The organism is Streptococcus sanguinis, from assembly GCF_050223295.1.
Lineage (GTDB): Bacteria > Bacillota > Bacilli > Lactobacillales > Streptococcaceae > Streptococcus > Streptococcus sanguinis_X.
On the sequence record NZ_CP071424.1, the window covers coordinates 1,614,805 to 1,672,475 of the forward strand.

The 57,671-nt window shown below is 43.4% G+C and carries 58 protein-coding genes (2 of these 58 only partly in view); 16 read left to right on the top strand and 42 right to left on the bottom strand.

Translation table 11 applies throughout. The features are described 5' to 3' along the window. From lgt to J1C77_RS07915, 8 genes are all read right to left on the bottom strand, one after another. Positions 1–64: the 5' portion of a prolipoprotein diacylglyceryl transferase gene (gene lgt / locus J1C77_RS07880; protein ID WP_002920747.1), read on the bottom strand. The gene continues 722 nt to the left of window position 1, outside the view; only the first 64 of its 786 coding nucleotides appear in the window; its start codon is at positions 62–64; the stop codon falls past the left edge of the window. Beyond that, on the bottom strand, positions 57–992 hold the full coding sequence (hprK, locus tag J1C77_RS07885; RefSeq protein ID WP_002894971.1) for an HPr(Ser) kinase/phosphatase: 936 nt from the start codon (positions 990–992) through the stop codon (positions 57–59). The genes lgt and hprK overlap by 8 nt, the downstream gene beginning before the upstream one ends. Before the next feature lie 138 nt (positions 993–1,130). Next, positions 1,131–1,622: an NUDIX hydrolase gene (locus J1C77_RS07890; protein WP_002920746.1), complete on the bottom strand. Its 492-nt coding sequence runs from the start codon at positions 1,620–1,622 to the stop codon at positions 1,131–1,133. A gap of 47 nt (positions 1,623–1,669) precedes the next feature. Further along, on the bottom strand, positions 1,670–2,119 hold the full coding sequence (locus J1C77_RS07895) for a hypothetical protein (protein WP_002920745.1): 450 nt from the start codon (positions 2,117–2,119) through the stop codon (positions 1,670–1,672). A gap of 12 nt (positions 2,120–2,131) precedes the next feature. Then, complete coding sequence (locus J1C77_RS07900; protein WP_002920744.1) at positions 2,132–2,620, bottom strand: hypothetical protein; 489 nt, start codon at positions 2,618–2,620, stop codon at positions 2,132–2,134. 71 nt (positions 2,621–2,691) lie between these two features. After that, positions 2,692–2,967: a PspC domain-containing protein gene (locus tag J1C77_RS07905; protein WP_023916493.1), complete on the bottom strand. Its 276-nt coding sequence runs from the start codon at positions 2,965–2,967 to the stop codon at positions 2,692–2,694. A 138-nt stretch (positions 2,968–3,105) separates the two neighbouring features. Then, positions 3,106–3,543: a SprT family protein gene (locus J1C77_RS07910; protein ID WP_002920743.1), complete on the bottom strand. Its 438-nt coding sequence runs from the start codon at positions 3,541–3,543 to the stop codon at positions 3,106–3,108. Continuing rightward, positions 3,530–5,662 (bottom strand): Tex family protein, encoded by a 2,133-nt coding sequence (locus J1C77_RS07915; RefSeq protein WP_002920742.1) that lies wholly within the window; start codon positions 5,660–5,662, stop codon positions 3,530–3,532. The genes J1C77_RS07910 and J1C77_RS07915 overlap by 14 nt, the downstream gene beginning before the upstream one ends. 178 nt (positions 5,663–5,840) lie before the next feature. Here J1C77_RS07915 and J1C77_RS07920 point away from each other — a divergent pair, with 178 nt between their 5' ends. The 4 genes from J1C77_RS07920 (at position 5,841) to zwf (ending at position 9,330) form a co-directional block, all read left to right on the top strand. After that, on the top strand, positions 5,841–5,978 hold the full coding sequence (locus J1C77_RS07920) for an SPJ_0845 family protein (RefSeq protein ID WP_002897213.1): 138 nt from the start codon (positions 5,841–5,843) through the stop codon (positions 5,976–5,978). Next, positions 5,975–6,880: a permease gene (locus tag J1C77_RS07925; protein WP_002920741.1), complete on the top strand. Its 906-nt coding sequence runs from the start codon at positions 5,975–5,977 to the stop codon at positions 6,878–6,880. Before J1C77_RS07920 ends, J1C77_RS07925 begins: the two co-directional genes overlap by 4 nt. Continuing rightward, positions 6,877–7,695 (top strand): TIGR03943 family putative permease subunit, encoded by an 819-nt coding sequence (locus tag J1C77_RS07930; RefSeq protein ID WP_002920740.1) that lies wholly within the window; start codon positions 6,877–6,879, stop codon positions 7,693–7,695. Before J1C77_RS07925 ends, J1C77_RS07930 begins: the two co-directional genes overlap by 4 nt. A 174-nt stretch (positions 7,696–7,869) precedes the next feature. Continuing rightward, positions 7,870–9,330, top strand: coding sequence for a glucose-6-phosphate dehydrogenase (gene zwf, locus J1C77_RS07935; protein ID WP_002918699.1), 1,461 nt, complete (start codon positions 7,870–7,872; stop codon positions 9,328–9,330). A gap of 49 nt (positions 9,331–9,379) precedes the next feature. Here the strand turns inward: zwf and ftsY are convergent, their stop codons facing one another. From ftsY to yycF, 12 genes are all read right to left on the bottom strand, one after another. Continuing rightward, the gene (gene ftsY, locus J1C77_RS07940) at positions 9,380–10,900 is read right to left on the bottom strand and encodes a signal recognition particle-docking protein FtsY (protein WP_002920739.1); all 1,521 of its coding nucleotides are present in this window, start codon (positions 10,898–10,900) and stop codon (positions 9,380–9,382) included. Positions 10,901–10,903: 3 nt separating this feature from the next. Further along, the gene (locus J1C77_RS07945; RefSeq protein ID WP_002920738.1) at positions 10,904–11,722 is read right to left on the bottom strand and encodes a Cof-type HAD-IIB family hydrolase; all 819 of its coding nucleotides are present in this window, start codon (positions 11,720–11,722) and stop codon (positions 10,904–10,906) included. Further along, on the bottom strand, positions 11,722–12,516 hold the full coding sequence (locus tag J1C77_RS07950; protein ID WP_002920737.1) for a Cof-type HAD-IIB family hydrolase: 795 nt from the start codon (positions 12,514–12,516) through the stop codon (positions 11,722–11,724). The genes J1C77_RS07945 and J1C77_RS07950 overlap by 1 nt, the downstream gene beginning before the upstream one ends. Before the next feature lies 1 nt (position 12,517). Further along, a complete protein-coding gene (smc, locus tag J1C77_RS07955; RefSeq protein ID WP_002920736.1) occupies positions 12,518–16,054 on the bottom strand; it encodes a chromosome segregation protein SMC in 3,537 nt (1,178 codons plus the stop codon). After that, positions 16,045–16,743, bottom strand: a complete 699-nt coding sequence (rnc, locus tag J1C77_RS07960) for a ribonuclease III (protein WP_002913383.1) — start codon at positions 16,741–16,743, stop codon at positions 16,045–16,047. The genes smc and rnc overlap by 10 nt, the downstream gene beginning before the upstream one ends. Before the next feature lie 121 nt (positions 16,744–16,864). After that, on the bottom strand, positions 16,865–17,224 hold the full coding sequence (locus J1C77_RS07965; protein ID WP_049547911.1) for a DUF454 family protein: 360 nt from the start codon (positions 17,222–17,224) through the stop codon (positions 16,865–16,867). A 103-nt stretch (positions 17,225–17,327) separates the two neighbouring features. Beyond that, positions 17,328–18,302, bottom strand: a complete 975-nt coding sequence (locus tag J1C77_RS07970) for a hypothetical protein (RefSeq protein WP_002920734.1) — start codon at positions 18,300–18,302, stop codon at positions 17,328–17,330. Between the two features lie 2 nt (positions 18,303–18,304). Next, entirely contained in the window at positions 18,305–18,484 is a 180-nt protein-coding gene (locus J1C77_RS07975; RefSeq protein ID WP_002920733.1) for a hypothetical protein, read from the bottom strand. After that, positions 18,465–19,403: a hypothetical protein gene (locus J1C77_RS07980; protein WP_002920732.1), complete on the bottom strand. Its 939-nt coding sequence runs from the start codon at positions 19,401–19,403 to the stop codon at positions 18,465–18,467. Before J1C77_RS07980 ends, J1C77_RS07975 begins: the two co-directional genes overlap by 20 nt. Positions 19,404–19,689: 286 nt before the next feature. Next, positions 19,690–20,490 (bottom strand): MBL fold metallo-hydrolase, encoded by an 801-nt coding sequence (locus tag J1C77_RS07985; RefSeq protein WP_002920731.1) that lies wholly within the window; start codon positions 20,488–20,490, stop codon positions 19,690–19,692. A gap of 9 nt (positions 20,491–20,499) precedes the next feature. Next, entirely contained in the window at positions 20,500–21,849 is a 1,350-nt protein-coding gene (vicK, locus tag J1C77_RS07990) for a cell wall metabolism sensor histidine kinase VicK (RefSeq protein ID WP_002899938.1), read from the bottom strand. Then, entirely contained in the window at positions 21,842–22,543 is a 702-nt protein-coding gene (gene yycF / locus J1C77_RS07995) for a response regulator YycF (protein ID WP_002894937.1), read from the bottom strand. The genes vicK and yycF overlap by 8 nt, the downstream gene beginning before the upstream one ends. Positions 22,544–22,882: 339 nt before the next feature. Between yycF and J1C77_RS08000 the strand changes: the two genes are divergently transcribed. From J1C77_RS08000 to J1C77_RS08020, 5 genes are all read left to right on the top strand, one after another. Beyond that, a complete protein-coding gene (locus J1C77_RS08000) occupies positions 22,883–23,644 on the top strand; it encodes an amino acid ABC transporter ATP-binding protein (RefSeq protein WP_002920730.1) in 762 nt (253 codons plus the stop codon). Positions 23,645–23,658: 14 nt separating this feature from the next. Then, positions 23,659–24,471, top strand: a complete 813-nt coding sequence (locus J1C77_RS08005; protein ID WP_002920728.1) for a transporter substrate-binding domain-containing protein — start codon at positions 23,659–23,661, stop codon at positions 24,469–24,471. Between the two features lie 12 nt (positions 24,472–24,483). Next, entirely contained in the window at positions 24,484–25,164 is a 681-nt protein-coding gene (locus J1C77_RS08010; protein ID WP_002906090.1) for an amino acid ABC transporter permease, read from the top strand. A gap of 10 nt (positions 25,165–25,174) precedes the next feature. Then, the gene (locus tag J1C77_RS08015; protein WP_002909293.1) at positions 25,175–25,834 is read left to right on the top strand and encodes an amino acid ABC transporter permease; all 660 of its coding nucleotides are present in this window, start codon (positions 25,175–25,177) and stop codon (positions 25,832–25,834) included. Between the two features lie 108 nt (positions 25,835–25,942). Then, positions 25,943–26,341 carry a hypothetical protein gene (locus J1C77_RS08020; protein WP_002918684.1) on the top strand — a complete coding sequence of 133 codons (399 nt, stop codon included), beginning with the start codon at positions 25,943–25,945 and terminating at the stop codon, positions 26,339–26,341. 38 nt (positions 26,342–26,379) lie between these two features. Here J1C77_RS08020 and J1C77_RS08025 read toward each other — a convergent pair whose 3' ends face one another. After that, the gene (locus J1C77_RS08025; protein ID WP_002899930.1) at positions 26,380–26,757 is read right to left on the bottom strand and encodes a carboxymuconolactone decarboxylase family protein; all 378 of its coding nucleotides are present in this window, start codon (positions 26,755–26,757) and stop codon (positions 26,380–26,382) included. A gap of 77 nt (positions 26,758–26,834) precedes the next feature. Here J1C77_RS08025 and J1C77_RS08030 point away from each other — a divergent pair, with 77 nt between their 5' ends. Then, positions 26,835–27,197: a MerR family transcriptional regulator gene (locus J1C77_RS08030; RefSeq protein ID WP_002918683.1), complete on the top strand. Its 363-nt coding sequence runs from the start codon at positions 26,835–26,837 to the stop codon at positions 27,195–27,197. Positions 27,198–27,251: 54 nt separating this feature from the next. Here the strand turns inward: J1C77_RS08030 and thrS are convergent, their stop codons facing one another. From thrS to ccpA, 6 genes are all read right to left on the bottom strand, one after another. Then, positions 27,252–29,195: a threonine--tRNA ligase gene (gene thrS / locus J1C77_RS08035; protein ID WP_042762782.1), complete on the bottom strand. Its 1,944-nt coding sequence runs from the start codon at positions 29,193–29,195 to the stop codon at positions 27,252–27,254. Positions 29,196–29,225: 30 nt separating this feature from the next. Then, complete coding sequence (locus J1C77_RS08040; RefSeq protein ID WP_002920726.1) at positions 29,226–29,624, bottom strand: hypothetical protein; 399 nt, start codon at positions 29,622–29,624, stop codon at positions 29,226–29,228. 339 nt (positions 29,625–29,963) lie between these two features. After that, positions 29,964–30,446 carry a hypothetical protein gene (locus J1C77_RS08045; RefSeq protein WP_002920725.1) on the bottom strand — a complete coding sequence of 161 codons (483 nt, stop codon included), beginning with the start codon at positions 30,444–30,446 and terminating at the stop codon, positions 29,964–29,966. Between the two features lie 71 nt (positions 30,447–30,517). After that, entirely contained in the window at positions 30,518–31,840 is a 1,323-nt protein-coding gene (locus J1C77_RS08050; protein WP_002913364.1) for a glycosyltransferase family 4 protein, read from the bottom strand. A 1-nt stretch (position 31,841) separates the two neighbouring features. Then, positions 31,842–32,840, bottom strand: a complete 999-nt coding sequence (locus J1C77_RS08055) for a glycosyltransferase family 4 protein (protein ID WP_002920724.1) — start codon at positions 32,838–32,840, stop codon at positions 31,842–31,844. A 245-nt stretch (positions 32,841–33,085) separates the two neighbouring features. Continuing rightward, on the bottom strand, positions 33,086–34,090 hold the full coding sequence (gene ccpA / locus J1C77_RS08060) for a catabolite control protein A (RefSeq protein ID WP_002894913.1): 1,005 nt from the start codon (positions 34,088–34,090) through the stop codon (positions 33,086–33,088). Positions 34,091–34,252: 162 nt separating this feature from the next. Between ccpA and J1C77_RS08065 the strand changes: the two genes are divergently transcribed. The 5 genes from J1C77_RS08065 to J1C77_RS08085 all read left to right on the top strand — a co-directional run bounded on the left by J1C77_RS08065 (position 34,253) and on the right by J1C77_RS08085 (position 39,322). Then, on the top strand, positions 34,253–35,335 hold the full coding sequence (locus J1C77_RS08065) for a M24 family metallopeptidase (protein ID WP_002904962.1): 1,083 nt from the start codon (positions 34,253–34,255) through the stop codon (positions 35,333–35,335). Positions 35,336–35,761: 426 nt separating this feature from the next. Next, positions 35,762–36,808: a FecCD family ABC transporter permease gene (locus tag J1C77_RS08070; RefSeq protein WP_002920723.1), complete on the top strand. Its 1,047-nt coding sequence runs from the start codon at positions 35,762–35,764 to the stop codon at positions 36,806–36,808. Between the two features lies 1 nt (position 36,809). Further along, the gene (locus J1C77_RS08075; protein WP_002897186.1) at positions 36,810–37,565 is read left to right on the top strand and encodes an ABC transporter ATP-binding protein; all 756 of its coding nucleotides are present in this window, start codon (positions 36,810–36,812) and stop codon (positions 37,563–37,565) included. 55 nt (positions 37,566–37,620) lie between these two features. Beyond that, positions 37,621–38,649, top strand: a complete 1,029-nt coding sequence (locus J1C77_RS08080; protein ID WP_002897185.1) for an ABC transporter substrate-binding protein — start codon at positions 37,621–37,623, stop codon at positions 38,647–38,649. Further along, a complete protein-coding gene (locus J1C77_RS08085) occupies positions 38,630–39,322 on the top strand; it encodes an alpha/beta hydrolase-fold protein (RefSeq protein ID WP_002920722.1) in 693 nt (230 codons plus the stop codon). Before J1C77_RS08080 ends, J1C77_RS08085 begins: the two co-directional genes overlap by 20 nt. Positions 39,323–39,431: 109 nt before the next feature. Here J1C77_RS08085 and J1C77_RS08090 read toward each other — a convergent pair whose 3' ends face one another. The 6 genes from J1C77_RS08090 to J1C77_RS08115 all read right to left on the bottom strand — a co-directional run bounded on the left by J1C77_RS08090 (position 39,432) and on the right by J1C77_RS08115 (position 45,935). Continuing rightward, a complete protein-coding gene (locus J1C77_RS08090; protein WP_002904969.1) occupies positions 39,432–39,935 on the bottom strand; it encodes a methylated-DNA--[protein]-cysteine S-methyltransferase in 504 nt (167 codons plus the stop codon). A gap of 35 nt (positions 39,936–39,970) precedes the next feature. Next, the gene (locus J1C77_RS08095) at positions 39,971–40,828 is read right to left on the bottom strand and encodes a VOC family protein (RefSeq protein WP_002920721.1); all 858 of its coding nucleotides are present in this window, start codon (positions 40,826–40,828) and stop codon (positions 39,971–39,973) included. A gap of 229 nt (positions 40,829–41,057) precedes the next feature. After that, positions 41,058–41,507, bottom strand: coding sequence for an Rrf2 family transcriptional regulator (locus J1C77_RS08100; protein WP_002912933.1), 450 nt, complete (start codon positions 41,505–41,507; stop codon positions 41,058–41,060). Between the two features lie 57 nt (positions 41,508–41,564). After that, on the bottom strand, positions 41,565–42,413 hold the full coding sequence (locus tag J1C77_RS08105; RefSeq protein ID WP_002920719.1) for a metallophosphoesterase family protein: 849 nt from the start codon (positions 42,411–42,413) through the stop codon (positions 41,565–41,567). 95 nt (positions 42,414–42,508) lie between these two features. Then, positions 42,509–45,232, bottom strand: a complete 2,724-nt coding sequence (locus tag J1C77_RS08110) for an FtsX-like permease family protein (protein WP_002920717.1) — start codon at positions 45,230–45,232, stop codon at positions 42,509–42,511. A gap of 1 nt (position 45,233) precedes the next feature. Continuing rightward, on the bottom strand, positions 45,234–45,935 hold the full coding sequence (locus J1C77_RS08115) for an ABC transporter ATP-binding protein (protein ID WP_002920716.1): 702 nt from the start codon (positions 45,933–45,935) through the stop codon (positions 45,234–45,236). A 142-nt stretch (positions 45,936–46,077) separates the two neighbouring features. Between J1C77_RS08115 and J1C77_RS08120 the strand changes: the two genes are divergently transcribed. Then, positions 46,078–46,638, top strand: coding sequence for a TetR/AcrR family transcriptional regulator (locus tag J1C77_RS08120; RefSeq protein ID WP_002920715.1), 561 nt, complete (start codon positions 46,078–46,080; stop codon positions 46,636–46,638). A gap of 89 nt (positions 46,639–46,727) precedes the next feature. On the opposite strand, the gene J1C77_RS08125 is transcribed toward J1C77_RS08120, so the two are convergent. The 9 genes from J1C77_RS08125 to J1C77_RS08165 form a co-directional block, all read right to left on the bottom strand. Next, the gene (locus J1C77_RS08125; RefSeq protein WP_002920714.1) at positions 46,728–48,779 is read right to left on the bottom strand and encodes a C69 family dipeptidase; all 2,052 of its coding nucleotides are present in this window, start codon (positions 48,777–48,779) and stop codon (positions 46,728–46,730) included. 321 nt (positions 48,780–49,100) lie between these two features. Then, on the bottom strand, positions 49,101–51,116 hold the full coding sequence (locus tag J1C77_RS08130) for a M13-type metalloendopeptidase (RefSeq protein WP_002920712.1): 2,016 nt from the start codon (positions 51,114–51,116) through the stop codon (positions 49,101–49,103). A 477-nt stretch (positions 51,117–51,593) separates the two neighbouring features. Next, a complete protein-coding gene (tehB, locus tag J1C77_RS08135) occupies positions 51,594–52,457 on the bottom strand; it encodes an SAM-dependent methyltransferase TehB (RefSeq protein WP_002920711.1) in 864 nt (287 codons plus the stop codon). 240 nt (positions 52,458–52,697) lie between these two features. Continuing rightward, entirely contained in the window at positions 52,698–53,657 is a 960-nt protein-coding gene (locus tag J1C77_RS08140; protein ID WP_002920710.1) for a hypothetical protein, read from the bottom strand. A gap of 113 nt (positions 53,658–53,770) precedes the next feature. After that, positions 53,771–54,238 carry an SsrA-binding protein SmpB gene (smpB, locus tag J1C77_RS08145; protein ID WP_002920709.1) on the bottom strand — a complete coding sequence of 156 codons (468 nt, stop codon included), beginning with the start codon at positions 54,236–54,238 and terminating at the stop codon, positions 53,771–53,773. Then, positions 54,201–56,549, bottom strand: coding sequence for a ribonuclease R (rnr, locus tag J1C77_RS08150; RefSeq protein WP_002920708.1), 2,349 nt, complete (start codon positions 56,547–56,549; stop codon positions 54,201–54,203). The genes smpB and rnr overlap by 38 nt, the downstream gene beginning before the upstream one ends. 85 nt (positions 56,550–56,634) lie before the next feature. Beyond that, on the bottom strand, positions 56,635–56,868 hold the full coding sequence (gene secG, locus J1C77_RS08155) for a preprotein translocase subunit SecG (protein ID WP_002920707.1): 234 nt from the start codon (positions 56,866–56,868) through the stop codon (positions 56,635–56,637). A 42-nt stretch (positions 56,869–56,910) separates the two neighbouring features. After that, the gene (gene rpmG, locus J1C77_RS08160) at positions 56,911–57,060 is read right to left on the bottom strand and encodes a 50S ribosomal protein L33 (protein ID WP_080980294.1); all 150 of its coding nucleotides are present in this window, start codon (positions 57,058–57,060) and stop codon (positions 56,911–56,913) included. Further along, positions 57,060–57,671: the 3' portion of a multidrug efflux MFS transporter gene (locus tag J1C77_RS08165; RefSeq protein ID WP_328263335.1), read on the bottom strand. It continues 591 nt past the right edge of the window; 612 of the gene's 1,203 nt are visible here — the last part of the coding sequence; its start codon lies beyond the right edge, outside the window; it ends in the stop codon at positions 57,060–57,062. Before J1C77_RS08165 ends, rpmG begins: the two co-directional genes overlap by 1 nt.

Genomic DNA, 57,671 nt, shown 5'->3' on the forward strand with positions numbered 1-57,671 from the left:
CAATACAGATGGCATACCAGCGAATACTGATAGGACCAAGTTGGATAGCTACTGGATCAATCATGTTTCACCTCATTCCGGCTAATTAAATCGGTGAGGCGCTCTTCAAAGATCTTAGTAGCATCATAGCCCATTTGCTTAGCTCGATAGTTCATCGCTGCAGCCTCAATCACGACTGAGATATTGCGGCCAGTCTTTACAGGAATCCGAATACGTGGAATTCTGACACCGGCAACCTCCAGCTCCTCTGTATCATTACCTAGACGGTCAAAAGTTTTTTGAGTGTCGTAATTCTCCAAATAGACAGCTATCTGAACTTGAGAAGAATCTTTGACTGCACTGGCTCCGTATAAACTCATGACATCGATGATACCAACACCACGAATTTCCAATAGATGTCGCAGGATTTCAGCCGGCTCTCCCCAAAGGGTCACTTCATCCTTAGCATAGATATCTACTCGGTCGTCCGCAACCAAACGATGGCCACGCTTAACCAATTCAAGTCCTGTCTCACTTTTACCAATTCCACTGTCCCCTTGGATGAGAACTCCCATGCCATAGATATCCATCAGAACCCCATGAACACTGGTTCTCTCAGCTAGCCGAGAATCAAGATAACTGGAAATTTCTCCAGACAAGCGGCTAGTAGAGGCTTTGCTTCTAAGAATAGCAACCTGCTTCTCATCAGCCGCATCAATCATTTCTTTAGGAATCTCTAAATTTCGAGCAATGATAACCACCGGCGTCTCAGGCTGGAACATTTTCAGCAGTACTTGATGGCGATTATGAGAACTCATCTTCATCAGATAAGACCACTCTTTCATCCCAATAAGCTGTATTCGCTCGGGTGTATAAAAATCAAAATATCCAGTCATTTCAAGTCCAGGCCGAGAAATATCTGAAGTTTTAATTTCTTTCTCCAGTAAAACTTTATCTCCGTACTCCTGAGACAGACGAGACATTTTTAAGAGGTCTTTGACCTTTACTGACATTGTCTTCTCCCTTCAAATTTGTCTGCTTCTATTATAGCAAATTTTTACCTCAAAAGAATCTTTAAGATTGATTTTAGAACGAAAAAATATTTTGATTTAAATCAACTTTTTAGTAAAAATAGAAAAACAGCCATGGTCTTAGTCAAGCAGGCTGTTAAGAATCTTCTTTTGGTTATTAAAACAAGGATGGTTTTCTACAAAGGCAGGGACCTCTTTCAGGGGTAACCAGACGTGGGCATCTGTTTCGCCTTCCTGATAGCAGACTTGACTCTTATCGCCAGACACAACCACTTCATAGTAGTCGAAATGGCACTGATCATTGACAGAGCACACCTGCTCCAAAAGTCTGATGCTGTCAGGAACCAGGCCTGTTTCTTCTTTTAATTCACGTAGTGCAGCAGTCTGACTATCCTCTCCAGCCAACACACTCCCTCCTGCTCCGAACTCATAGTAGCCAAGATAGAGACTTTTATTGGCTGACCGCCGCATAAAGAGAATATCACCATCCTGATGGCGAACCAAGACATTAACACATAGATGAAACTGTCCTTCAGGAATTTTTTCGCCTCGAACCAGGAGATAAGGGAGTTGATTTCGATTTAAGTCATAGGCATTCCAAACTTCTGTCATATTTCCTCCTTGGATAAGTGCTTAGGTTTTCGTTGAATTTGTAAGGTTCAGTCTATTTCACTCTGATCATTTTCAGTTTGAGACATAGCTCGCTTTTTATAGTTAGAAAGGTTTATTGAATGAGCTATAGAGAATACGATTGTATTTGAAACTAGCATACCAAAAATATAAAATAGGCTGTTAGGAAGGGAGTTTATAATTATTTGGAAACCTCCAACAAAACCATAAATTATGAGAGTTAGAACTGGCAGAAATAAGATAGATACAAGTCTTACTAAAAGCTTTGAGCTTTGCTCCGGGGATAATACTTTCAAGAAAAAGAATAAATTCCACAAGCCAAATGGAAAAGCTAGAATACCTATAAAGAAAACAAACAAGCCAGCATATCCTCCTGCTACCATGCCAGCAGCAAAAATAAGAACTATATGTAGAATTAAACTAATAATCAAATACAGGAAAAATTTCCACAAATACACCGGTAAAGAAAATTGTTTCATAATACTGCCTTTCTAATCTTCAAAATGATCTGATAAATCAAGGGACTCAGCCTTTTCCATTTGTTTAGTTATATGTACCTGCTCACGTGCCTTTTTGATAGAATAGGCTAAGAAATAAATGGAAGTATTAACTAGAAGGCAAATGAATAATATTGGAATCATACTTTTTAAGCTATTGAACCAATTGCTTAGACCATTTTCATGAGAAATATTCAAAAAGAAAACAGAAACTGCAATAAAAAGTGGATGCATGAAAATAGATAGTAGCAAAACACTTTTTTTCAGAGATTGACTAATTGGTGGTGTAAATAGAAAGAAGAAAAAATTCAAAAAGCCATAGCCAAAAATCATCATTCCTAGAAAAGATACTGTCAGACTAGTGCCATAGTTAAACTTAAAGAGAAAAGCCAGAAGACCAAGTCCTCCAAAACTAACGATATATGACAGAATAATATAAAACAAGAACTTGAATGCATACCATTTGATTGAAAATTTTTTCATAAAATCATTCTCTCCTCTTCATCTAGTAAAAAATCGGGAGTGCATCCCGAAATTTTCTATTTTATTAAGAATTACCAAAACCAACCGTCTTTATCGTCTTTGATAGCCTCAGCTTCTTTTCGTTTGCGTGGGCCAGTTCCGTACATTTCTTCTTCTATGTCTTCTTTATAGGGCATAACCATAGCTAGCAGGATATAGATGAGAATTCCCAAGCCGAAATTGACCACAGTAAAGATAATAAAGAGGAAGCGCACCAGGCTCAGATCAAAATCAAATTTATCACATAGACCGGACAAGACACCGGAAATCAGTCGATTCTTTTTCAACTTATAGAATTTCACGTTCATGATAGAGACCTCAATGATCATATTTACTTTATTCTACCATATTTCATGAGAAAACAATCGGGCCAAAGGCTGATTATGGATTAGAATATTCATTCTTTTGAAAAAGAGAGTTCTTCAAGGAACTCTCTCGCTAATCTATCAAGCTTTCTCTGACAAACGGAGCTTGCCCATACAGCGTCCGCAACGGTATTTTTGAAGATTGACTCTACGTCTACGACGGATAAGTGCTCCGCAGCTCAGGCATTCATAGACGAGAAAAGATTGCGAGTCGGACAAGGAAGGAGCGTAGCGCAGACCATCAACTTGCTTGAGCAGTTCTTTAAAATCTCTATCCCCATGGCGGTATCCTTTACCCTGATAATAGAGGTGATAGTGAGACAGCTCATGGCGAACAATTTTTCGGAAGGTCTCCAGCCCAAAAGTTTCATAGATTTTTGGGTTGAAATCCAAATGACCATCTTTAGGAAAGAAGCGTCCCCCTGTAGTGCGGAGACGCTTGTTCCAATAAGCTTGGTGGCGGAATTCCCAGCCAAAATCCTCAAGCGAAACCCGCTTGACATAGTTAGTTAGATTCATTTGGTGCTATCAGAGAGAGGTTGACCTTCTCCCGCTCCACATCCAGTTTATCCACCCAGACTGTGACTAAGTCGCCAACAGATAGGACCTGACTAGGGTGCTTGATATAGTCCGTGCTCAGCTTGGAGATATGAATAAGACCGTCTTCGTGGATACCGATATCCACAAAAGCTCCAAAATCGACAACATTCCGGACGACTCCTTCCAGTTTTTGACCGATGCGCAGGTCCTTGATATCCAAGACATCCTGCCGCAGAACTGGCGCGTCAAAGGAATCACGCAAATCTCGGCCAGGCTTGAGCAAATCAGCAATAATATCTTTGAGGGTTGCTTCTCCCAAGCCTAGCTCTGCAGCCAAACTAGCAGTCTGAACAGCTTTTAACTTAGCTTGGGCAGCTTCATCCAAACTGCTGATTTCCAGACGCTTAAAGAGCTCCTCCACAGCCTTATAAGACTCTGGGTGAACGCCTGTATTGTCTAGTAGGTTATCACTTTCAGGAATACGCAGGAAGCCGGCCGCCTGTTCAAAAGCCTTTGCACCCAGACGCGGAACTTTCTTGATGGCCTCGCGAGACCGAATCAAGCCTTCCGTTTCCCGGTACTTAACAATATTTTCTGAAATAGTCTTATTGAGACCAGCTACATGAGCCAGCAGGGCAGGACTAGCGGTGTTGATATTAACTCCGACCTGGTTGACCACGGTATCAACGACAAAGTCCAGACTTTCAGACAGCTTTTTCTGGCTGACATCATGCTGGTACTGGCCAACCCCGATAGACTTAGGATCAATCTTAACCAGCTCAGCCAAAGGATCCTGCAATCGGCGGGCAATGGAAATAGCTGAACGCTTTTCAACCGTCAAATCTGGAAACTCATGACGAGCCAGTTCACTAGCAGAGTATACAGATGCTCCGCTTTCATTGACGATGACATAGCTGACATTCGGATGAGATTTCAAAACTTCCGCTACAAAGGCTTCGCTTTCTCGGCTGGCAGTTCCGTTTCCGATGGCAATGATTTCCACGCCAAACTGCTCAATCAGATCTGACAACTCTTTCTTAGAAGCTTCAATCTGAGCTGACTTTGCTGGTGGAACGGGATAGATGACATGGGTCGTCAGCATCTTGCCTGTCGCATCAACAACAGCCAGCTTAGCCCCTGTTCGAAAGGCTGGGTCAAAGCCCAGTACTACGCGACCTTTGAGAGGAGCAATCAGAAGGAGATGACGGAGATTTTCTGAGAAGAGCTGAATCGCACCATCCTCAGCAACTTCAGTCAGCTCGGTCCGAATACGGCGCTCCATGGCTGGAATGATTTTCTTTTTAACCGCTTGCTGAACAGCTTCAATAATATAGGCGTTTTTCACCTTGAAACGTACTTCAAAGAAACGCAGAATTTTCTCAAGATTGTGCTCAAAACCAACCTTGAGAATACCTAGCTTCTCACCACGATTAAGGGCCAGTGTCCGGTAGCCCTGCATGGTCGCTACTTTTTCGGAAAAATCATAATAAATCTGGAAGACCTGCTTTTCATCCAAATCACCATCTTTGAGACTGGACACGATAAGAGAATTGGTCTGCATCTCATGGTAGGTCCAAGCCCGTAACTTGGTGTCTTCAGAAATTGCTTCAGTCAGAATATCCACTGCTCCTGCTAGAGCAGCTTCTGCTGTCGGAAAGGCTCCACTAGTAAGTTTCTCAGCTTCTTCCTGCAGATTAGCCGCATCTTGTAGGATGAAGCGGGCCAAAGGAAAGAGACCTGCTTCACGGGCAACAGTAGCCTTGGTACGGCGCTTCTCCTTGTAGGGCAGGTAAAGTTCTTCCACATCAGCCAGCTTCTCAGCAGCTTCAATCTCAGAGCGAAGAGCATCCGTTAGTTTGCCCTGCTCCTCAATCTTAGCTAAGACCGTCGCTTTACGCTCTGCCAAGGTAGTCATGCTCTTATCTAAGTCAATGATTTCCTTAATCTCTACCTCATCCAGATTTCCTGTCATTTCCTTACGGTAACGAGCAATAAAAGGAATCGTATTTCCTTCAGCGGTCAGATCTAGGACCTGTGATACTTGGCTTTCTTTAAGGCCCAATTTCTGGGCAATTTTTTCAATATTTATATTTTCCATAACAATCCTATTATATCACAAGTGCTTTGAAAGATAGGCAGTTTTAGAACTATTTAGTACTATTTGTACAAAAAAATTTAGGGTAGATTAACGACAAAGAACCTCTTATGTTTCAAAATTTCATTTTTTGATAATTGGTAGTATAATAGAATTATTATTTTAGAAATGAGGTGCCTTTATGGCTGTTAAATTTACTAGATCAGATGATTTGGACAAGATGTTCGAGGAGTTTGCGACCCTGCCCAAGATGGAAAAGGTAGAGTTCCCTGAGGAAGACAAGAAAAAATCTAAAAATGAGAAGGATAAGAAAGAATGAGCTTCTTCTCTCAGCTACCGGCCAGTGTCCTGCAAGCTGGTGCCATCTTTCTCTCTATTATCATTGAAGCCCTGCCTTTTGTCTTGATTGGAAGTATCATTTCTGGCTTTATCGAGGTGTATGTCACGCCAGACAAGGTTTATCGTTTCCTACCCAAGAACAAATGGGCTCGGATTTTCTTTGGAAGCTTGGTTGGTTTTGTCTTCCCCTCTTGCGAGTGCGGAATTGTTCCCATTATAAATCGGTTTCTTGAAAAGAAAGTTCCCAGTTACACGGCTGTGCCTTTTCTGGTAACGGCTCCAGTCATCAACCCCATCGTGCTCTTTGCGACCTACTCAGCCTTTGGTAATTCCTTCCGAATGGCTCTGCTTCGTGCTTTAGGTTCTATGGTCGTGGCTGTTCTTTTAGGGATTTTTCTGGGCTTCTTTGCAGACAGCAATATTCAAAAAGAAAATCGCAAGGCTGTTCATGAGCATGATTTTTCACATCTCAGTAAGGGACAAAAGCTTTTTCAGGTCTTTGTTCAGGCCATTGACGAATTTTTCGATACAGGCCGCTATCTGGTCTTTGGCTGTCTCTTCGCCAGCCTAGTCCAGGTCTATGTGCCAACCAGAATCTTGACCTCCATCAGCTCAACACCAGCTGTTGCTATTCTTCTGCTCATGCTGCTGTCCTTCCTGCTCTCACTTTGCAGCGAAGCTGATGCTTTCATCGGAAGCTCTTTGATTGCTAGCTTCGGCTTATCGCCAGTCTTAGCTTTCTTGGTCATTGGGCCTATGCTAGATGTCAAGAATCTGCTAATGATGAAAAACTACTTTAAGACACGCTTTATCTGGCAATTTATCAGCCTGGTTACCGTCGTCGTCTTTCTTTACTCTTGGCTTGTGGGGGTGGTGCTATGATTCGATTTCTAATCTTAGTCGGCTACTTTGAGATTACCATGTATCTGCAGCTGACGGGCAAGCTTAATCAATATATCAATCTCCACTATTCCTATCTGGCCTATCTATCCATGATTCTATCCTTTATCTTGGCAGTTGTGCAGCTCATCATCTGGATGAAAAAGATGGAGGTCCACAGTCATTTAAGCACTCGCTGGGCCAAGTTAGGCAGCGTGCTACTCCTTGTCATTCCGCTTTTTGTAGGAATTTTCTTTCCAACTGTTACCTTGGATTCGACAACAGTTTCGGCTAAAGGATTTCATTTCCCGCTGGCTGAGGGAACTTCAACTGCTATTCAGCAGGACGAAGGAACTACCAGTCAATACCTGAAGCCGGACACTAGCACCTACTTTACCAAAGGGGCTTACGAAAAAGAAATGCGGGCAGCTGCCAAGAAATATGTCAAGCAAGATACCATTCAGGTCACAACTGAGAACTACATGGAAATCATGGAGGTCATCTATGATTATCCCGACGAGTTTGTAGGGAAGACGCTGGAGTTCACCGGATTTGTCTACAATGATCCCAGCGATCAGAAGAGCCAATTTCTCTTTCGTTTCGGTATTATCCATTGTATCGCCGACTCAGGTGTCTATGGCCTCTTGACGACTGGAAATACCCAGCATTTCGAGAATAATACCTGGATTCATGCCAAGGGAAAAATTACCATGCACTACCATAAAAGTCTGGGACAAAGCCTTCCAACTCTAGAAGTAGAAAGCTTTGATAAGGTAGAAAAACCGGAAAATCCTTACGTTTATCGGGTATTTGAATAAAGAAAACGAGGCTGGCACAATCGTGTCTTAGCCTCATTTTTTATCTTTGAATATGTTTCAAGCAGCGGTCAATTTCTTTCTATTTGTCTCCCTTTTCAGAAACCGAATTTCTGAATACAATCTTTAGAAAAATTGTGATAAAATAGAGACATCATTTAGAAAATAGGTATCAGGATGTCTTCAAAAGTTATTGTAACAATTTTCGGAGCCAGCGGTGACTTGGCCAAAAGAAAACTCTATCCATCCCTCTTCAGGCTCTATAAGTCTGGTAATCTTTCCAAGCATTTTGCAGTCATTGGAACAGCCCGCCGGCCTTGGAGCAAGGAGTATTTTGAGTCTGTCGTTGTCGAAGCAATCGCTGATTTAGCTGACAGCCCCGAGCAAGCCCAAGAGTTTGCCAGTCACTTCTACTATCAAAGTCATGATGTGCAGGATACCGAGCACTACATTGAGCTGCGCAAGCTTCAAAACCGACTCAATGAGCAATACCAAGCCGAGCACAATAAGCTCTTCTTCCTATCCATGGCTCCGCAATTTTTCGGTACCATTGCCAAACATCTCAAGTCTGAAAATATCGTAGATGGCAAAGGATTTGAACGCCTGATTGTCGAAAAACCTTTCGGAACAGACTTGGCAACTGCCAGCCAACTTAACGAAGAACTCTTGGCGGCCTTTGATGAAGAGCAGATTTTCCGTATTGACCATTACCTAGGTAAGGAAATGATTCAGAGCATCTTCGCTATCCGCTTTGCCAATCTTCTCTTTGAAAATATCTGGAATCGTGACTATATTGACAATGTCCAGATTACCTTTGCCGAAAAGCTTGGTGTCGAAGAACGTGGCGGTTACTATGACCAGTCTGGTGCTCTGCGCGATATGGTACAGAATCATACTCTGCAGCTCCTATCACTCTTAGCTATGGACAAGCCGAAAAGCTTCAGCAAAGAGGACATTCGGGCAGAGAAAGTCAAAGTTTTTGAACGCTTGGTACAGCCCGATAAAGATGACTTGAAACGCTTCTTTATCCGCGGTCAGTATAAGTCTGGCACGGTCAAAGGTAAGAAATACATCTCTTACCGGAGTGAACCTAATGTCAATCCTGACTCCATGACTGAAACCTTTGCTTCAGGAGCTTTCTTCGTAAATAGCGAGCGTTTCCGTGATGTTCCATTTTTCTTCCGGACTGGTAAACGCCTCACTGAAAAAGGCACTCTTGTCAATATCGTCTTTAAGCAAATGGAGTCCATCTTTGGCGAGGAATTAGCACCAAATGTTCTGACCATTCACATCCAGCCAACTGAGGGCTTCTCACTCAGCATGAATGGCAAAGAGGTCGGTGAACGCTTCAGCTTAGCTCCTCTCTCTCTGGACTATCGAACAGACGCAACAGCTAGCGGTGCTTCCCCTGATCCTTACGAAAAATTAATCTTTGACGTCCTCAACAATGACTCAACCAACTTCAGCCACTGGGATGAAGTCCGCTCCAGCTGGGAGCTGATCGATCAGATTGAAGAGCTCTGGCGTAGCAACGAAGTGCCTCTTCATGAGTATCCTGTCGGTTCTATGGGACCAGATGCTTCCTTTGAACTCCTTAGAGAATTTGGAGCTGACTGGCAGTGGTCTCCAAACAAATAAGATTTAAAAATTGTTCACAAAAAACCAGTACTCGTACTGGTTTTTTGTTTTATACCAAGCCTTCAAGCAGGCCTTTCATAAAGTTCTCTGAGTTAAACTCACCGATATCATCAATCTTTTCTCCAAAGCCAATCAGCTTCACTGGAATATCTAATTCCTGACGAATGGCTAGCACAACTCCGCCTCGGGCTGTTCCATCGATTTTTGTCAATACAATTCCTGTGACTGGAGTGATTTTAGAAAATTCCTTGGCCTGAACCAGAGCATTCTGACCGGTTGAAGCATCGAGAGCTAGGAAAGTCTCATGCGGTGCTTCTGGATCCACTCGCTTAATAATGCGGCCAATTTTCTCTAGCTCTGCCATGAGGTTGTCCTTATTTTGCAGGCGGCCAGCCGTGTCAATCATAAGAACATCAACCTGCTCTGCCTGAGCACGCTCCATACTGTCATAAACCACGCTAGCAGGATCGCTCTTCTCAGGCCCCGTTACTACTGGAACATCTACGCGCCGACCCCATTCAGCCAACTGAGCCACCGCTCCAGCTCGGAATGTATCTGCTGCTACCAACATGACTTTCTTGCCTTGTTGTTTGTACTTATAGGCTAGTTTACCGATAGAGGTGGTTTTACCAACTCCGTTGACCCCTACAAAGAGCATGACAGTCAGTCCATTTTGGAAATTGATTTTTTCATTAAAGCGGCCATCTTTCTCATAAATGTCCACCAATTTTTCAATAATCAGCTGGCGTAGAGCAGCTGGTTTTTTAGCATTTTCCAGACGAGCTTCATAGCGTAGTTCCTCAGTCAGACTGGAAGCCACTTGAACCCCTACATCACTAGTGATGAGCAGTTCTTCCAAGTCTTCGAAGAACTCTTCATCTACCGAGCGGAAATTAGCAAAGAAGGCATTAAGCCGTGCTCCAAATCCTGTCCGAGTTTTCTTTAGGCTGCGGTCATATTTTTCCTGAGTGGATTCCTCTTGAGGAAGATCAGCAGGCTCTTCTGTAGCGGCTGCTTCTGATTCTTCAGCAACATCAGCTGCTTGAACGACCTGTTCTGATTCTGTTAGTGACTCCTCAGCTGTTTCTGGCTCGAACTCATTATTTGAATCAGTTGCCACCTCGTCATATGAAGCTGCTTCGTGCTCGGTATGAGATGATGCTTCATCCGAAAGATCCGTTTGTTCAACAACTTCTTCTACCGTTTCGTCACTGCTTTCAGGCTGGTGCTCTTCTAAAGTTTCTTCAGTCTGAGTTGCTCCTTGAGCCACTTCTTGATTTTCTGCAATAATTTCTCTTTCATGCTCTGGCTCCTTGCTTTCTTCTTGGATAGCTTGAGATGCTGGCTCTTCAACATCAGCTAAACTATCTTTTGTATCCGAAATTTGGTCATCAAGTTGCTGCTCGTCCTGATAGGACTGAACAGCTTCCGCTTCAAGATTTTCTCCTGCTTCTGGAGCAGGCGCTGTTTCTTCTTCAAGCTCGTCAATGTTTTCCAATGCTTCCTTGACAACTTCTTCGATCGGTGGTTCTTGTTTTTTTCGGCCGAAAAGGCGGTCAAATAATCCCATCGGCTAATCCTCCTTTAGTATATATTCTTCAATAGCCCAAGCCACTGCATCCTCATCATTAGTCATAGGTGTCACCACATTGGCTGCTTCTTTGACGACGGCTACTGCATTCTGCATGGCTACTCCCAGAGCAGCCCACTCAATCATAGACAGATCGTTGGCTTCATCACCACAAGCCATGACCTGACTTCTCTCAATGCCTAAATGGGCAATTAGTTTCTCCAAACCATTAGCCTTATGGACATTTTTAGGGGACCACTCCAGCAGCATTTCTCTAGATTTAAAAATCTCATAGCGCTCAAATAATTCCGGTGAAATTTGCTCAATAGCCGCATCCAGTGGTTCTTGAGCATAAGCAGTGACACATTTATTGTAAGTCTGCTGGCTGGATAAGTCGCTGAAATCAACAGGCTCAAAGGTCAGAGCAGGATTGAACTGAGCATAAAGCGAATCTTGATCGGATTGAATCTGATAGACAAGTCCTTCGCAGATAGCATCAAGCGGGATATGGAGCTTGTCCGCCTCCTCATAAATCCGGGCTACATCATCATAAGAAAAGACTGTTTTATCGAGGATTTCTCCAGTGTTGCGCTGAACAAGACCACCATTAAAAGTAATGGTGTACTCATCCTCTCGACCGTCTGTTCCCAGCTCATGCAGGAAAAAGTCCATGGCCTTAAGGGGACGACCAGTAGTCAGAACTACCTTAACTCCCTTGGCCTGAGCTGCTTTTAGAGCTGCTAGATTGCGCTCAGAAATCTTCTTGTCTGAAGTCAGGAGAGTTCCATCCAAGTCCAGAGCAATCAGTTTTATATCTGACATTATAATCCCTCCATGTAAGTGATAACCGACTGAGCATCATGGTGACCGATGACTTCCTTGGCGACTTCTAAAATCTCAGGGCGAGCATTTTCAGTCGCGATCGGATAGCCAGCCACCTGCATCATGTGCAAATCATTGAGATTATCACCAAAAACCATGACTTGAGAAAGATCTATGTCTAGCTTCTTGGCCAACTCGACAATGGCAACCCCCTTATCCACATGGTCCAGAACGATGTCAATGGACTTGAAGCCAGTTGTCATGGCCTTGACTCCATCGATATTCTCATTGACCCAGGCTTCACCAGCTGCGACTTGGTCCTCAGCAAAATTGGTCGTAAACTTGAAAATATCGTCGTCGATATCAGCCAAGCTAGCTACTTTTTGAATATTTTCATTATAATGAGCACTGAAAGAAAGATAGGTCGGATCCACAGTCTCCAAGACATAGCAGGCACGTTTGCCCGTTAGAAGCAGCTCATTGACATTGACATAGGGAGATTCCTGCAGCTTGTCAAAAACATTGAGATAAAAATCCCGAGGCATGGTCGCTTCATAGAGATCCTCGCCGTGAAATTCCACTAAACTGCCGTTTTCAGCAATAAAAATAATCTCATTGCGCACTTCCTCAAACAGCTTTTCCAGCGACAAGATGCCGCGCCCGCTGGCTACAGCAAAGTAGATACCTTTTTCTTTGAAGCGAGCCAAAACTTGCTTGAGGCGGTCCATATCAAACTGACCTTTACTGTCTAAAAAGGTGCCATCCATATCCGTTGCTACTAATTTTATACTCATGTTACATACTTTCTAAATCTTTTAACTTGACCGAGACAATCTTAGAAACGCCAGATTCCTGCATGGTAACTCCGTAAATAGAGTCTGCAGCTGACATGGTTCCCTTACGGTGAGTGACCACGATGAACTGGCTGTCCTTGTCAAAGCGATTGAGATAATCCCCAAAGCGTTTAACATTAGCCTCGTCCAGTGCTGCTTCGACCTCGTCCAAGATAACAAAAGGAATGGTCTTAACGCGGATGATAGAGAAGAGCAGAGCCAAAGCTGACAAGGCCTTCTCGCCACCGCTCATCAGATTGAGCGACTGGATCTTCTTGCCCGGTGGCTGTACGGAGATTTCTACACCTGCCGTCAGCAAGTCTCCCTCCGTCAATATCAGGTCTGCCGAACCACCGCCAAACATCTGACGGAAAGTCACCTTGAAGCTTTCACGAATGGCTTCAAAGGTTGATTTAAAGCGTTCCTTGACTTCGTCATTCATCTCTTCAATCGTTTCTAAGAGCAGATTTTTGGCTGATAGAACATCGTCTCGTTGCTCGTTGAGGAAGCTCAAACGGTTGCTGACTTCTTCAAACTGCTCAACTGCTTCCAGATTGACCGGACCTAAAGCTCGAATGGCTTTTTCCAAATCCTTCACCTGGCTTTCAGCAGCTGGCAAACTTTCTAACGGACGAGCCTGGCTGCTTGCTTCTTCGAAACTTATCTGATAGTCATCTGTCAGATTGCTTGCCAGACGGCGCATGACATCCATGAGCTTATCCTTTTCTGCCTCTGCCTTGGCCTGCCGACGAATCAATTCTTCATTTTGATGGCGGGCTTGCTCCAAACGACTGGCAATATCGTCAGACTGACCTTCCAGATCTTCAAGCTCAAATTTCAGGCGAATCAGTCTTTGATCCAGCTCAATCTTTTCTTGCTTGGCGGTCTCCAATTGCTCTTCCAGAATCGTAATATCCACCTTCTGCAGGCTGGACTGTTCCTTTTGCTCCATCAAGAGTTCCAAGGTCGCCTGCTCTTTTTCAAGGCTGGCTTTTTCCTCGGACAGACGTTCCAAATCATTCTTTTCAAAGCGTTGGTTGGAGGTCAGCTCTGTTCGCTGAAGTTTGAGTTCAGCAAGGCGAGAGGAAAGCTTGTCGAAACGAGCCTGAACTGCATCTTTGTTTGACTTAACCTGCTCTATTTCTGCAGTGATGTCTGCTTTTTCTTGCTCAATCTCAGTCAAGCGGGTCTGCAGTCGGTCTTTCTCTTCTGAAATATCCAAAGCAGATTGACCAGCCAACTCCTGCTCCTGTAGATTTTTCAGACTTGTGAGCTCTTCTACACGCTTAGCCAACTGTTCATAGGCTAGATTAGCCTTTTGCTCAGCCAAGCGAGCCTGCTCACCGTCTGTCTTGATTTGTTCCAATACCTGCTTAGCCTGACTTAGCTGGTTTTGCAGAATTTGCACTGCTTCTTCCTGCTCTTTCAAGCTGATATTTTTCTGCTTAATCTCCTCAAGCAAAGCATCTAGCTCCGGCTTGATAAAGATGGTATTGTTATTGCGGTTGGCACCACCAGCATAAGAACCGCCAGTCCTAAGCTCTGTTCCATCCAGAGTCACCATGCGAACCTGATAGCGCACTTGGCGAGCTGCTGCTCGGGCATGCTCCACTGTATCAAAAATAGCGGTCGTTCCCAGCAGATTTTGAAAAATGCTGTCTAATGAAGATTCATAGCTGACCAAGGAAGAAGCCAGTCCCAGAAAACCAGCACTTTTTTCAATCGTAGCACGGTTATGGTCAGGCAGCTGACGCGGCTTGATGGTTGTTAAAGGCAGGAAGGTTGCCCGGCCAGCCCGATTTTTCTTCAGAAATTCGATAGCCCGAGTCGCTGCCGCCTCATCTTCCACGATTATATTCTGACTGCTGGCTCCCAACGCAATTTCCAGCGCTGTCTGATAGTGGGGATCGAAGCCGAGCTTTTCGCTAACTGCTCCAACAATGCCACCCAGTCGACCCGCTTCCTGTAGCACACTCTTAACCCCAGCATAGAAGTTACTGTGATTTTTGAGAATGGCTTCTAAACTATTAGAACGTGCCTGCTTGTTTTTGAGGTCATCCAAAAGCTCAAACATCTTAGTCTGCTGATGCTTATAGTCAGCCTCTAGCTTCTCTACCAACTGGATCTGACTCTGGTAGTCAGCCAGTAGGCCCTTGAGGGCTTGGCGAGCAATTTCCAACTCCTCCAAACCAGCCTGCTCCTGAGTCTGACTAGCTTCCAAATCTCCTTGCAATTTAGCATAGTCTGCCTTCTTGCTCTCAGCCAATTTAAGCTCGCTAGCCAGCTGGCTCTCCAGAGAAGTCAAGTCATTAGAAAGATTTGCCTCTTCCTGCATGAGCTTGACATACTGCTCACGCAGATGTTCAATCAGCTGGTCTGGATCATCTGAAAAGTCTTCTAATTCTGCTTCCAAAGCAGCGATAGACTCCTCATTGTCAGCCAGTTTGGCAGCTATTTTACTCAATTCAGCCTGCTTGTCTTCTATGTTGCTTTCTATCTGAGCCAGTTTTTCTGACAAAGCAGCCAAACGCTCTTCATTTTCCCGACGGCTCGTCGCTGCCTGGCTGGACTCCAACTTAGAAAGATCAATCTGACGCTCCAAATCACTGATTAAGCGGGTCAATTCCAGCAAACTAGCTTGATCATCAGACAAAGTTTGATTGAGCTCATGGCGCTTGGCCTTCAAGGTTTGGTTTTCAACTTCCAGTTCATCGCGCTTGCTATAGTAGGCTGCCAGCTCCTGCTGGATATTCCTTAAATCTTCTTCAGCCTGAGTCAGTCTTTCCTTGTTAGCTGTCAGCTGAGCGACCAAAACATCCAAGTAAAGCTCTCGGCGCTGGCCATCCAGACTCAAGAAGCGCTTAGCAGTTTCAGCCTGCTTCTCCAAGGGCTTGACCTGGCTCTCCAGCTCGTAGATAATGTCTTCCAGTCGATCCAGATTATCCTGAGTTTGACTAAGCTTGTTTTCCGTTTCTTTACGACGTGTCTTATACTTAAGCACTCCAGCAGCTTCTTCAAAGATTGCCCGACGTTCCTCTGGCTTGCTGTTGAAGATTTCCTCGACCTTCCCCTGGGAAATGATGGAGAAGGAATCTCGTCCCAGCCCAGTATCCATGAAGAGATCGTGGACATCGCGCAGACGGACTTTTTTGCCGTCAATCTTATACTCACTGTCACCGCTGCGGTAAATGTGACGCTCCACTCGAATCTCATTGGCAGCATCCTTGATAAATTGGTCACTGTTGTCCAGAACCACTACCACGGATGCGTAATTAAGTGGCTTGCGGGTTTCTGTTCCCGCAAAAATCACATCGGGCATCTTGCCGCCCCGCAGACTTTTCACACTGGACTCTCCCAAGGCCCAGCGCAGGCTCTCTGTAATATTGGACTTGCCGGAACCGTTTGGCCCAACAACCGCAGTCACTCCCTGATCAAAGACAACTTTAGTCTTATCAGCAAATGACTTGAAGCCCTGAATTTCAATTTCCTTTAAAAACATGAAGAACTTTCCTTTTCAAATGCGTTTTTAGCAGCTTCCTGCTCGGCCAGCTTTTTAGAACGCCCCTGGCCTTGACCGGACTTGCGGCCATTGATGAGAACGGCCACCTCGAAATTTTTGGCATGAGCCGGTCCTGTCTCGGAGACAACCTGATAGGCAATTTCCACATCACCATTAATCTGCAGCAACTCTTGCAGCTTGGTCTTATAGTCCGTCACTCGCTCAAAATCTCCCGCTTCCACCTTGGGAATCATGACTTGATAGAGAAAGCTTTTGACTGCTTCCACACCCTTATCTAAGAGCAAGGCGCCTAAAAAGGCTTCGAATAAATCACCTAAAATCGTATCACGATTACGGCCGCCAGACTTCTCCTCTCCGCGTCCCAGCTTGATAAAATGATCAAACTGACAATCACGGGCAAAGCCTGCCAGGCTCTCCTCCCGAACAATCATGGAACGCAGCTTGGACAAGTCGCCCTCTGGTCTCTTAGGGTACTTGGTATAAAGATACTCCGAAATAATCAGTTGCAGAACAGCGTCTCCTAAAAATTCCAAGCGTTCATTGTGTGAAATTTTTAAGAGGCGGTGCTCATTGGCATAGCTCGTATGGGTAAAAGCTGTTTCCAACAAGGTCTCATCAGAGAAAACCAAGTCAAACTGCTCCAGCAATGCTTTTTTCAAATTTTCCATTACTATTTTACATCATGCTGACTTCAGTCAGATAAGCAGCATGATACCTTTTCCTTTCCAAAGATATACAGTCTCTATTATAACAAAAAACAGGCGCAAACGCACCTGCTGACAGTGATTTCTATTCCTTATCTGGAATTACTTTAAACAAATAATAGGTGATAAAAACGGTCAGACCCAACAGTCCAATCTTAACCCAAATAATAGGCGCTAGAAAAATGGAAATCCCCATCAAGATATAGATGGAAACGATGATCTTTTTTTTACGCTCCTTGGCAATCGTTCCCGTCTCTCGAAAATCTGCCACATAGATCTGGTACATCTTTGTATGATAGAGCCAATTCTCAAAGCGCTTGGAACTGCGTGAAAAGCAGGCAATGGACAAGAGAAGAAATGGTGTCGTCGGCAGGAGAGGCAGAAAAATCCCCAAAACTCCTAACCCTAAAGATAAGAGACCTACCACAAAGTAAATTGGTCGCATACAAGCTCCTTTCTGATATTTAAGAATCACTTAAATTCATTCTCTAACTAAGAAAAGCTCAAACTAATGATTTTTAATATTTAAAACGGGTATAGATGAATTTTTAATTGTTCTTCTGCTCATTTTCATTCTCCATGTCTTTTTTTCGCTGCTCTTGAATTTTAGATACTTCTTTTTGCCACTCCATGTAGTCTTTGTAGGTATCTAATATCTTATTCTCGTTATAATCTTCACTCGTAACAATATCAACTGTTTTTTCACCTACTGGAGTAAACCAATGGCGTAGGATTTGGTATTCTTCTTCTGCAGTAACCAATCCTTGACGAAATCCAATAGAACTTATTTGTGAATCATCTTCCATATGCTGTATAATTTCTGGATACTCTCGACTTAAATTAATCTCCTCCGACAACTTACTACCAGAATTCAAAGTCAGTCGATCTCTATCCAGCGAAGCGCCTCTTTCTTTGAGAATATCATAAAAATTTGTCCCATCAATCAAATCTCCCAATCTATATTGATAGCGTGATTCTAAATGGTGCAAGATGGGATTCTCATCTTCTATCTTATATGTTTCTAAATTTAATAAGACAAATGTGGGACTATCTCCCTTCCACTTACGGAGCTCCAAAATTTGATAATCTTGACCATCTTGGTAAATAACGCTTCCTAAGGCCCCTAAATAGTAAGAGGAATCATATTTTTTTACCAAAGCATACAAATCCACCTTATGAGCGCTTGGTTTCTTCTGCTCAATATCATAGATGTATATATTCCAATACCAACCTTCTGATGGTCTCTCCGAAGAACTGGCTCTATCAAATCTCCGCGCATCTGTCACTAAGTAGCGCTGCCCAAGGCTTCCATTTGGAAATATATCCCCATCTGATGATTGAATCAAAACAAACTGATTTTTATCACCGAAAGTTTCAATATTTTCTATTTTTGGCTTCTTAATTTCTCCATATTCAACTTTTGGTACTTTCCTATTGAACGCTATGTAACAATAGATAAAAACACCTATCAATGCAAGCCCTAAAGCTATAATTGTAATTAAGATATATTTATTTCGAAACATTCTCAGAACCTCCCTCGGACGATACGATTGAAATCATCCTGCATATCTTTCCTAAGAGTTTCTGCTGACTCGTCTTGCACAATCGCACCCACTTGAGCTTGGCCAAATCCTGATGAAATATAATCATGCAAAGTTGCCTCTACTGACCGAATCTGATCCATTTTAATTGTTCTTCTGCTCATTTTTATTCCATGCTCCCCATTCTTGAAATTCATCATAGGTATTTAACACCTTTGTTTCGCCCGTATAACTATTGGTACCTATTACTTCCAGTTTGTCCTGCCCAACTGGCGCAAACCAGTGTCGCAAAGTCTGATATTCATCTTCGGCACTAACCAATCCTTGACGGAAACCAATGTAGCTATCTATTGATGTATCCCGTATTTTTCTTACAATCTTCGAATATTCTTGGCTTAAATTGATATCCTCTGATAATGTGTTATCGGAGATTGAAGCTAAAAAATCCCTATCCAGTAATGCTCCTTTATCTATTAGAAGATTATAGAAATTTGTTCCCGCAACTAAATCTCCCAATCTATATTGATAGCGTGATTTTAAATTTTGCAAGATAGGATTCTCATCTTCTATCTTATGTGTTTCTAAATTCAATAAGACAAATGTGGGACTATCTCCTTTCCACTTACGGAGCTCCAAAATTTGATAATCTTGACCATTTTGGTAAATAACGCTTCCTAAAGCTCCTAAATAGTATGAGGAATCATATTTTTTTACCAAAGCATACAAATCGACCTTCTGAGCGTTTGGTTTCTTCTGCTCAACATCATAGATATATACATTCCAATACCAACCTTCTGATGGTCTCTCCGAAGAACTGGCTCTATCAAATCTCCGCGCATCTGTCACGAAGTAGCGCTGTCCGAGGCCTCCATTCGGAAATATATCCCCATCTGATGACTGAATCAAAACAAACTTATCTTCCTCACCGAAGGTCTCTATATAATCAATTTCTGGCCTCTTAAAGACTTCATACTCAATCTCAGGTGTACGCTTATTGAAAACTGTGAAACAAAAGATAAAAACACCTATCAATACAAATCCTAAAGTCATTATGGTAATTAAGATATATTTTTTTCGAAACATTCTCAGAACCTCCCTTGGGCAATGCGATTAAAATCAGCTTCTCGCATAAAAACTCACTACAACTATTTTTGTATTAACTTATTATATCACACAGTCCTTTAAAGTAGAGAAAAAGAGACTGGGACAAAAGTGTCTCAGTCTAGCTTTACTATGTTCAAAAGGTCTTGATTCGCTATCTGATTACTCAACATCAAGTGGCTGTTGAGGTTGCAAACCCTAATTGCGAAATAACTTACTTTCGATTTTGTCCATCTTTTCACTTCAAAAGTTCCTTTGATGAAAGTTTTTAAATACTCGTCAAAGGCGTTGCGGTATCAGGTGAGGTATCATAGACCTGAAAATCGTGACCGACTGCCATATCGGCTTGAGCCAGTTGATTGACCATGGTCATGTGAGCCAATTCCTTGATATTATTTTCCTTACTGAGATGTCCCAGATAGATTCGTTTGGTGCGATTGCCCAGAGTCCGAATCATGGTCTCCGCTCCGTCTTCATTGGACAGGTGACCCATATCCGACAGAATCCGTTGCTTGAGACTCCATGGGTAGGCACCGCTGCGGAGAATTTCAATATCATGGTTGCTCTCAATCAGGTAAGCATCGGCATTTTCGATAATTCCAGCCATCCGGTCACTGACATAGCCCGTATCCGTCAGCATGACAAAGCTTTTGTCATCCTTCATAAAGCGGTAAAATTGTGGACAGGCTGCATCATGACTAACACCAAAGCTCTCCACATCCAAGTCTCCAAAGGTCTTGGTCTTGCCCAATTCAAAGATATGCTTTTGACTAGCATCCAGCTTGCCCAAGTCCTTTTCCATAGCCTTCCAAGTGGCCTCATTAGCATAAATATCCAGATGATACTTGCGGGCCAACACTCCAACGCCATGAATGTGGTCCTTGTGCTCATGAGTCACTAAAATGGCATCCAAATTCTCAGGCTTGCGGCCAATTTCGCCCAGCAAGCTCGTAATTTTCTTGCCTGATAAGCCAGCGTCAACCAAAATCCGCTTTTGGTCTGTTTCCAGATAGAAACAATTACCGCTTGATCCTGACGCCAGAATACTGTATTGAAATCCTTTAGTCATGTTTACTTTCTATATATCATCTTCATTATCCCAGTCGTCATCCCGGACGCCATCATTCTCATAAGGCAAGACAATGGTAAAGGTCGAGCCCACACCATACTCACTCTTAGCCCAGATAAAGCCCTGATGCTGCTTGATAATTTCCTTAGCAATGGCCAACCCCAGACCCGTTCCGCCCTGTGCGCGGCTGCGTGCCTTGTCCACTCGATAAAAGCGATCAAAAATCTTAGGCAAGTCCTGCTTGGGAATTCCTAGTCCTTCGTCTGCAATAGAGAGAATCAACTGCTCATCAGTTGTCTTGATGGAAACAGTAATGGTTCCACCATCCGGCGAATACTTGATAGCATTGTTCATGATATTATCAATCACCTGGGTCAGCTTATCTGTATCAATCTCTACCCAAATCGGTGTTATCGGATAATCACGGATAATCTCATATTTCTTAGTTTCGTCTTGATTTTTTATCTTATCAAAGCGATTGAGGATAAAGGTGATAAAGGCTGTGAAATTTGTCAGCTCCACTTCCAGATGACTGGTCTCATTGTCAATGCGGGACAAGCTAAGCAAGTCCGTCACCATCCGCATCATGCGGTTGGTTTCATTGAGCGATACCTTGACAAAGTCCGGTGCTACTGGCTCAGACAAGGCTCCCTCATCCAATGCTTCCAGATAGGACTTGACACTGGTCAGCGGAGTCCGCAATTCATGGCTAACGTTAGAGACAAAGAGGCGACGCTCCCGCTCTTCCTTGTCCTGCTCTGTCGTATCATGCAAGACAGCTACCAAACCAGAAATAAAGCCCGACTCCCGCCTTACCAAGGCAAAGCGAACCCGCAAGCTCAAGTACTCACCATTTTCATCCTGAGAATCAATCGTCAGCTCAGGAACATTGGTAATCAAGTCGCGCAAATCATACTCGTCTGAAATCGAAAGCAGATCCAAAATACTCATATTTTGGACCTCATCTCTCTTAACTCCCAACTGCTTGGTTGCCATATCGTTGATAGTGATAATCTGCCCCCGGCGGTTGGTCGCAAGCACGCCATCTGTCATATAGGACAGGATACTGGAAAGGCGTTTTGTTTCTTGCTCAAGGTTTTCATGTGTCAGTCGAATGACCTCTGAAAGATCATTGATACTGTTGGTCATATCTGTGATTTCCGGACTTCCCTGCATGTCCAGCACTTCAGAATAGTCCCCTGCAATCAAATCTTTAACCTTTTGATTAAGCTGTACAAGCTTTTGGTTATCACGGCGATTTTCCAATAAAAGCAAGGCAACAACTACAATGAAACCAATAATAATGATTGCAAAGACGAAATCCGCAGAAATCACAAATTGTTTAATTGCTTCAATCATTATTTCTCATATAGTAGCCAACCCCGCGGCGAGTCAAGATATACTCAGGTCGGCTTGGCGTATCTTCAATCTTTTCACGCAGGCGGCGAATGGTCACATCTACTGTACGGACATCGCCAAAATAGTCATAGCCCCATACCGTTTCCAGTAAATGCTCACGTGTCATCACTTGGCCAATATGTGTCGCCAAATGGTGAAGAAGTTCAAACTCGCGGTGGGTCAGCTCCAGCTCCTTGCCATGCTTCTTAGCAACAAAAGCATCTGGCAAAATCTGCAGTTCTCCAATGGTCAACTCGTTCGGGCCACTTTCTTCTACTTGGTTTTCCACAACAAGGTCTGCCCGACGAAGAAGTGCCTTGACACGCGCCTGCAGCTCACGATTTGAGAAAGGCTTAGTCACATAGTCATCTGCACCGATTTCAAGGCCGATAACCTTGTCAAACTCACTGTCCTTAGCAGACAATACAATAATCGGCACATTACTAGTCTTGCGAATAGTCCTAGCAACTTCCAGTCCGTCCACTTCTGGCAGCATCAAGTCCAGAATCAAGATGTCTGGCTGTTCTGCCTCAAACATTTCCAAGGCTTCCTTACCATCAAAAGCAGTCAAAACCTCATAGCCTTCCTTGGCCATATTAAACTTAATAATATCTGAGATTGGCTTCTCATCATCTACAACTAATATTTTCTTCATATGTTCACCTTAACATAAGATTGGGATTGAATCAACTCCATGATAAAAAAGTTGTGACATAGTCAGCTAAGTCGTCCTGCATCAAAACGTGCAAAAGGCAATCTAGTTTGCCTAGCTAGACTCCCAATCCAATTTTATTTATTTATATAGTCATATTATACCAAAGTTTTCTTAAAAAACACTAATTCAAGCCATTTTTATTCCACATTTGTAGAAAATGGACGATTCTCATCCAAAAAAATTTCTCCTGAATAAAAATAGTCATTTTTATTCAATTTGACAGTTTATTTATTCTATGGTAAAATCTATGTCATATTATCTAACACAAAGGAGAAAGATATGGCTTTAGTTGAATTTAAAAATGTCGAAAAGTATTACGGAGACTACCATGCTCTGCGCAATATCAATCTCAGTTTTGAAAAAGGGCAAGTGGTTGTACTGTTGGGTCCATCCGGTTCAGGAAAATCTACTCTTATCCGTACAATCAACGCTTTAGAAGGCATTGATCAGGGGAGCTTGATCGTCAATGGCCACGAGGTCACGAACACTGCTGCCAAAGATTTGGTCAACTTACGCAAAGAAGTCGGAATGGTCTTTCAACATTTTAATCTTTACCCCCACAAAACGGTGTTAGAAAATGTTACCTTGGCACCTATTAAAGTTCTAGGAATGGATAAACAAGAAGCTAAAAAAATCGCTCAAAAATATCTAGAATTTGTCAACATGTGGGACAAGAAAGACTCTTATCCAGGCATGCTGTCCGGTGGACAAAAGCAAAGGATTGCCATTGCCCGAGGTTTAGCCATGCATCCTGAGCTCCTGCTCTTTGATGAACCAACTTCTGCCCTAGACCCTGAAACAATCGGGGATGTTCTGGCTGTTATGCAAAAATTAGCCAAAGACGGCATGAACATGATTGTGGTTACACACGAAATGGGCTTTGCTCGTGAGGTAGCTGACCGTATTATCTTCATGGCAGACGGTGAAGTGCTGGTGGATACTACTGATGTTGATGCTTTCTTTGACAATCCTACCGAGCCTCGCGCTAAGCAGTTTCTCAGTAAAATTATCAACCACGAGAGTGATAACGTGCTTTCTTAAAAAGGAGAAGACCTATGAAACTTAAAAAAATAATCATCAGCCTACTCTTACTCCTTCTGACTCTAGGCTTGATTCATGTGGCTCCTGCACAAGCCGATTCCACTACCAGCCAACAGGTCAAGGCTATCCAGAAACGCGGAGTCCTCAATGTCGGTGTTAAGCAGGATGTACCTAACTTTGGTTACCTCAATCCTGATAGTAATTCCTACAGCGGTCTAGAAATCGATATTGCAAAGAAAATTGCCAAGGAACTAGGCGTCAAAATCAACTACGTCCCAGTTACCGCACAAACACGCGGGCCCCTTCTGGACAATGGGCAAGTTGACATGGTTATTGCGACCTTTACCATCACAGATGAGCGTAAGGAAATCTATAATTTTACAACCCCTTACTACACAGATGCTTCTGGTTTTCTAGTTAATAAATCCAGCAAAATTACTGACGTCAAGGACTTGAATAACAAGACTATTGGCGTCGTCCAAGGCTCTATTACTCAAACCTTGCTGGAAGAAATCGCCCAAGAGAAAAAGCTCAACTTCAAATATGTGGAGTTAGGCTCCTATCCTGAACTTGCTGTTTCCTTGCGGGCTCACCGTATTGATGCCATTTCTGTTGACAAGTCCATCCTGACCGGCTATGTAAGCTCCAAGTCAAACATTCTGGATTACAGCTTCAAAAAAGCTGATTATGGTGTGGTAACAAAAAAATCCAATACTCAATTGAATGACTATGTAGATGGCCTAATCTCTAAATGGAAGGAAGACGGCAGTCTGCAGAAAATTTATGACAAATATGATTTAAAACCATCTGCTTCAACAGATGATTAGAAAGGAGACCCCATGAGTTTTAGTATTTCTTCTTGGCAGGCCTACTTTGCGGACTTTGGCAAGTTTTTCCAAGGATTCCTCTTTACCTTAGCTATTTCCATCGGCGCCCTGACCTTGGCTCTTTTACTAGGGATTTTCTTTGGAGCTATCAGCACAGGTAAGCATAAAGTTCTACGTGGTCTAGCTCGTGTTTTTGTTGAGTTTTATCAGAATACACCTCTCTTAGTGCAATTTGTAATTGTCTTTTACGGTCTTCCGCTAGTCAGCAATTACACCATCATGCCCTCAATCTATTGGACTGCGGTTCTCTGTGTAGGACTGTATCACGGTGCTTACATCGCCGAAGTCATCCGCTCAGGTATCCAGTCCATTCCTCGCGGACAGACTGAAGCTGCACTATCTCAGGGCTTTACCTATGTAGAAACCATGCGATACATCATCCTGCCCCAAGCTTTTCGGATTATCCTGCCACCGTTAATCAATCAGGTCGTCAATCTGATAAAAAATACTTCTACCGTCGCTATTATCTCTGGTATGGATCTGATGTTCGTGACCAAGTCCTGGTCTGCTCTGAACTCCAACTACATCCCAGCCTTTGCCGGAGCAGCTCTGCTCTACTTCCTCCTTTGCTTCCCAATAGCTAGCTGGGGACGTAAGGTAGAGGAAGCCAATAAACAAGCCTACAGCATCTAAGGAGGTCTCTATGGAAAATATTTTAAAAGTCTTAACCGCAACCAACCTCCTCTTTATCCTTAAGGGGCTCTGGCTAACGCTACAAATTTCTTTCATTTCCATTGTCTTATCCACGATTTTTGGAACTATTCTAGCCGTCATGCGAAATGGAAAAAATAAACTGCTCAAGCTGATTGCCAGCATTTATATCGAATTTGTCCGTAATGTACCCAATCTGCTCTGGATTTTCACTATCTTTTTAGTCTTTCAGATTAAATCAACGCCAGCCGGTATCATCAGCTTCACTGTTTTTACTTCTGCTGCTTTGGCAGAAATTATCCGGGGCGGTCTCAATGCCATTGACCCAGGTCAGACTGAAGCTGGCTTATCTCAAGGATTTACTCAGTTTCAGATTTTGCGTTTTATCATCCTACCTCAAGCTATTCGGAAAATGCTGCCAGCAATCATTTCTCAGTTTGTCACAGTGATTAAGGATACCAGCCTGCTCTATTCTGTTATTGCGCTCCAAGAACTTTTTGGTTCTGCTCAAATTCTGATGGGACGCTATTTTGAAGCTGAACAGGTCTTCGCGCTCTACCTACTAGTAGCTGCCATCTATTTCCTGATTAACTTCGCCATTTCCAGCTTCTCGCGCAAGCTATCCCAACGCTGGGCTCAAGCTGCAGAATAAGTAGCTCAGATACAGACCTACTGTGCAAAAGTTGAGTTTACCAACTCAGCTTTTTTATTTTTAACATTTGTGGTAGAATAATATCAAAGGATAGACAAGGAGAACGATATGAAAAAACTGACATTGCTTTTCACCACTTTCTTAACACTAATCTTTCTCAGCGCCTGCGGTCAGCACACTAGCTTCCAGGGAAAATGGAAGGCTCAGAAAGCAAATGGAGAGGATATTGATATCGTCTTCAATGACAAGACAGGCAAGCTAGGCGATAAAGAATTTCACTATAAGATAGATAAGTCAGGCTATCAAGATAATACCAAATATTATAGTATCACTGTCAGTGACACCTATCACTACACCATCCTTTTCCCAGATGATGATATGAAAATAGCTACTCTTCTAGAACCTGATGACCCGTCAAGTGACCCTCTCTATGGGGAAATGCTCTATGCCATGAACCGAAATGAATATCCTGATTTTGATGATTATGTGGATAAATACTTGAATTAAAACTAGAAAGACCACTGATGTAGTCAGCGGCCTTTTTATTATTCTTTTTTAAATAGTTTATCAGCTAGAAAAACAGCATTTAGTACTCTAGGAAATCCGACGTAAGGGATGCATTGCAAAAAGCATTCTATAATCTTTTCGGGGGTTAAGCCAACATTTAAAGCCGCTTGAATATGTACTTCCAGCTGTGCTTCACAACCTCCCTGTGTTAAAAGACTGGCAAGAGTGACGATTTCTCGCTCCTGTAGATTCAGTCCCTCCCGACTGTAGATATCGCCAAAAGCAAATTCTACAATGTAGTCTCCTAGATCGGGAGCTATTTCTTTCAGAGAGGAAATGACCTTCTCACCGCCCTCACCATCAATCTGATTGAGTCTTTCCAATCCACGTTCAAATCGTTTGTTTTTCATTTGCATTTACCTCCTTAAACGATTACAATGTCATTATAAATCTTAGACCATACTCTAAGTCAAGAAATCAAAGGAGGTTTTTTATGAAAATCGGTCTATTTGCCCAAAAAGTGAATTTATCAACGCATACGCTCCGATATTATGAGAAACGAGGATTGATTAAAGTTGATAGAGATCAAAGTGGTCAGCGTTTCTATGATGAGAACGATCTTGCTTGGGTTCAGTTTATTCAGCGTTTAAAAGATACGGGTATGCATTTGAAAGATATTCAGAGATATGCTGACTTGCGCTACCAGGGTGATGGCAGTCTGAAAGAACGCTTAGAAATGCTGCAGAAGCATCGTAGTTTTGTTCAAGAACAAATTAAAAATTGGAAAACGTCACTAAAAAAATTAGATAATAAAATTGAATGGTATCAAGCAGAAATCAGGAATCTTCCTAAATAGTCTATAAACGAAACCCGAGCTAATTGCTCGGGTTTAATTGTTATCTAATGAGTTCTACTTTTCAACGCGGGATTTGCTAGCAATGTCTGCTAAGATTTGCTCTACAAATTCGTCTACTGGTATTGTATGTGTTTCTTTTTGACCGTAGCGGCGGACATTGACAGTACCGTCTTCTACTTCCTTGTCACCAACGATGAGCTGATAAGGAATCTTGCTAGTTTGTGAAGCACGAATCTTGTACTGCATCTTTTCATTGCGCTCATCCACATCAGCACGAACACCCTTGTCGCGCAGCTTCTTAGCTACTTGCCAAGCATAGTCAATATGGGCTTCGTTAGAAACAGGAATCAAAGTCACTTGATGCGGAGCCAGCCAAGTCGGGAAGGCACCCTTGTAATTTTCAATCAAGATGGCTGTGAAGCGCTCCATGGTTGAGATAACCCCACGGTGAATCATAACTGGACGATGCTCTTCACCATCAGCTCCAACATACTTGAGGTCAAAACGCTCTGGCAAGAGGAAGTCCAGCTGGATAGTTGACAGAGTTTCTTCATTTCCTAGGGCTGTTTTAACCTGGATATCAAGTTTAGGGCCGTAGAAGGCTGCCTCTCCTTCTGCTTCAAAATAGTCCACACCCATTTCGTCCAAGGCTGCACGAAGCATGGTTTGGGCATTTTCCCACATCTCATCGTTGTCAAAGTACTTGTGAGTATCTTGAGGGTCACGAAGAGAGAGACGGAAACGATATTCTGTCAAGTTGAAGTCAGCGTAAACGTCGATAATCAACTGCAGCGCACGCTGGAATTCTTCTTGAATCTGTTCTGGCGTTACAAACAAGTGGCCATCGTTCAAGGACATTTCACGTACACGTTGAAGACCAGTCAGGGCACCAGATTTTTCGTAGCGGTGCATCATGCCAATCTCAGCAATACGGATTGGCAGCTCACGGTAAGAGTGAACATGGTGTTTATAGACTTGAATGTGGTGAGGGCAGTTCATCGGCCGCAGAACAAACTCTTCTCCATCACCCATATCCATAGTCGGGAACATATCCTCTTGGTAGTGCTCCCAGTGGCCAGAAGTCTTATAGAGTTCCACCGAAGCCAAAGGCGGAGTGTAGACGTGTTGGTAGCCTGAAGCCAACTCTTTGTCAACGATGTAGCGCTCCAACTCGCGACGGACCGTCGCACCGTTTGGCAGCCAGAATGGCAAGCCTTGACCCACTTCTTGTGAAATCATGAAGAGATCCAGCTCTTTACCTAACTTACGGTGGTCACGTTCTTTTGCTTCTTCCCGCATTTGCAGATATTTCTTCAGGTCTTTCTTGTCAAACCAAGCAGTACCATAGACCCGCTGCATCATAGCATTGTCGCTGTTCCCGCGCCAGTATGCTCCAGCCACATTCAAGAGGTGGAAGATTTGGATACGACCAGTTGATGGGACATGAGGCCCACGGCAGAGATCCACATATTCGCCTTGACGGTAGATGGTCAAACCGCCCTCATCTTCTGAATGCTCTTCAATCAATTCCAACTTGTAAGGATCGTTTTTGAAAATTTCACGCGCCTCATCCTTGGTCACTTCCTCACGGATGGATGGGAAGTTTTCTTTGACGATTTTCTTCATTTCCTCTTCGATACGAGGCAGATCTTCATTTGAAATTTGCCCAGCTTCATTATCTGTATCGTAGTAGAAACCATCCTGAATGGCAGGGCCAACGCCCAAGTGAATATCTGGGAAAAGACGACGAGCTGCTTGCGCAAACAAGTGGGCTGCAGAGTGACGCAAGATATCTAAAGCATCTTCGTGGTCGGGTGTCACGATTTCAATGGAACCATCTTCAGTGATGGCACGAGTCGTATCAATCAATTTGCCGTTGAATTTACCAGCCAAGGCTTTTTTAGCTAGGGAATTGCTGATAGATTGAGCAATTTCAAAAGTTGTAACGCCAGATTCGAATTCACGAACAGCGCCATCTGGGAAAGTAATCTTAATCATGTTTTTCTCCTTATCTATCATCCAAATATTTTAAGAATCTATTCTTTTATTGTAATAGTTTATTTCTAGGATTTCTTGTAGCTCAGTTTTATGCCAGCCAGCACCAATCATTACCTTATTAACATTAAATTCAAAACTCTGTTTATCATTCATCGAAAACTTAAGTTTATATCCCATGAACAAGCGCTTCTTAAATTGATATGCTTGGATATCTTCTGCTGAAAATTCTCCTACAATATCTCCTAATTTCCCCATAGGGGTAATAGAAATGATGTAGATTCCTGTCTCAGTAAAAACAATTAAAAAGTAGGCATTTGCAGTGCCTCCCAAACGCTGAGTTCCATAGACTGCATGCAGCGACTCAGCTATGCTAGAATCTAAGCCCTGTTTCATTAAATAAGCCTTAATTTCTTCGAATTTGAATCCCATACAGATCTCCTTTATTCATTTTATTTTTTATAATATTGTAGCAAAGGAAAAGCCATCTCTCGCCACTCAAAAAGCAACAAAAGAAAAATGAAAACAAAAAACGACATCCATAAAAGGACGTCGCAACGTGGTTCCACCTTCATTTATGCTCCTCAAAAAAGAGGGACACCTCAGATTGGCTCTAACGTAGCCACCGTTTTATGTTTGCATAAAAGCTAACAGAGTAGTCCCAACTGCATCCTCTACGCGATTTCCAGCTCCACGCGCTCTCTAAAAGATTTCCTGCAGGTGATATGTCTCTAGAAAACATTATAGCACGATTGGAAAAATTTGCAAGAGCTATTGACCATCAAAACCAGAAAAACGATTTAGAGCCTCTTGACTCAAAGTCGCAGCTTGACGTTTTTTACGATGTTGCTCTGCCAACAGCATTCCTCCCAAAGAAAGGAATAACAAAACATGGATATCCCTAGCATTATAAAGCGTGGAAGTGATTGGATTATAAATCTTGTCTCCTGAGTAAAAAAGTCCGTCAAAAAAGTTTTTGAATAGGTAATAATACTGAACCCCCGGAATCAAAAGAAGAAAGGGCAGTGAAAAGCCTTGCATCCGAGTATTTATATAAACAATCACTGCGCCAATCAAAGGAAGCAGCAAAGCATAATAAAATAAATTAAGATTAGAAAGCCAGCTCAAATCGCTTCCCATACTTTCTGTATTGTCTATAAGATATCTCCAAAGCTCTTGCCAAATCCAATCTGAAGCAATGAAAATGCCATAGAACAAAAGCAGCCACGGCAACTGTTTGAGATATTTTTTCATAAGATTTCTCCTCTATTTCTAAATAAAACCTTGCATAAATAGCTATTGCCGCAATGATGCAAGGCATGTTTCTATTCTAATAATTTAGTAATATTCCTGATTTTTTTCACTTGCTTACTTGAAGCTTTGAGGATACGAACAGAGCCGTTGATTGGTAGAGAAATGACCTTGCCAGGCAAATAGGCCACTGTCTTGGCCAGACGCTTGGCAGCACTTTCCTCTGGGCTAAGCTCGTTATGGAAATCCTTGGAAATGGTTAAATCCAGATAAAACTCATAGACTCTGCGGCCAAAATTCTCCGCTGAAATCTCGTAGAGCTTGTCTTCTAACTTCTGCTCATCCATGTCAGGCGTCGCAATAATCGCCTCTAAAATAGCACCTGATAAATCCCGCTCTTGGTAATAAAGGGTCCCAAAAATCTTGTCACTGATAACATTATCCAGATAAGGATTGCCATGGGCAATAATCGGTGTGCCGCTGGCTAAGCTTTCTAAGTAGGTCAGACCTTGGGTCTCACTGGTTGAGGCAGAGATAAAGAAATCCGCAGCTTTATAGTAAAGGGCCGTATCACTGGGAGCAATCATCCCCGTAAAGATGACAGCTTCTTCAATCTGAAGCTTGGCAACCAGTTCTTTCAAGTCTTCCGCATAAGGACCGTCACCGACAATGACTAGCTTGACTTTGTCATTTTCTTCAAGGACGGCAGGCATCGCTTCAACGATAGCCTGAATATTCTTTTCATAAGAAATACGGGACAGACTGAGCAGCATAATCTCATCTTCAGCCAGTCCTAGCTTGAAACGGAGCTTCTTGATATCCTCACGCGAAATTTCCGGCCGCTCAAACTTCGCCAGCTCAATCCCTGTCGGAATCACCCGTTTTTCTGCTTCGATTTTATAATCAACCAAAAGGTCATAAACAATCTCGCTAGGGCAGATAACCCCATCCAAGTCACTCATAAAACCACGGACGATATATTTGACCATGCTAGGACGGATGACCATCCCCTTGGCAATATAGTGCACATAATCTTCATACTGGGTATGGTAGGTATGTACTACCGGAATCCGCAGCTCTTTGGCAATCCAAATCCCCAGCAGCCCTAGTGAAAACTCAGTCTGAGTATGGATAATATCCAGCTGGTACTGACGAGCAATTTCTAAGGCATGAGAAAAGCCTCGGTAAGCCACTCTTCGGTCCTTAAAGGCAAAGAAAGGTACGCTGGGAATCCGAATAATTTGCCAATCCTCATAACGATTGACATCCTTGTCCGTTGTCGTAAAAATAAATACCGTGTGACCTAATTTTTCCAGCTCCGTCTTCAAAGTCCGAATACTGGTAGCAACCCCAGAGACCTGAGGAAAATAGGTATCTGTAAAAAGACCAATACGCATCTTACATCTCCAAAACTGTTTGATAAGCCTTGACTAACTGATCTGCAACATCGTCAATAGACCGGCTTTTAGCCACCTGATAGCCTGCTTCGCGTTTGTCCACCTTTTTATCTAAGACATTTCTCAGAGACTGGACAAACTCGTCTACGTTATGACAGAGCTCGGCTGAACGCTCATCCACCCAGCCATGATAAACTGGAATATCGCGCAACACAACATTCTGCTCACTGGCCAAGGCTTCCAGGACAACAATTCCTTCAGTTTCCTCATAGGATGGGAAAAAGAAAGCATCTGCTCCAGACATAGCTCCCTGGAAAACCGCTCCCTTAAAATAACCAGGGAATTCGACATTATCAGGGTGGTCAAAAAGAACCAGCCGGCGAATCTTACGCGGAATCAACCAGAGATTGATAGAGCCCAGCCAGATAAAGCGTACATCTGGCATCCTGCGGGCAACCTCTACAAAATCCTCAATCCCCTTGCGGCGGAAATAAAGGCCAGCACAGACGACCACCTTCTGCCCCTCTTCAATCTTGAAGTACTTTTTAAATACTTCTTCCTTGCGAGCATCTTTCTTATACTTAGGCAGGTCAATGCCGTTTGACACAGCCACCATGGGTGTAGTGACCCCATAAGACTGGATCAGCTGCTTGGAATACTCCGATGGCGTGATAATGAAATCCGCCTTTTTATACATGTGAGTCAGGTATTTACCAAAGAGCGGAGCAAAGAGATTGGATCCAATAAAGGAATTTTCAAAGTCCTCCTTAGTTGAATGCCCATGCATAATCACTTTTTTATTGCCCCTCTTGGCAGCATGCAGAAGAAGCAAACTACGGGGACCATAGGTATTGATGTGAACCACATCATAATCTCCTAAAACGTCCGTTGTATAAGGAATCCCAGCCAAATCCAAGGCATGCATCTGATGCTGGAGGGCTCGGCCGATTCCTGATTTCTCCAAAACGGACTTTCCTTCAAGATACAGTAATACTTTCATACTTCCTATTATACCTAAAATAAAATAAAAAGGAAATCCACAAGGGCAAAAGGGGTAAAAAATCCATCCAAAGCCTGATAGCATATAGAAAACGCTCTAGCTGAACGGAAACACAAAAAAGCTGAGGTACTATACCTCAGCCTCGCTTCATAATCATGAAACTCCATTAAAGCAGTCATTGACTTAGTCTCTTCACTCGCTTTTCAAGTTCAGAGAAGTTCCTAATCAGACTTGCAGAACACCGCTTATTTCCGAGTTGATTTACGCTCGCTAATGCTGTGAGCTAGGAGAACTTCGCGTTCTTCCAATTCTTCCTTATGCATAATCTTAGTCAGCATGCGCATACTGATAGCGCCGATGTCATAGAGGGGCTGACCGATTGTGGAAAGGTTAGGACGAGTGAAACGAGCTACTTGCGAATCATCACTGGTAATGATTTCAAAATCTTCTGGAACCTTGATGCCTTGATCAGACAGACCATTTAAGAGGCCTGCTGCCAGTTCATCTCCTGTGACAAAAGCCGCTGTTGCTTTGGAAGCAATGACACGCTCTGCCAAGTGGTAGCCATCATCATAAGAATATTTAGACTCAAAAACCAAGCCTTCGCTGTAAGAAAGTTTCTTGTTCTTCAAGCCATCTTTATAGCCTGATAGACGGATTTTCCCGTTGATATCATCTACAAGCGGTCCGCTGACAAAGGCAATTTTCTTATTGCGCTTAGCCAGTAATTCTACAGCATCAACCGTTGCTTGCTTGTAGTCAATATTGACGCTAGGAAGTTGATGCTCCACATCGACAGTACCCGCCAAAACGACCGGTGTACGTGAACGTGAAAACTCTGAGCGAATTTTCTCCGTCAGATGATAGCCCATGAAAATAATGCCATCCACCTGTTTAGAAAAGAGGGTATTGACAACGGATACTTCCTTATCATCATCCTCATCACTGTTAGCCAAGACAATGTTGTATTTATACATTTCGGCAATATCATCAATCCCTTTTGCCAAGGTTGAGAAATAGCTATTGGTAATATTTGGAATGACAACGCCGACAGTTGTAGTCTTCTTGCTGGCTAGTCCTCGTGCTACTGCATTTGGACGATAGTCAAGACGGTCAATGACCTCTAAAACTTTTTTACGTGTGTTTTCTTTGACGTTTTTGTTTCCATTCACTACTCGACTGACTGTCGCCATCGAAACTCCCGCTTCACGGGCGACATCATAAATAGTTACTGTGTCGTCTGTGTTCATATAGTTTCCTTTCTTCTATTGAAAATATCGTTTTCACTTTCCTACATTCACCATTTTATCACTTCTTGTAAACACTTTCAAGTATTTTGATAAGTTTTTGAAAAGTCTTGCTTTTTTTGACATTTTTTGCCAAAATAGAGGCATAGAAAGAAGGTTGTGACCATGACAAAAATTCAACAAATCACCCACTATCTTGAGAATGAGAAGCTAGATGCTGCTGTTCTGTCTGATCCAGTCACTATCAATTATCTGACTGGTTTCTACAGCGACCCGCATGAGCGGCAGATGTTTTTGTTTGTCTATCCTGACCATGAGCCCCTGCTCTTCGTGCCAGCTTTAGAAGTTGAGCGTGCTTCAGGTTCTGTTCCCTTTTCAGTCCTTGGCTATATGGACTCTGAAAATCCTTGGCAGAAGATTAAAGCTGCCCTGCCGGCTCACTCCTTCAAGACTGTCGCTCTTGAGTTTGATAACTTGATTTTGACCAAATATCATGGATTGAAAACTGTCTTTGATAGTGCAGAATTTACCAACCTGACTCCTTACGTCAACCGCTTGCGCCTGATTAAGTCTGCTGATGAAATACAGAAAATGCTGGTAGCTGGGCAATATGCTGACAAGGCTGTCAATATAGGTTTTGACAATATCTCACTGGACAATACTGAAACAGATATCATCGCTCAGATTGACTTTGCCATCAAGCGCGAAGGCTATGAGATGAGCTTTGAAACCATGGTGCTGACGGGAAATAATGCAGCCAATCCGCACGGCATTCCCGGTGCAAATAAAGTCGAAAATAACGCCCTCCTGCTCTTTGACCTCGGCTGTATGGTCAATGGCTACGCCAGCGATATGACGCGGACTGTTGCTGTTGGCCAGCCTGACCAGTTCAAAAAAGATATCTACCATCTGACATTGGAAGCCCAGCAAGCTGCTCTTAACTTTATCAAGCCAGGTGTCACAGCTCATGAAGTAGACCGTGCCGCTCGGCAAGTCATCGAAAAAGCTGGCTATGGTGAGTATTTCAATCACCGCCTCGGCCACGGTATTGGTATGGATGTTCACGAATTTCCATCTATCATGGAGGGCAACGACATGGTCATCGAAGAAGGCATGTGCTTCTCTGTTGAGCCTGGTATCTACATCCCTGGCAAGGTCGGTGTCCGCATCGAAGACTGCGGCCATGTCACTAAGAATGGTTTTGAACTCTTCACAGAAACTAGCAAGGACTTGTTGTATTTTGAATAGAATTTTATAAGCATATATTATGTCTTGAATGATTATTGGGCTTGGCAAAGGCCTTTTGGTTCTTTGAGCTATCATTGTTAAACATCGTTATAGCTATCTCAGTTCTTACGCATTTATAATTTCAAAAAAACGATGGAAAAGTTTCTGTCGTTTTTTCTTGTTTCCTAGTAATTATACTAATTCATTTAGGTTCACCTGCTTTTCCTCTAATGATGTGAGCTGTCAGAGACTTTCCAAAGAACTCATTTGCTCCGCACTAACCAGTTCTTACACCAGAAACGTATTTTCATCATTGAGAAGAGAATGCATCACAAATCCTTATCATATCAGAGGTTTTTATCCCTTCTTGCCCTTCTTATTTAAAAATGTTATAATTTTTTATGAAATTGTCTAAAAATTCTAATCTTTGCTATTAAGGAGGTCTGGATGCTCTTCAAAAGGTCAGAAAATCACGGATTTTCTCGCTATATCTGCCTGCTCTTGCTTCTCATCATTTTTCTGGCTTTTTCCCTCTTTTTAGCTGTTTCTTTGGGATCAGTTACTATTGACATACAAGATACTTACCAGATTATTTTCAGCAAGTTCGGTTTTTACCTCGGCACAGGCAAACTATCGCCGTCTACAATCGCTATTGTTTGGAACATGCGGGTTCCAAGAGTGCTTTTGGGAATCCTAGCTGGTGCTGGGCTGTCTGTCTGTGGCAGCGTCATGCAATCTACTGTCAATAATCCCATCGCAGAGCCTTATATCCTAGGAATTTCAGCGGGTGCAACCTTCGGAGCCACACTGAGCATTATCTTAGGGCTCAAATCCATTACTGGCACAGGTGCCTTTATAGGAGCCATTCTGGCATCGGCAGTGGTACTTTTTATAGCATCCATGCAGGGAAAAATAACGACGAGCAGTCTGATTTTATCAGGAACAGTTGTAAATGCCCTTTTTATCGCCTTTTCCAACTTTATCATTTCTGTCGGTGCTAATGCTGACAGCCTTATGACAATCAAGTTCTGGACTATGGGCTCACTGGCCGGAACTTCTTGGTCAGATCTTGTCTTGCCGGCTCTTGTTGTTGGTCTCTCCTTTTTGTTTTTCTGTTCCCAGTATCGTATTTTCAATACTATGATGATGGGGGACGAAGCAGCTCTGACACTGGGAGTGCCTCTACATTTTTACTGGTTCCTTTATATCACAGTTGTCGCAGTCATGACTGCGGTGCTAGTTGCCTGCTGCGGTATTATCGGCTTCGTCGGACTAATCACTCCGCACATTGCTCGAAGATTAGTCGGTACCAACTACAAAAGGCTCTTTCCTATCGCTACCCTGCTCGGCTCTCTCTTTCTTGTCTGGGCAGATGTTTTAGCTCGAATTTTGGTCAAAAATGCCGAGCTACCGATTGGGATCTTCACCTCTTTGGTCGGCGCCCCCTTCTTTATCTACATTGTAGCCAAAAGCCGAAAGGAGGTCAGCAGCTGATATGGATCTAACTTGCCAAAATATCCACTATTCTATTGGCCAAAAAGAGATTTTAAAAGGGATTTCACTCAAGGTCGATGGAAATCAGTTTCACACTATTTTAGGACCCAACGGAAGCGGCAAAACTAGTCTGCTCAAAACAATCTACCGCCAAATCAAACCCGACAGTGGGGACATTTATCTAAACGGAAGGCCACTTGAACAGGTCAGCATAAAAAAAGCAGCCCAGAAAATAGCCGTTGTAACTCAGTTTAACCATCTTCAGTTTGACTGCACCGTCCAAGAAATCGTCATGCTGGGCAGGACTCCGCATCTGTCCCTTTTTCAAAAAGAGAGCGAAAAAGACTACGCCCTCGTCCGTCATGCCTTGAGGCAGGTGGACATGCTAGATAAGGGAGAGCGAACCTATCTATCCCTGTCTGGTGGTGAGAAGCAAAGAGTCCTGCTGGCACGCGCTTTGGCCCAGCAGCCAAGCCTACTGCTCCTAGACGAGCCAACCAATCATCTGGACATCAAATACCAGCTGGATATGCTGCGTATAGTCAAAGACCTGAACATCAATGTTTTAGCTGTTTTACACGATATCCAACTGGCTTGTCGGTATTCAGATTATTTGTACCTCATGAAGGGAGGTGAGATTGCATACCAAGGCGCTCCAAAGGAGGCCATCACCCATGATTCACTGCAAGCCGTTTACGGCATTCAGAGTAAAGTGATCTGGACCAAGGATCGACAGGCCATGATTCAGTATCTATAAGAGTCTACTCTCAGCTTTATCTATACAAGATCCAAGCCCAAGAAAGGAAGGCAATATGAAAAAAACACTCAGTATCTTACTCGTCGCAACTGCTGCACTGACAATGGCAGCCTGCAATTCTTCATCTAAGGAAAGTACGAAAGAAAGCTCATTCTCACAATCTTCCTCCAAAACACAAAGCGCGAAAAAGAGCACAGCAGAAACAAAATATCCTGTGACAATCAAAACTTACGATGCCGAAGGAAAAGAGATTGATCAGGTCTTTGAAAAGGCACCAAAAAAGGTCATCACCAACAACCTTTCGACAACCGAAATCCTGATTGAACTAGGATTGAAAGACAAAATCGCCGGTATGCTCAATCCAGACAACGATGTCACAGATAAATACAAGGCTGATATTGCTTCCATTCCGCAAGTCGGCGACAAGAAAACCGTATCACAGGAAACTGTGCTATCTTATGAGCCAGATGCTCTTCTTGGCCGAAACATGATGTTTTCTGAGAAGTCTCTGGGGACAGTCAGTGCCTGGAATGAAAACAAAATCCCTGTCTACACACAGAAGGCTTCCCTGTCCAATACCAAGCAAGACCTAGGAAATATCGTTGAAGATGTCAAGAATATAGGAACCATCTTTAATGTCCAAGACAAGGCCAATCAGTATGCTGACCAGCTGCAGACAAGAATTGACACTGTCAAGAAGGCCAATAAAGCTGGCCAAGGTGAAAAGAAAAAAGCGCTCATCATGTGTGCCTACAATGATGAGACTTTCGGTGCTTATAAATCTGCCCTGCAGGAGAGCCTGCTTAACCAGCTCGGATATACCAATGTAGCGACCGGAACCTCTGACTTGACCTTGGAAAATCTGGTCTCTATGGATCCTGAAGTCATCATCTATGTAACCAGCGACCGTAACAAGGCCATGGATGAACAAGCAGTTGATCTAATGAAAGCTAATCCCGTTCTGGAAGATGTCCCAGCGGTCAAGAATCAGAAGATTATGACCATCTCCTATGATGAGTTCATGGATTACGGTCCTGCTGTAATTTACTCACTCGAGAAAATCAATGACTTTGTCAATAAATAATACCTTTGTCTGGGAAGGTATCACTGTCAATATTGCCCTGCCCCAAGATTATGACAGATTACGACCTTATCCAGCAATCTTGCTAAATGATGGACAGATAAACTACCTAAGCAGGCTTTCTCCATCGGTAATCTTGATCGGACTGATATCAAACAACAGGCTGGACGATTATACACCCTGGAAAGCCAATGCTCTAAAGCCTAGCAATCCTGATTTTGGTGGCAGAGCAGATAGTTACCATCAGAAACTATTCAACGGTATATTAGCCGAAATCAGACAGCACTACCGATTGGATGACAAGAGAATTGCCTATGGTGGCTACTCTCTCGGTGGACTAGCGGCTGTTTACAGTCTCTACAGTGTCTGCGAAGTTCCCTGTGTCTTTTCTATCTGCGGTTCCTTTTGGTACCCGGGTTTTACCGACTATTGTCGGACACAGGAGTTGAAAAACAAGGACTGTCTAGTCTATTTGCAGAATGGAAAGACTGAAGGCGCGAATCACTCGAACCGACTTTCCAAAGCTCCTTTTTATGCTGCAGAAATTCATCGCTTGATTCAGAAAGAAATCCTTACCACCTGCTCCGCCTTTGACCCTTACGGTCATCATGAAGCTCTCAAAGAGCGCTATGCTGCCTTTGCAGAATGGTTGACTACACAATGGCATATCGACTAACGAAAAACCCCTTTGTCACTCACAGCAGCTGACAAAGGGGTTTTTTAGTTTATTAATGCAAGCAAAAGACTCTTACCAGTAAAATGATAAAAGTCTTGAGTAGAAAGATTTATTCAGTCTTCTCCCCAGTCTCCAACTCCAGTAGGAAGGCTTTTTTATCAAGACCGCCAGCATAACCGGTCAATCTGCCGTCGCTTCCGACAATCCGATGGCAGGGAATCAGCAGGGAAATAGGATTATGACCAATGGCACCACCGACTGCTCTAGCCGAGCCAATCTTTCCATACTCAGCCTGCAATTCCCGCAAAATATCTGAATAGGTAGCCGTTTGCCCATAGGGAATCTTCTGCAGCACTGTCAAAACCTTGCTTCTGAACTCTGTAACTTGAGGCGCCAATGGAATCTCATCTGTCGCAGGATTTTCTCCCTTAAAATAAGCGTCCAACCAATCAGAGACGCATCGGCTGACTTCTGTCTCCTCCTGCTGCGCTTGCTCCAAATCATAGCCTGCCCCAAAATATTTCTGACCCTCCAACCAAAGTCCCAACAAGGCATTTGCGTCTGTCAAGATGAGAATCCGGCCAATCGGTGATGCATAATAAGTCTTGTACATGGTTTTTCTTTCTTTTAGCTTCTTGATATGCCTTATTATACCACTCTTGTCTTAATTTTTGCCACAATCCCATCTGGGTCTGTGACTTCTAGCTCTTGGGAGCTAATCCATCGGACTGGCGCCTGCAAGTCCAGAGCATTTTCATAAATAGATACTAGCTCTTCTTTTCCTTCTACTTGCGCTTCAAAATAGGCTAGTCCCAGTTGCATCGGTTGACGATGATTCAAGTGAGAGCCTCCCCATTCATTGACTGCTAAATGATGATGGTAGTTACCTGATGCCAGCCAGCTAGCAGAAGGTACAGAAAATTTGTCCTCCAAGCCTAGAAGCTTTTGGTAAAAATGACTGGCTGCTCTGCTATTTTTCACAGATAGATGGACATGGCCCATACGAGTGCCTTTTGCAATACTAAATGGTTGGACTTCCTGACCTAGTTCATAGATTTCTTGAGCCGCGAGCGCTTCTGTCACTCCGATAATGCGGCCATCTTCTCGAATATCCCAATCATCCTGAGGTTTATCCCGATAAAGCTCAATGCCGTTGCCTTCTGGGTCCTCCAGATAAATGGCTTCACTATAACCGTGATCCGCTCCTCCAACCATAGGAACTTTATTTTCGGATAAGTGCTTCAGGATATCCGCCAAGGCTTGACGGCTCGGAAGCAAAAGCGCCAGATGATAAAGACCATAAGCCGACTTAACGATCTGAGGGTCACTAGTCGCTAAGAGCCTCACCAGCGCTTGTCCGTTCCTGCCCAAAGCCACCTGTCCGTCCTGCTCTTCCAAAAGCTCCAGCCCTAAAACACTCTGATAAAAATCCCTTTGTCTTGCTAGGTCAGCCACATAAAGTGCCACCTCTCCTAGATAAATCTTGCTTTCATATTCAAAAGTCATGTTTTTTCTCCTCTCTTTAATTTTAAATGTCTGCAGTGCTCCTGCTCAATCTTTTTTTATTTTCTCAAAGTAGAAATACGTTCCTTGATATGGTTTTCCACATCTCCATTTGCTCCGAAAGATTATTTTAAATTGTAATTATTTTTGTTACATCTACTAGTATAACACATCTTAATGTAATGTCAACAATTACATCTTGGAAAATTCTTAACAAAAAACAATCTGCTCACTAGGAAACAGATTGTTCTTTAATTTCTTTTTCGGTTGCTGCGACGACCTCGTCAAGGCTGGTCTGAGCCAACTCAGCCTCCATGGCTGCCTGAATAGCCGCCAAGCGGTCGTCTAAGACATTGTGAATGTTCTTGCCGATAGGACAGTCTGGATTGGGCTTATCATGAAAGCTAAAGAGCTGGCCGCTCTTGCCCAGACACTCAACCGCGCTATAGACGTCCAAAAGGCTAATATCTTTTAAATCTTTGGCAATCTCTGCTCCTCCAGTCCCACGAGCAACGGTAATCATCCCGGCATTCTTGAGCTGGGACAGGGTCTTGCGAATAATAACTGGATTGACGCCGACACTGCCAGCAAGGATATCACTTGTCAGTTTTTGTTTTTTTCCCTCCAAAGCCAGAACAATCAGCATATGGGTGGCAATGGTAAAACGGCTAGAAATCTGCATTTTTTTCTCCTCCCTCATCATTTTCTCTCACTATTATATCTCAAAAAGGGTGTAACTTCAAGAGTTACGACTGGACTTTAAGAAAGCTGCAATATCGTCAGCATAGCCTTCCCGCTCACTGATTTCCCGCAACAGGTCGTGGTTATGAGTATGGTGAATACCATTGACCAAGCTCTCCCGATAAATCTCATAGTAAGGCAAGTGGAGCTCCCGAGCCAATCTCAGCTCCTGCTCTACATCGTAGGCCACGCGCCTCAGGTCGACATCAGCCAGACCCGTCTCATCAATCTCTAAAATGGCATACTGGGCTCGCAAGTCCTGACGCAAAGCCGAATCTAGAAAGAACGGCTGACCAATAGAGCCGGGATTGATGATCAACTGTCCCTGAGTTCCGTAACGGAGAAACTGCTGGTGAATATGCCCATAAACAGCGATAGCGCAGTCATTCCCCTCAAAAAGTCGATCGAAATCGCTCTGCTCGCCAATATGAATCAGCTCCCGCCCCCAATTCTTATCTGGCAGATGGTGGCTGACCGCAATCTTCAATCCCTCCACTTCTGTCAAGATCTGCAGAGGAAGTTCCTGCATACGGTCAATCTCTTCTGGACGAATTTCCTCTAGGACAAAATGGCAAAGCCGGGTCAGGTAGAGATGGCTGGGACGTGTCAAGTCTAACTTTTGGTGCAGGGCATGCCAGAGACTGTCTTCCCAATTTCCCCTGACCTGGAGGCTGATGGGCAGCTGCTCCATCCTATCTAAGATATTTTTGCGACCGGTTCCTGGCAGGAGCAAGTCCCCCAAAAACCAATAGTCTGTAACTTGCTGGCTTTCCGCATCCGCCAGTACTGCTTCCAGGGCTGTGCTATTCCCATGCACATCGGATAATAAGGCAATTTTTCGTGTCATCGTATATCTTTCTCTTTCTTTACAAGGAATATTATATCAAAGTTCAAAAAAACTTCCACCCATCAAGTGAGTGAAAGTTTTAAAGTGTTTTTTTATCAATCAACAGATTTGAGTGCTTCCAGCATATCCACCCGTCTGAGGCGGTAGTTGACAAAGAAGCCAAGCAAGGTCAGGATAAGAGTCACCGCAGTTAGAGGAAACAGATAGACTGAGGGACTTACTTGAGGATTTAAGCTGATAATGCTAGGCGCAACTTTCTCAATCAAAAAACGATGCAGGAAGAAACCGCCTAGAAGCCCAACTGCCATCCCAATTAGTGACAAAATAATGGTCTCTCGATAGATATAGAGGGTCACTTCCTTATTATGGAAGCCCAAAACCTTGATAGTGGACAGCTCGCGAATCCGCTCAGCTACATTGATATTTGTCAAATTGTAGAGAATGACGACTGCTAAAAGAATGGAAATCAGAACCAAAACCAGCATCGTATTATTAAGAGAATCAGCTAGGACGTTGAACTGCTTCACCATGCTAGCGTTTTGTGAGACACTTTTGACAGACTTGAGGCTCATAAATTCATTGGCCTTGTCCACAATTTTTTTACTAGAAGAGTCCTTGAGTCGCACTAGGTAAGCATTTTTCTCGGGCTTTTTGCCGTAAATCTTCTGGTAGTCAGTTGCCTTCATAAAGGCAAAATGACCAAAATGATTCTCATTGACTGCTGCGAGCTTGACAGACTTGCCACCCAACTCTATACTGCCACCGGGGCTAACTCCAGCTATGCGGGCCAATTTATCCGAAACAACTACACCGTCCTTGAGAGTCAGCTTTTGCTGGTTGTCAGGACTTTCCATGGAAATAAAAGGTTCAAAATTTTCCTTGTCCGTAACCATTAAAGTGACTGATTCTGTCTCTTTTTTTCCTTTGTATTTCTCTGTCAAGGTTTCACTGTAGATCTCCTGATAGTCAGCAATCGAGTCATCTGCCAGCATCTTTTTCAGCTTGTCTTGTTCGGCTTGATTCTCCCCAGGATTGACAGCAACAATCAAGTCGTATCGCAGAATCTCCTCAAACTGACGTTTGGGAATACCACCAATAGAAGATTGGAGTCCTAGGCCGGCAAAGAGCAAGGCAACAGAACCCGCCACACCAAAGATGGTCATAAACATCCGCTGCTTATAGCGAAAGATATTGCGTGCTGTGACCTTCTGAGTAAAGCTAAGACGTCGCCAGATAAGGGTCAGTCTTTCCAAGAAAATCTTGGAGCCTTTGACCGGTGGCTTGGGCAAAAGCAAGTGGGCTGCTTCTTCTGTCAGCTCCCGTCTTGCCACCAAATAGGCAGGGAGAACACTGGATAGAAGGGAAAGTCCAAGGGCCAGTATACTATAGGAAATATAAAAATATGCATGAGGGGCAGAGAGCACCATCCCTCTGGTAATAATAGAAGAAATCACTCCAGACAAGAAATAATGTCCCAGCAGAATCCCTATGAAAGTACCTAGACTCCCCGCCACCAAACCGTAAAGAGCAAACTTGCGAATAATATCTCGGCTATGATAGCCTAGAGCCTTAAAGACACCTGCATTTGTTCGCTCCTCATCGACAAAGCGAGTCATGGTGGTAAAGGTCACCATAGCTGCCACCAGATAGAGCACCACCGGGAAAATATTACCAATCGACGCAATACTATTCATGGAGTTTTTATACATATGATAACCATTCCCACCTGGCAGAGACTTTCGGTCATAGCTATGATAGGCCGGCTCTTTCAAACGATTCAGGTCTGCCTTAGCGTCAGCTAGCTTGTCCTTGCTAGCTGATAAGTCTTTCTCCGCCTGTGCCAGCTCAGATTTTTTCTGATTGAGCTGGGACTCAGCTTCCTGAATCTGCTGCTGGCTCTGGCTGAGCTGTGCAGGAGGGAGGATAGAAGCGGATTGAGCTGCTGCTAGCTGGTTTTTTTGCTGGTCTAGCTGACTCTGAGCTTGCTCTAATTGCTTTTTACCTTGGGTCAGCTCGCTCTCAGCCTGAGCAATCTTATCTTGGCCCTTCTGAATGGTGCTTTTGGCATCTGCCTCTAATTGCTTAAACCTGACCACTCTGTTATCTTCAAGGCTCTTGTCCAAAGCTGTCTGGTGCTGCTCCAAACGCTCCTGATAACTTTCAGAGAAGGGAGCCAGCTTTTTTAAATCATGATAGCGCAGGCGGGCAATACTGTAAACATCTGTATCAAAGGCCTTGGGGCTGACTACAGCATAGGCAGATAAAGCCCCGCTGCCACTAGTCGCATTGCCCAGATTTCTATCAGACCAGAGCTCTGCCGAGTTGACAAATCCTACAATCTTATAGGTCTTGTTTTTCAGAACTGACCGACTGCCGGCCTTTTCAGTCAGATCAATCTCCTGACCAAGCTTATATTTTTTTGACCAAAAGCTAGCCAGAGCAATCTCTTGCTCTTTCTTAGGTAGACGGCCTGAGACCACTTGAAAGTTTGAAATATCCTTGGTATCTGAGAATACTCGGAGGGCCTCCTCGTCCACGGTGACATCTGTCAGATAGCCAAACTCGACATCAGCTCCCTTAATAGCTTCCAGCTCTTTCTGATCCGCCTTATCCAAACCATAGTCCGCCATAATAGCCAAGTCCATGGTTCGCCGCTCTTTCAAGTAATCTGTTGCTGTTCTGCGCATATTGGGAGGAGCGACCTTGAGCCCCACGAGAGCTAAAGAGCCCAGCATCATGAGGATTAAAATAGATAGGAAACGTCCTTTAGAGCTAGTGAAGGAGCGCAGAATATCTTTCCAATAAATCTTTCTCTTCATATCAATACTCCAATGTACTTATATCCTGTGGTTGCTCATTGACTGTAACACTCTTGACTCTCGCATCGTGCATGCGGATAACCCGGTCAGCAATGGGAGCCAAGGCAACATTGTGGGTCACGATAATCACCGTCGCTCCTTGATTGCGGGACATATCCTGTAAAATTTGCAGCACTTGCTTGCCGGTATTGTAGTCCAAAGCCCCTGTCGGCTCATCGCAGAGCAAAATCTTAGGATTTTTTGCCACAGCCCGAGCAATAGAGACCCGCTGCTGCTCCCCACCTGACAACTGCGCTGGAAAATTATTGAGGCGATTTTCCATACCAACTGCGGTTAGAACGGCCACTGGATCTTGAGCATCTTTGACGATTTCAGAAGCCAATTCGACATTTTCCTTGGCCGTCAGGTTGGGCACCAAATTGTAAAACTGAAAGACAAAGCCCACGTCATTGCGGCGATAGTCCGTCAGCTGGTGGGAATTGTAGTCAGCAATATTCTGGCCGTCTATCAGGATATCTCCCTCATCATTGGTATCCATACCTCCAAGAATATTAAGCACTGTTGACTTACCAGCACCAGAAGCACCCAGGATAATGACCAGTTCCCCCTTTTCAATCTCAAAAGAAATATCATGATTGGCGACAATCTCCGTGTCACCTACCTGATAACGTTTAAAACTATGTTTCATTTCAATGTAAGCCATATCGTTTCTCTCCTTTTCAAAGCTCGTTTCCTTAAATCAACAAGGTGTTGATTCTAAATCACAGATATTATATAATGAGCTTAGATAAAAAGCAATAATCAAAAATCAACAAAGTGTTGATTTAAGCAAAAAGGAAGAAAAAATGGTCCAGAAACGAAAAACTAGTACCAAGGAAGACATCAAAGAAGCCTTGATTCAGCTACTATCTGAGGAAAGGTTCGATACTATCTCCATCAGCAAACTCTGCAAGCGGGCTGGGATTAACCGCGGCACCTTCTACCTCCACTACCAAGATAAGTATCAGATGGTTGATAGTCTCAAAAAAGAAATTATTTCCCAACTTTCTAGTTATAGCTTGTTTGAAGCAGAGAACGAATATCCCAAAAAGTTAATGATAGCAAAATTTCATATACTGCGCGCTAATGAACGTCTTATCAATGCCCTGACCAAGAGCTATTATATTGACTTTCGCGAAGCTATTCGGGAGTACATAACCACTATCATTCTGAGTGATAAGCAAAAGGCTGCTACCCAGCGTTTTTTAGAGGAGAACTTTCATATCCCTCAGAAATACGCCTTGGAAATCTTCCTATCCAGTGTTGAGGGGATTATTTCTCTTTGGATAGCCGGCGGAGCTCAAGAAGAACCTGAAGAACTCACTGACATCATTTTGACGACTTATAACTATGATTATTTGAAATAAAGGCTCTAGCTTAAAGGATAGCCTGAACAAAAATCGTTTTTTCACCAAGAAAGGCCGAACATATTGCTCGGCCTTCTTTTTATTTTAGATTAGTTTTTCTTTGTTTTCTTCAAAAGGAAGAAGACTCCCGCTAGGATAATCAAGCCTGCGAGTCCCATGATGGTGACCTGCTCACCTGTTGATGGTAGGTCTTTTTTCTTAGACTTAACGGACTGCTCATTTCGATACTGCACTTGGTAAACAGAGAAATGATTGGTCGTGAAGCTAATGGTCTGGTTTTGATTAACCGTTACATCAAATTTCTCAACCTGCTTGCCATTTTCATCCAGGGCATAGACTGCATCCACTGGCAGGTCTTTGCGAACTGGGATTGTCACAAGAGTTGGACTGACCTGATGCACCGGCTGACCATTCGGATCGATCAAGCTAATGTCATAGGTATCTGTCGGCTGAATCTTGCTTTCTAGTTTTTTCACTGACAGCTGAAGACCGGCCTTGACCAAGTCAGCATTTTTCAAACGAATGCCAGTTGCGACATCTACCAAGCTGTCATCTTCTACATTGACTTCCGTCCGTGTGTCAGAACTGCTAGAAGTTGCTGAAGAGGAAGAACTTGACGAACTTTGAGATGACGAAGAGCTGCTAGAATCTTTGCTGGAGCTAGATGGAGTTGTTTTTGTTGCTCCCTTGATTTTAGCCTCCATTTCAGCTTCTAGCTCTTTCATTTCCTTAAAGACTTGAGCTGCTCGAGCTTGTGTTTCCTCTGTAACTTTGGCTGAAGAGTCTGGCAGAGCTGCATTGGTTGCATCCAGAGCATTTTGCTCCTCAATAAAGCGGGCTTCCAAAGCCTTCCATTTGTCTTGAACAGAAGTGCCAAAGAGGTCCTGATGCTTGGCCGCCATATCGTAGATATGAGATGCTACCCAGTACCAAGAGTCTGGACTGTAGCTAGTTGTGTTGACCTTATATGCATCGTAAGTATCCATGATATTCCCATTATAAGGCAGGTAAGGTGAGAAGCGCGGACTGCCTACCGCCAGCCACATAGTGCCTCCGCCCATATTGGCTGGAACGCCATCTTTGAGCTGGAAGATATGAGCTTCCATAACATTTGGATTGCCCAACGGATATTTGTAAACAGGGTCTGTCGTACCGCGTTGTGGCAGCCCCTTACCATCTAGCTCCATTTGGTCCAGCGGTTTGAACTGAGTACCCTCAAAGCGATTGCGCTGCATAGCCATGACATCTGCTACACTGATCTTTCTGTCTGTGGAGTGCATGAGGTCAAAGTAAGAGTCGTTATAAGACACGGCCGCATTTGAATCTAGACCGGTGATACCTGCCCAGGCACGCGAACGATCTGCCTCTGCCATCGGTGGATTGTAGGACTGAGAAATGTGGAATTTGCCGTCAATTTCTTTATAAGAGTTAGCTTGCTTGGCTACATCCTGAACACCTTTTGAGGCAATGACGTTTTCTGTATCGTCAAAGTCAACACTGCCTAAGAAGAAAGTATTAGGAAAGACAGCATACTTGTCATCTGGGAATTTAATCGCAACATATTGGTGGCCAGATAGGATTTCCATATACCAGACACCGGTCTTATCAGCAATGGTGATAATATTCCCCTCTGCTGCTCCCTGCTCTCTGACGATCTGTGCCATCAGCTCCACACCCTGACGGGCAGTCTGAACATGAGGCAGAACGACGGTTGTCAAGATAGACTCTGCCAAACCATTTGCTACATAAGGATCCACTTTTTGGATGGCATCATTAGCCTTGGCAGAAACTGTCGCAGAAATAGAGACTCCGTACTCATTGAAGCCAACCTCGTCAAAAATACCTTGGGATGGGGTCACATCTGATACCGAAGTATACTTGTAACTTTCTGCTGGCAGGGTCCATTCAAAGTTGTTGGTTTCATCGACCAGCTTGGCACCACTCGCATTGGTCTTTCTCGGATGAACCAGAAAGACCTTATTGTGATTGGGCTCCAAGTCCTCTGTCCGACCGTAAAGCGTTGTGCCGTCTGCCGTCAGGTCTTTCCCGACAATAAATCCTGTGCAGGCTTCGACCACTTGGAAAGGAAAGAGAAAAATGGTCGAAAGAGCTAACAAGGAACGAAACAATATTTTTTTCATAAAAATATCTCCTTTGTTTTTTTGTAAAAAATTACAAAATTAAATACTATATTCAGTATAGCCTTTTACTTCAGGTTTTGCAAGCGATTTCATTTTTTTTGACGTGTAAGATTCACTAGATAAATAATTCATTTCAAAATAGAAAAAAGCCAGATAAAATCTGACTTTAAAGACACGTGGCTGCGGAGGCACAAACCGCAGCCACGCAAGTATTGCAGGAAAGAATGGATAGGAGAAAAAGGACAAACTTCTCTCCTATTACCAAACTGGTTGTGCTTCATAACTTATATTATTTTCTCATCTTTTCCTAGACAAGTAATCTTACCATACGCTGACCCGCTTATCTGGAGCCAGATACATGGCATCACCTTCTTTGATTTCTGGATAGGTTTCATAGAAATCCTCTACATTTTTGAGCTGCTGGTTGACCCGCAGCTCGGAAGGAGCATGAACATCTACCTTCAAGAGAAGTTGGTTAAATTGCAGACTAGCCTTGCTTCTCCAAATATTGGCATAGTTTTCAAAGTAATTCTTCAAGTCTGCATCTGGATATTTCTTTTTAACAACTTCGAGAGTGGCTGAAAGTCCACCCGCATCGGCTACATTTTCTGTTACCGTAAGCTTGCCATTGACCTTGCCACCGTAGATTTCAATACCATCCCACTGCTTGGTAACAGCTTCAATTTTCTTGTCAAAAGCTTTCTTATCTGCTTCAGTCCACCAATTGTTCAAATTTCCCTCTTCATCAAAGTTTGCACCGTTTGAGTCGAAGGCGTGAGTAATCTCGTGACCGATAACCATACCAATACCGCCGTAGTTCTTTTCCATCTCTTGCTTAACATCAAAGAATGGATTCTGCAGGATTGCGACTGGGAAGTTGATACTGTTATTTTCCTGTGAGTAGTAAGCGTTGATATCATAGGAAGGCATGACCCACTCGTCCTTGTCTACTGGCTCAGAGAAGTGCTCAACATCATATTGATGTTTTGCTTGACTCAAAGCAATTGCATTTTCAAAGAAGGATTTTTTATCATCTACTTTTAAGGCCTTAGTCACTTCGCGAACTTTTTCAGGATAGCCGATATAGAGTTTCATCGTATCCAGCTTCTTGACTGCCTTCTGTTTGGTTTCTTCTGACAGCCATTCATTTTTCAGCATACGCTCCCGATAAACTTCCTTGATATCCTTGACCATTTGGGTCACTTCTTGCTTGGCTTCCTCACCGAAATATTTGCGGCCATAATAAAGACTGAAGACATCTGAAAAAGTTCCTGTTGTCAGATTGTATGCTGCATCTTCTTTTGAAGTTGCTTCCTTAGTACCTTGCAAGGATTTTTGGTACTCTGCAAAAATCAGCCGATAGTCATCGGTTAGAAAACTAGATGCTGATGCTGCCTGCTTCACAAGCATCCAAGATTTGAGCTTGCCAAAATTCTTGTCATTAACTACCTTGGCAAAATTTTCATAATACTTAGGGTTAGGTACATTGACATCACCAGATTCCTGACCTAGATAGTCATTGATAATATCGTGAAACTTAAAGGTATCAGAGTAAGCATTGATGTCTTCAGCCGTCTTAGGATGGTGAAGATTTTTAATTTCCGAAGTTTCTTCATTACTTTGGGCATACTTGGCCAGTTCTCCATCAAATTCTAAGGCTTCTTTGACAATCTTTTCGCTCTCTTTTTCACTGTAGCCCAGCTTTTGCATGGCTTCTTTGAATGCTTTTTCCAGCGGATCCATCATCCTTTTCTTAGCACCTTCATCTTCATAGTAGCTCTTATCCGGCAGCATAAGACTTGGACTGGACAGATTCACTTGTTTCTGATTGGTATTTTCTAGGTTAGAACTGATTTCAAAGGTAAACGGCAGAGCCAAACCGCGTTTTTCCCAGTCAACAGCCTTGCCAGCTAGGTCCTTCAGATCGGACAAGTCTTCAATTTCCTTGAGATAGGACTTGAGAGGATCTAAGCCATCCTTTTCCCGCTGCTTGAAGTCCGTCGCTTGCTGGTAGTATTTGATAAACTCAGGCATGCCTTCAATCGTCGACTCTTCTTTACCAGAGACTAGGTTTTTGACATCCGCCTTCATCTTATCCTTGACCTGCTCGTTCAGTTCATAAAACACACCGTTAGACGGCTGGTCGCTAGGGATTTCTGCCTTTTCTAGCCATTTTTTATTGATGGCCTGATAGTAATTGGTCCTCACTGTGGCATTCTTATCGATCGGTGTCTCCTGAGGGACAAAGGTCTTATAAGCCCAGTAGCCACCGGCAGCCAAGATTAGACCGGTCACAGTCAACGTAGAAGTTAGAATGATTTTCGTTCTTTTCTTCATGAGTTCCTCCTTTTATCTTAAGTAAAATATAATTGACTTTTTTATTTTACTCATTTACTTTAACATATTCTTTTTTCCTCGTCAACAGAAAACTGAAGGTCTGGAAAAAATTGCCGCAAGAGGAGAGAGTAAGATCTTTCAGTCTGCTTTTAAAAGTGATCTGGTCTAGACTCACACTTAAAGAAAAACTAAAGTTTCCATCAGCTGTCCTGTTGCTTCCAGCTTTTTTCTCTCCTCCTTGCACTTTCTAGTATAGCCTCCAAACTTCAGATATTTCTCAAGAAATTCTAAAATATTTCTAAAGTTTTTTACTAAAATAAAAAAACTGAGACAAAAATGCCTCAGTCTAGCTTTATTACGTTCAAAAAATATTGAATCTGAGACAATTTAAATTGTCTCCCAGACCTTTTAAACCTAAGCCTCAAAATAAGTGAGCAAAGCTAAATTTTCAAAAATCAACTTCTGTCCTACTGTCTTCTACTGAACCTTTTTAGCCAGCATAGTCGCAAAGCGCAGCTGAATTCGATTGCCGTTTTCATCACGTCGATGGAGGTGACCAGGATTTTCATTGTACTTAACCAGCTCCCAGCCTTTATAATACTCGGCAAGCTCACCTTCCTTAAAAGTAAAAGGAAAGGGCACAGAGCATGGGAAGTCTTCTGTATCCATGGCACAGACGATGAGATTGTAGCCGCCAAGCGCTGTATGCTCTTGCATATTTCGGATAATATCCGGAATTCGCTCCGCCTGCAGAAACATAAGGACAACGGTGGAAACAATCAAATCATAAGTCTGAGTCAGACTAGCTGAGTTGATATCGTAGCTACCCACTGGCATCTCCAAATCTTCCTGCTCCACAATGCTACGTAAGATCTCCAGTGCCAGCTCATTCTGATCTACGGCCGTCACTTCAAAGCCCTGCTTGGCTAGAAAGATAGCATTACGACCTTGACCACAGCCTAGATCTAATGCCCGCCCTGGTCGGACTGTTTGCATAGCTTCCAAAACCTCTGAGTGAACTGGATTGCTGCCGTATTTCTTAGGGAAATAATCCTCAGGCCGACAGTAAAACTCCAAATACCACTCCAAATCATCTGTCAGGGCTTCAACCCGATGCCAAGCTTGGGGCTGGGCAAAAGGATTGTCCTGACCAGCTTCAAAGATGTGCTCAGCCAGCTCCTCACCTTCCTCTGACATCTCAACAAACTTAAGGCGTCCCTTGAGAACAGTGATTTTGCCCCAAGTTCCCTCTTTGGTATTGTGCTTTCTCTTCACTGCTTCTGGCATTGTCTCAGCCGTCCACAGCGGCATACGTTTATAGGCTAGCAATTCTTCTGTCATAAAAAATCCTTTCTCTAAAAGCTACGCTACGAATAATCTAACTGTCTTTATCATACTCGAAAAGCACAGACTTGACAAGTGTCAAATTGAACAATCTTCCCTGCAAAAAGAAAGAACTGGTCAATCAGCCAGTTCTTTCTCACATAGGAAGTCTACTTTCTTTTACTTTTCAACATCTATCTATTTACGACTCATCTATATATCCTTTCTATTCTCAGCAAAAATATTGGTGGATGGGGTTTACATTCTCGATTTAGGTTCTCCTACTTCCTTGTTGCGATAGTATTTAGCAAACTCTTCCTGACTATTGACAATATGTTCCTGACCATCTATTGAGTTTTCGGCAGGTATTTTCACATTTTCGAATAAATTGGTCCCTTTTTTATACAGCAGCTGATAAATCGGCATGTTGTTTTCGATACTTGGCTTATCAGCCAGAACTACAATTGACCCGTTATTATCTTCCAAAAGCTTTGCTGCATCAGGATACTTTTGACGGATAAGGGCATCTTTATCTAACTTCCCGCCTGCAGAAACACCAGTTTCCCAATTAAGCATGAAGTAGTCTTTAGATTCGGGAAGTAAATTATAAAAATTCGTTGCAGTAGCATATTGCTCATAATCTTGTTCCTTACCTAAATCTATAATCTTTCCTTTTTCTAGGTCAATCGACTTTGTGACAAGAGAACCATCTTTGGCATTTTTTAAATGAATGTCCAATAACTCTCGCCCCTCACTGATATAGATTATAGAGGCAATTCTTGTAGGAATATAGTCTGAATCGTAATCTCGAGTCATTTTAAAAACTTCGTATTCTTTGGAAGGAAAGCCTTTCTCTTTTATATCATAGACTGCAATCTTCCAATACTCGTCTTCAAGAGGTTCATTTCTTAGGGGAGTTAACGTGAGCAATTTATTATACTCTTGTACAATCTTCGTTTGCCCAACAACAGGGGCTCCCAAAGTAACAGATGTAGAATTCTCTGTAATCCAATAGTCAAACAGATTATCATAGTCCCACTTAATCACCAAAGCTTTCCCGTTCTCAATATATTTATAATCTGCAATTTTTCGCTTCAATAAAAAAGTAGAATAAGGTTTGACATATTTCTTAACATAGTGTTGGTAAGCTAGGTAAGGTGTAAGCAAAAGAATTGCTATAAATATGACAATAAGTACTGTTTTTTTCGAAAATTTCATATATAAACCTCTAGATACTCATTAGACAATAAAATGCCCTTCCTCATCCTTTCCATTATAGCATAAATCAAAAGTCAGAGTTGAATACTTAAAAAGACCGGTCACCCAGTCTTTCATCTTGTATTAAAGTTCTTCATCTGTCTTGCGATGTCGCGGTTTTGCTCGCGGCGTTTGATGGACTCGCGTTTGTCATAGTTGTGCTTCCCTTTGGCTAAGCCCAGGAGCAGCTTAGCATAGCCGTCCTTGAGATAGACCTTGAGCGGCACCAGCGTCATACCAGTTCCCTTGGTCTCCTGCTCCAGCTTTTGGATCTGCTTCTTATGCAGCAGCAGCTTTCTGCGGCGCTCAGGCTCTTGGTTCCAGATATTGCCCTCTTCATAAGGCGCGATATGGACATTGCTGAGCCAGGCCTCACCGTTCTTGATTTGGGCAAAGCCGTCTTTGAGATTGATACGGGCAGCACGGACGCTCTTGATTTCCGTCCCTGTCAGCACCATGCCGGCCTCGATGGTATCTACGATGGTGTAGTCATGTCTGGCCTTTTTATTTTGCGCGACGACCTTTCCTTCTCCCTTTGCCATGCTTGGCTCCTTTCTTGACTAGTTCCTTGTAAAATGCCTTCTGGCTCTTGCCTTTCTTGGACTTCTTATCTTTCTTATCTCTGTTGCCTTTTTCTTTGGAAGAATGGCTGCGCTTGTCATCCTCACGGCGTCTCTTTCTGCCTGACCTGCCTCTGCCACTCTTATCAGTCTTTTCTACCAGATCAAATTCACTAGGCAGGTATTCAAAGTCAATCTCGCCCGTAGCCTTATCCGCTCGGACCAGCTTGATACGAATCTGCTGACCGACCTTGAAGACCACGCCAGACTTTTCTCCTTGCAGGGTCATCGTCCGCTCATTGTAGCTGTAAAACTCTGGCAGGTTGGTGACATGAATCAAGCCTTCGACCGTATTGGGCAGCTCGACAAAGAGTCCAAACTTAACCACGCTTGAAACCACGCCGTCAAACTCTTCCCCAACGAATTCTTCCATATACTCAGCCTTCTTCATGGCTTCGACTTCGCGCTCGGCCTCGATAGCCCGACGCTCTCGGCTGGAAGACTGACTGGCAATCTCTGGAATCACTTGCTCAAAATGCTCTGCTATTCCCTTAGACTTGCCATAGTCCCGCACCATTCGGTGAACTAGAAGGTCCGGATAGCGACGAATCGGACTGGTGAAATGTGTATAAAACTCCGCTGCCAGACCATAGTGGCCGTGATTGTGCTCAGAATAGCGAGCCTGCTGCATGGAGCGCAGAAGCATCATAGATAGGACATCCTCATAAGGCTGGTCTTTGACTGCCTCCATAATATCCTGCAGAGCCTGCTGACTCATAGAGCTAGCCGTTCCGTATATCCGAACCCCAAAGCTAGAGGCGTAGTCGATGAACTTCTGCACCTTCTCCGCCTTAGGCTCCTCGTGGATCCGATAGATGAAGGGCAGATTTAGCTTAGCAAAATGCTCAGCCACCGTCTCATTCGCCACCAGCATAAAGGACTCAATCATGCGCTCGGCAATCCCACGCTGGCGCAGGACAATATCCACCGGTCGGCCTTCTTTGTTGACCATGATTTTGGCTTCATTGGTGTCAAAGTTGAGCGCACCTCGCTTAAATCGCATGCTTTCCAGAATCTCATGCAGCTGGACCATGCTGTCAATACTAGGTACAATAGCCTTGAACTGCTCAGCTTTTTCCTCATCTCCTGCGATGATGTCGTTGACATCACTATAGGTCATGCGAAAGGTCGTCTTGATCACAGTCTGGGTAATGGTATGCTTGACCACGCGCCCCTTGGCATCAATCTCCATGATAGCCGACTGAGTCAGCCGGTCCACATTGGGATTAAGGGAGCAGATTCCATTTGATAGGCGCTCCGGAAGCATAGGTACCACGCGGTCGGTCACGTAGACAGAGGTCGCTCGATTGAGAGCTTCCTTGTCCAGCTCAGAGCCTTCCTTGACATAGTAGGACACATCTGCGATATGGACACCCAGCTCAAAGTTGCCATTTTTAAGGCGCTTGATATGGACAGCATCGTCCAAGTCTTTGGCATCCGCTCCATCGATAGTAAAGGTAATCTCTTCACGCAGATCCAAACGCCCTGCCAAATCACTCTCTGTCGGTGCATCCGGAACTCGCTCGGCCTCTTCCAAGACCTTTTCTGGAAATTCAGAGACAATGTCCATCGACTCCAGTACTTCCAGTACATCAATGCCTGGATCATTGACATGACCGACCACATCGACCAGACTCGCCACGAAGAAATCGTGTTTCTTGGTCGGATATTTGTCAATAGCGACCTTGAGCACCTCTGTACCATCCAGAACCATGGCTGGCTTTTTGACATAAATAGGCTGGCGGATTTTCTGATTTTTCGAGCGGATATAGCCCGCATACTTGGGCTTTTCCTCATCCAGAACCAGCTGGCCAACCGCTGAAGTCAGGCTGTGCTCCAAAATATCGATAATCTTAGCCTCAGCTGATGTTCCCTTGATCCGGTCTGCCACCTTGGTAATGACTACTTCCACCGTATCACCATCAATGGCATGATTGACATCATTACGGCCGACAAAGAGGTCATCCTCTTCCTCATTCAGGGTGACAAAGCCAAAGCCATTCTTGTGAGCATGAAAAATACCCTTGAGCGTCAGACGCTCCTGCTTTTTCTTCTCATAAAGCTCAATCCGCCCCTTGTCATCAAAGCGAATCTGATGCTTTCTTTCCATCTGGGAAATGGTCTTAACCAAGCTACTAAAGGCCTTGGAAGATTCTTTCCCCAAAGCAGCCGCCAGCTCATCTACGCTGGCCTGCTGCCTGTCTTTTAAATATTCAATGATTTCTGATTTCATATTCCTCTTCTCTTGATGAGTTCTTCATCCTTGCAAAATCTCTTTAAAACTTAAAAAATAGGCCAAGACGAAGTCAGAGCCCATTTTATTTACTAGATAATATTGCTAATACCAATGCAATCAGTAGCCAGAAGAAAATCATGATTCCCGTCATACGCTGCATCACAGCTTCAAAACCGCGTGCCTTAGGACGTTCAAACAAGTCGTTGGCACTGGCATCAAAGACGTTGCTGGACTGATTTTTAATTGGTTGCATGAAAATTGCAATGACAATAATAGCTGATAAAATGACTAAAATGGTTAATAATAGGTTGTACATAAATAAAAACTCCTTAAAATCCTATCTATTTTATCATAAAATCTACTTGGATTCAAGATGTAAAGTAACTTTTCTTTCCTTGGGACAATACTTTAAGACCTCAATTTTTTCCGGATGCGTTTTAGTATTTTTGCTGGTCAGATAGTTCTGACTGCCGCAGCCGGAACATTTTAAATTTATTTTAACGCGCACTAGATATCCTTCTTTTTAAATAAATTTCGAAAACTAAAGAGATTGACCAGCATACTGACTGCGACTAGCCCTGCTGTTGCATAAAAGACTGAATGATAGCCATAGGCTGCCGCAATAACCGATCCAGACATAGGGCCGACCACCCCACCCAGATAAAAGAAAATCTGATTATAGCTGAAAATCCTAGAGATTCCAAATTTGGGTGTTATCTTACTTAGCAAAGCATTGACACCTGGTATCAGCGCCCCTGTTCCTAGACCAAATAAAAAGCGATAAAAGCCTAGCTGCATAGGGGAGCCAGCATTGGCACAGAGCAGATAAATCAGGATTGAATAGAACTGAGCCAGCACCAGAAGCCGGTGATTGCCGATACGGTCTCCTAACCGCCCCAGAATACTGGAGCTCATCATGCTGGAAAGTCCCATGCTAGATACGATAAGACCCGAAACAAAGATCAGATTGTCCTTTTGCCCCAGCTCTCTAACATAGAGGGCAAGGATAGGACTGATAGATTGAGCTGCAAACTGGATAACAAAGCTGGTCAGAAAGAGATTCATCAGCATCTTAGGATACCTGAGTTGACGCAGCAATTCCCTAAAGCCTACCTCTTC

Bases quoted from the DNA above. Each gene is read 5' to 3' on its own strand.
- hprK (WP_002894971.1), bottom strand. From the start codon at position 992: ATGTCAGTAAAGGTCAAAGACCTCTTAAAAATGTCTCGTCTGTCTCAG.
- J1C77_RS07890 (WP_002920746.1), bottom strand. From the start codon at position 1,622: ATGACAGAAGTTTGGAATGCCTATGACTTAAATCGAAATCAACTCCCT.
- J1C77_RS07895 (WP_002920745.1), bottom strand. From the start codon at position 2,119: ATGAAACAATTTTCTTTACCGGTGTATTTGTGGAAATTTTTCCTGTAT.
- J1C77_RS07900 (WP_002920744.1), bottom strand. From the start codon at position 2,620: ATGAAAAAATTTTCAATCAAATGGTATGCATTCAAGTTCTTGTTTTAT.
- J1C77_RS07905 (WP_023916493.1), bottom strand. From the start codon at position 2,967: ATGAACGTGAAATTCTATAAGTTGAAAAAGAATCGACTGATTTCCGGT.
- J1C77_RS07910 (WP_002920743.1), bottom strand. From the start codon at position 3,543: ATGAATCTAACTAACTATGTCAAGCGGGTTTCGCTTGAGGATTTTGGC.
- J1C77_RS07915 (WP_002920742.1), bottom strand. From the start codon at position 5,662: ATGGAAAATATAAATATTGAAAAAATTGCCCAGAAATTGGGCCTTAAA.
- J1C77_RS07920 (WP_002897213.1), top strand. From the start codon at position 5,841: ATGGCTGTTAAATTTACTAGATCAGATGATTTGGACAAGATGTTCGAG.
- J1C77_RS07925 (WP_002920741.1), top strand. From the start codon at position 5,975: ATGAGCTTCTTCTCTCAGCTACCGGCCAGTGTCCTGCAAGCTGGTGCC.
- J1C77_RS07930 (WP_002920740.1), top strand. From the start codon at position 6,877: ATGATTCGATTTCTAATCTTAGTCGGCTACTTTGAGATTACCATGTAT.
- zwf (WP_002918699.1), top strand. From the start codon at position 7,870: ATGTCTTCAAAAGTTATTGTAACAATTTTCGGAGCCAGCGGTGACTTG.
- ftsY (WP_002920739.1), bottom strand. From the start codon at position 10,900: ATGGGATTATTTGACCGCCTTTTCGGCCGAAAAAAACAAGAACCACCG.
- J1C77_RS07945 (WP_002920738.1), bottom strand. From the start codon at position 11,722: ATGTCAGATATAAAACTGATTGCTCTGGACTTGGATGGAACTCTCCTG.
- J1C77_RS07950 (WP_002920737.1), bottom strand. From the start codon at position 12,516: ATGAGTATAAAATTAGTAGCAACGGATATGGATGGCACCTTTTTAGAC.
- smc (WP_002920736.1), bottom strand. From the start codon at position 16,054: ATGTTTTTAAAGGAAATTGAAATTCAGGGCTTCAAGTCATTTGCTGAT.
- rnc (WP_002913383.1), bottom strand. From the start codon at position 16,743: ATGGAAAATTTGAAAAAAGCATTGCTGGAGCAGTTTGACTTGGTTTTC.
- J1C77_RS07965 (WP_049547911.1), bottom strand. From the start codon at position 17,224: ATGCGACCAATTTACTTTGTGGTAGGTCTCTTATCTTTAGGGTTAGGA.
- J1C77_RS07970 (WP_002920734.1), bottom strand. From the start codon at position 18,302: ATGTTTCGAAATAAATATATCTTAATTACAATTATAGCTTTAGGGCTT.
- J1C77_RS07975 (WP_002920733.1), bottom strand. From the start codon at position 18,484: ATGAGCAGAAGAACAATTAAAATGGATCAGATTCGGTCAGTAGAGGCA.
- J1C77_RS07980 (WP_002920732.1), bottom strand. From the start codon at position 19,403: ATGTTTCGAAAAAAATATATCTTAATTACCATAATGACTTTAGGATTT.
- J1C77_RS07985 (WP_002920731.1), bottom strand. From the start codon at position 20,490: ATGACTAAAGGATTTCAATACAGTATTCTGGCGTCAGGATCAAGCGGT.
- vicK (WP_002899938.1), bottom strand. From the start codon at position 21,849: ATGATTGAAGCAATTAAACAATTTGTGATTTCTGCGGATTTCGTCTTT.
- yycF (WP_002894937.1), bottom strand. From the start codon at position 22,543: ATGAAGAAAATATTAGTTGTAGATGATGAGAAGCCAATCTCAGATATT.
- J1C77_RS08000 (WP_002920730.1), top strand. From the start codon at position 22,883: ATGGCTTTAGTTGAATTTAAAAATGTCGAAAAGTATTACGGAGACTAC.
- J1C77_RS08005 (WP_002920728.1), top strand. From the start codon at position 23,659: ATGAAACTTAAAAAAATAATCATCAGCCTACTCTTACTCCTTCTGACT.
- J1C77_RS08010 (WP_002906090.1), top strand. From the start codon at position 24,484: ATGAGTTTTAGTATTTCTTCTTGGCAGGCCTACTTTGCGGACTTTGGC.
- J1C77_RS08015 (WP_002909293.1), top strand. From the start codon at position 25,175: ATGGAAAATATTTTAAAAGTCTTAACCGCAACCAACCTCCTCTTTATC.
- J1C77_RS08020 (WP_002918684.1), top strand. From the start codon at position 25,943: ATGAAAAAACTGACATTGCTTTTCACCACTTTCTTAACACTAATCTTT.
- J1C77_RS08025 (WP_002899930.1), bottom strand. From the start codon at position 26,757: ATGCAAATGAAAAACAAACGATTTGAACGTGGATTGGAAAGACTCAAT.
- J1C77_RS08030 (WP_002918683.1), top strand. From the start codon at position 26,835: ATGAAAATCGGTCTATTTGCCCAAAAAGTGAATTTATCAACGCATACG.
- thrS (WP_042762782.1), bottom strand. From the start codon at position 29,195: ATGATTAAGATTACTTTCCCAGATGGCGCTGTTCGTGAATTCGAATCT.
- J1C77_RS08040 (WP_002920726.1), bottom strand. From the start codon at position 29,624: ATGGGATTCAAATTCGAAGAAATTAAGGCTTATTTAATGAAACAGGGC.
- J1C77_RS08045 (WP_002920725.1), bottom strand. From the start codon at position 30,446: ATGAAAAAATATCTCAAACAGTTGCCGTGGCTGCTTTTGTTCTATGGC.
- J1C77_RS08050 (WP_002913364.1), bottom strand. From the start codon at position 31,840: ATGCGTATTGGTCTTTTTACAGATACCTATTTTCCTCAGGTCTCTGGG.
- J1C77_RS08055 (WP_002920724.1), bottom strand. From the start codon at position 32,840: ATGAAAGTATTACTGTATCTTGAAGGAAAGTCCGTTTTGGAGAAATCA.
- ccpA (WP_002894913.1), bottom strand. From the start codon at position 34,090: ATGAACACAGACGACACAGTAACTATTTATGATGTCGCCCGTGAAGCG.
- J1C77_RS08065 (WP_002904962.1), top strand. From the start codon at position 34,253: ATGACAAAAATTCAACAAATCACCCACTATCTTGAGAATGAGAAGCTA.
- J1C77_RS08070 (WP_002920723.1), top strand. From the start codon at position 35,762: ATGCTCTTCAAAAGGTCAGAAAATCACGGATTTTCTCGCTATATCTGC.
- J1C77_RS08075 (WP_002897186.1), top strand. From the start codon at position 36,810: ATGGATCTAACTTGCCAAAATATCCACTATTCTATTGGCCAAAAAGAG.
- J1C77_RS08080 (WP_002897185.1), top strand. From the start codon at position 37,621: ATGAAAAAAACACTCAGTATCTTACTCGTCGCAACTGCTGCACTGACA.
- J1C77_RS08085 (WP_002920722.1), top strand. From the start codon at position 38,630: ATGACTTTGTCAATAAATAATACCTTTGTCTGGGAAGGTATCACTGTC.
- J1C77_RS08090 (WP_002904969.1), bottom strand. From the start codon at position 39,935: ATGTACAAGACTTATTATGCATCACCGATTGGCCGGATTCTCATCTTG.
- J1C77_RS08095 (WP_002920721.1), bottom strand. From the start codon at position 40,828: ATGACTTTTGAATATGAAAGCAAGATTTATCTAGGAGAGGTGGCACTT.
- J1C77_RS08100 (WP_002912933.1), bottom strand. From the start codon at position 41,507: ATGCAGATTTCTAGCCGTTTTACCATTGCCACCCATATGCTGATTGTT.
- J1C77_RS08105 (WP_002920719.1), bottom strand. From the start codon at position 42,413: ATGACACGAAAAATTGCCTTATTATCCGATGTGCATGGGAATAGCACA.
- J1C77_RS08110 (WP_002920717.1), bottom strand. From the start codon at position 45,232: ATGAAGAGAAAGATTTATTGGAAAGATATTCTGCGCTCCTTCACTAGC.
- J1C77_RS08115 (WP_002920716.1), bottom strand. From the start codon at position 45,935: ATGGCTTACATTGAAATGAAACATAGTTTTAAACGTTATCAGGTAGGT.
- J1C77_RS08120 (WP_002920715.1), top strand. From the start codon at position 46,078: ATGGTCCAGAAACGAAAAACTAGTACCAAGGAAGACATCAAAGAAGCC.
- J1C77_RS08125 (WP_002920714.1), bottom strand. From the start codon at position 48,779: ATGAAAAAAATATTGTTTCGTTCCTTGTTAGCTCTTTCGACCATTTTT.
- J1C77_RS08130 (WP_002920712.1), bottom strand. From the start codon at position 51,116: ATGAAGAAAAGAACGAAAATCATTCTAACTTCTACGTTGACTGTGACC.
- tehB (WP_002920711.1), bottom strand. From the start codon at position 52,457: ATGACAGAAGAATTGCTAGCCTATAAACGTATGCCGCTGTGGACGGCT.
- J1C77_RS08140 (WP_002920710.1), bottom strand. From the start codon at position 53,657: ATGAAATTTTCGAAAAAAACAGTACTTATTGTCATATTTATAGCAATT.
- smpB (WP_002920709.1), bottom strand. From the start codon at position 54,238: ATGGCAAAGGGAGAAGGAAAGGTCGTCGCGCAAAATAAAAAGGCCAGA.
- rnr (WP_002920708.1), bottom strand. From the start codon at position 56,549: ATGAAATCAGAAATCATTGAATATTTAAAAGACAGGCAGCAGGCCAGC.
- secG (WP_002920707.1), bottom strand. From the start codon at position 56,868: ATGTACAACCTATTATTAACCATTTTAGTCATTTTATCAGCTATTATT.